Here is a 57,671-nt window from a genome sequence, read left to right as displayed (position 1 = left end):
CTACAAACCTGCCGAACTCAAGCAGATGGAGCGCCAAATGGCCATGCAGCAGGAGCAACAAGTGTTCGACAAGCTGGCACGGCTCCACCATGACGCCATCATGGACCTGCGCCGCAAGCGCGACCGGGCCGGTTTGCAGGCCTTGCAGGACCAAATCATCGCCGACACCAAGGCCGAATGTAAGGCCATGGGGCGGCCCGCTTTCACGCCGGAGCAGACCCATGCCTACACCACCATGGGCGGCACGCCCTTCCTCGACAACCAATACACCGTGTTCGGTGAGGTGATCGAGGGCCTCGACGTCGTGGAGCGCATACAGCAGTGCGCCACTTCGCCCGACGACCGGCCGCTTAACGACATCACCATGACGGTGAGTGTGATTGAGGCCTAAAGGCCTTCCACAGCTTTGTCGGACTAGTCTGACCGGTCAGACCAGTCCGACTAGTCCGACCGATTCTTCCGCCAACCGCTCCGCTTCCTTCCTTGCGGGCTTGCCGGTAGGGGTGAGGGGCAGACGCTCCACGTGCACATAATGGCGTGGCACCCAATATTTGGGCAAGCAGTTCATACATATCTCGCTCACCTCCGCCATGTCGCTATGCTCGGTCAGCAGCACTATGGCCTCGCCAAATTTAGCGTCGGGGCGCTTGGTTATCATGAAAGGATGGCGCAGGAAGGGCCGCAGCGCTTGCTCCACTTCCTCTATTTGTATTTTTATTCCCCCCGAATCTATCACATTATCCTTTCTTCCGAGAATCCTGAATTGTGTCAACGGCCGCCCGTCGGGTCCATCGGTGGTCCGCAGCTCGGCCCGGTCGTTGGTCACGAGGAGGCCGTCGCACACCTCGGGAGCATGGATAACGAGACATCCTTCCTCATTCAGCGCCACGCTGACACTGTCGAACGGCGTGTACCACGAGCTGCTTTGCGGGCCCGAAACACGGCGCAGGGCAATGTGCGACAGCGTCTCGGTCATGCCATAACTGCTCCATACGGCGTTGGGAAGGCGCTTCAGCCGCCGTTCCAAGTCGTCGTCAATGGCGCCACCGCCGATGATGAGATGGCCGATTTGGCCGAGCAAACGGCGCTCTTTCTCCACTTTTAACGAATTATATACCTGCAACGGCACCATCGCCGCGAAGTCGGGAGCCTGCCCCTCGCCCAACGCGGCCAAGGGATGGCCGTCGGGTGGCACGCTGATGAGCCGCATGCCCCGCTCCAAACCGCGCACCACCATCATCTTGCCCGCTATATAGTCGAGCTTCATACAGAGCAAGGCCGTGCATCCGGGCCGCAGTCCGAGGAAGTCACACGTGATGCGGGCCGACGCCAGCATGCGCCTTTTCTCCACCCGCATGGCCTTGGGCTGCCCCGTGCTGCCACTCGTGCGCACTGTCACCGTGGGACTACTGTCCCGCCACTCGCTCATGAACGAGGCCAGCGTGGCCCCGGCCCACAGTTTGTCTCCCTTGATTTCCAAAGGCATTTCGATATTATCGGTGAAGAGTTGGCCCGTTCCCAAGCCCTGCGCCATGGTGATGGCAGGACCATATACCTTAGCGCAGAAATGGGCGATGGCGTTCAGTCCCACGTTGCTTTCCAAGGCCGAGGTTATCCAACTGCCTATGCCTCGCCGGCGGGCCAGCCTTATCCATTCCTCCGAACCCCTCATACCCCCGTGCAAACTCGGTTTAAGGATGATGTATTGAGGCCGTATCGTGTCGAGCAACCGCTCTTTTTCCTCCTTAGAGTTGACCCCTATCAGCTCCTCGTCGAGGGCGATGGGCAGCGGCGAATGGGCGCACAGACGGGCCATGTCAGCCCATTGGCGTTGGCGTATGGGCTGTTCGATGGAATGGATGTCAAAACGTGACAGCGCCTCCAAGCGCCCCATGGCCTCTTGAGGGGTGAATCCGCCGTTGGCGTCGACCCGCAATTCCACCTCCTCTTTCGTGAAACGCCGGCGTATGTGGCGTATAAGCGCCAGCTCACGGTCGAAGTCGATGGCGCCAATCTTGAGCTTCACGCAGCGAAATCCCTCCTCGAGCTTCGCCTCCAAGCGCCCCATCATCTCGTCGAACGTGCCCATCCATACCAGTCCGTTGATAGGAATGCCCTCCTCACCACGGCCAAAGGGGGTGTCGAACAAGGCGGTGCTACCCTGCGCCTCGAGCTGCGCGAACGCCGTTTCCAAGCCAAACAGCATGCTCGGATAAGGCCGCAACCGCTCATAGGGGATAGCGCCCGACTGCTCCACGAGGTCACACATTTCTCTCAAAATCCGACTGTAATCGGGCAAATCGTCACACGAGAGCCGGGGCAAGGGCGCACATTCGCCCACACCCGTCAGTCCCGGCCGCTCCGAGTCGGTCAGTGTAAGGTAGTAACTGTGGCGTGTGAGATACACGCCCCTCGACGTTCCGGCCGGCTGTTTGAAGTGAAGCGTGCGGTCGGTAATGGTTATTTTAAGCATAGGAAGAGAGGAGATTATTGGTAATAAAAGGGGGATAAGGAGCGGCATTGCCGCTCATGGAGCTCGGACTGGTCGGACCGGTCGGACTAGTCTGACCCGTCCGACCAAAAGAAAAAGCCCCCTCATCACGGAAACTGCGGATACTTATCGAAGTCGGGCTTGCGTTTCTCGAGGAAAGCACGGCCTCCTTCCTGCGCCTCATCCATGGTGTAATACAGCATGGTGGCGTCACCGGCCAGCTCCTGAATGCCCGCCTGCCCGTCGAGCTCGGCGTTGAGACCCGCCTTGATCATGCGAAGGGCCAGCGGAGAGCGCTCCATCATCACCTCAGCCCACTCCACACAAGCGTCCTCAAGCGCATCGAAGGGAACCACACGGTTGACCATTCCCATCTGCTCCGCCTCACGGGCAGTGTACTGTTTGCACAAAAACCATATCTCACGGGCCTTTTTCTGTCCCACCATACGGGCCAGATAGCTGGCGCCAAAGCCCGCGTCGAACGAGCCAACCTTGGGTCCCGTCTGTCCGAAGATGGCATTCTCCGAGGCGATCGTCAAGTCGCACATCACGTGGAGCACATGTCCGCCCCCGATGGCGTAGCCGTTGACCATGGCGATGACGGGCTTGGGCAGGCGTCGAATCTGCATCTGCACGTCGAGCACGTTGAGCCGTGGCACGCCGTCGGTGCCCACATAGCCGCCCCGTCCCTTCACGTTCATGTCGCCACCCGAGCAAAACGCCTTGTCGCCCGCACCGGTAAGGATGACCACCCTCACGTCGGCGGCCTCACGGCAGTAGCTCAACGCTTGACTCATCTCCCACGTCGTAAGCGGCGTGAAGGCGTTGCGGTAGCGCTCACGGTTGATGGTTATCTTGGCAATGTGATTGTATTCTTCAAAGAGGATTTCCTTGAAATCAAACCCTTCGATGGTTTTCCATTCTCTTTTCATATTTATTTTGATTGATAATATTCTTTCATTACTTCTGCGTCCGTGTTGCTGTCGGTAAATACTTCCAGCACCACGGGCCGCTCATTCCCCGTGCGCATGAACGCCGCCATGGCTTCCTCAAGCTCCCGGGCGTCATGGGCGGCGAGATAATCCACCCCACACTGGGCACAGATACCTTGCGCCGAAAGCCCATGACGGGCCGCCACGTGAGCCTCATAGGCACCGCTCGACGGCAGACCGGGCAGCGTGGCGAAGATTCCACCGCCATGATTATTGAGCAACAACACCTTGAAATTGCGACCCAAACGGGGCCACAAGGCGTTTTGATCATAGAAAAAACTGAGGTCGCCGATGACACAGAACGTCTCCGTAAGGCCCACCAGCGAACTGCCCGCGGCCGTGGAGAGCGATCCCTCAATGCCGTTGACACCCCGGTTGCACATGACGTGGCCCGTGGCAAACAGTCCCACGAGCCTCACCGACATGCTGTTGGCGGCATGGATGGTGTAAGGTCGACGGGCCGGAAGGCCCTTAAAGAACGCCTTGACGGCCGAAAGCTGCGAGTAACGGGGCACGAAACGGCCGAAAGCCTGCGCCGCCCGACGGAAAGCCGCGGCCCATCGGCCGACGAAAGCCGGGTCAATGGCCATGTCGCCACAAGCCTTGCGCCGCGGCAAATCGGTGGCTATATTTTCCAACACGCAGCCACACCGACCATCGACGACGCCCTCCAAATTAAGGAAAGTATCGTACACCTCGCCTCCCCGGTTCACAATCCACGTGCGGACCTGCACAGCTTGGCGCAGGAATTGCTTGAGACGCTTGCTCACCAGCGTGCCTCCGACGTAGAGAATGAAGTCGGGCAGATAGTCGGCCACGCCCTCGCCCAGCTGTGCCAGCACCTTATCCACGTGCTGCGGGGCCATCGGTCGGCCGTCGTCAGCCAACCCGCCATCCGCCTCATCGCCCGCCAGCGAGAGACATTCGCCCACAACCACCACGTCAGTCCGCAGCCTTCGCACGGCCCGACTCACCTTTTCGGCCTCGTCAAAGGCCAACTGTCCCACGACAATCATGGGCCTTTGGGCCGATAAAAGAGCCGCTCCCGGCGCCTCATGGCAGTCCGCGCTCTCCGTGGCCTCCACCATTCGGATAACCCGCTCACGGGGCAACCCGACCTTGGTAAACGCGAACAGCGGCTCGCTGATGGGCACATTGATATGCACGGGCCGTCCCCCGTGGCGCTTGGCGGCGATGAGCGCCTCATTGACAAGTCGGTTACAATAACGCCGCCCGTCCTCATCCATCGGCTCGGGTAGGCTCACCGCCTTCGTCACAAAGCGTCCCAAGGCGTCGGGCTGGGGCAATGTCTGCCCGTCCTGCTGGCCTATCCACGCCGCGGGACGGTCGGCCGACACCACCACTAAGGCCACATGGCGGTAAAAAGCCTCCGCCACGGCGGGCAACACATTGAGCAACGCCGTGCCCGAAGTGACGCACACCGCCACCGGGCTGCCCGTAGTCTCGGCCATACCGAGGGCATAAAACGCCGCCGAGCGCTCATCCGTAACCGAGTGGCACGTGATTTCGGGCGCCTCGTCAAGGTTGTGCACAATGGGCGCATTCCTGCTCCCGGGACATACCACGGCATGTTTCACGCCATGACCTATGAGCAACGACGTGAGAATATTTATATTTTCCTTATCAGAGAACATGCGATTTTAGTATTTTAAAAATATCTATGGCTGATTGAAAGCATGGGGGGTCGACTTTAAAATCATGCAAGCAGCTGATTTGAAGCATGCGTTATCAGACTGGTCTGACCGATCCAACTGGTCCGACAACATGCCAATGACTGATTTTCCAAAGCCTTATCGATCATTCAAAAACATGCGAAATCGTTTTCAATTTGGCTTCGGTTTCGGCCCATTCCTTGTTTTCTTGGCTCTCGGTAAGCAGTCCGCCCCCGGCGAAAAGGCTGAGCCGACAACCCTCAATGCGCACGCAGCGCAACGAAACGTAAAGCTCCGTGGTGCCCAAAGGGTCGATAGGACCGAGAAAACCGCTGTAATAACTGCGGGGCGCCGACTCGTTTTGCCGAATGAAACGGCGGGCCCGGTCCTTGGGAATGCCACAGACGGCGGGCGTGGGAAACAGCTCCTCGAGCAACGGACCGACGCACCGGGACGATGGCAGGCCGAAACTGAAATCGGTACAGAGATGGAACAGCCGTGCCGCCGTGCGGGTGTAAGTGGGCGAGAGGGTCACGTCCGTGGCCCGTCGGCGCAGACATTGTTCTATATACGTGGCCACAAAGGCCTGCTCCTCCTTGTTTTTCTCGCTCCAAGGCCCGTCCGTCGGCATGGTGCCGGCCAAGGCCATGGTGTGCCACCGCTGCCCATCGCCCCGCAAAAGCACCTCGGGTGTGGCCATGAGCCACGTGCCCGTGAGGGGCGAACTGAAGAGCGCCACCATCTGATGAGGGTACAAATGGCAGGCATGACGGAAGAGACGCTCCGCCCCAACCTCCTCGCTCATGAGCCGTTCGCTGCGCCGGGCCAGCACTATTTTTTGAAACTTGCCGTCAAAGAGCGCCTCATGGAACCGCCGAAAATCATGCCCATAGCGGCTGCGATCGCCCTCGCCGTCGACCGCGACGGTCTCCACGGTCATCGGCTCATCGGCCTCCAACGGGCACACCTCCACCCTATCGGGCCGCAAGAGCACCACCGGCTCGGCTTCCGTGTCGAACGGTACCATGGCAAAACCTCGCTCACGGCCCAATTCCTCCACCGAACCAAGCCGCCGGGGCAGCCCCCTCGTTTGCTCCATGCGCACATACTCCGCCGCGTCGGGCAGTCGATAAAGCGCTATCGACGTGGCTCCGGCCGCATGTAAAATTTGATTTTCACCCTCAATCAAAGGGGAATTATTTTGAGAAAATGATTCTTCTGTTTTCAATTTTTTATGTTCTTACCCGATGGTTTAATTTATCTTGTTTTGAGATATATATGGGGCCATGCTCGAATAGTGAGTTTTTAGCCCGATGACTTTATTTGTCTTGCTTTGAGAAAAGCATGGTTCCTCGCTCAAATATTGAGTTTTTAGCCCGATGACTTTATTTGTCTTGCTTCGAGAAAAGGATGATTCCATGCTCGAATATTGAGTTTTTAGCCCGATGGAGCTATTCGATTTAGCGAGGAAAATATATCCTTCTTTATTCAAATCCTAATTTTCTTGCCCGATGATTTCAGCGGAATTGTTTGAGAAAAGAGAACTATTCTTATTCAAATTCCAATCCTCCTGCGTCAGAATTCCATCCGATTTGGAGAGCGAACCGTCTGCTTTTTTATTTAAAGACGTATTTCTTTACCCTATCCATTCGGCCGATTTAGGAGAGCGAACCGGCTGCTTCTTCATTTAAAGATGTATCTCTTAGCCCTATCCATTCGGCCGATTTAGGGAGCGAACCGGCTGCTTTTTTATTGAAAAATGTAGCTCTTTGCCCAATTAACTCGGCCGATTTAAAGAGCGAACCAGCTGCTTCTTTATTTAAAGACATAGCTCCTTGCCCTATCCATTCGGCCGATTTAGAAAACGAACCGTCTGCTTTTTTATTGAAAGACATAGCTCTTTGCCCTATCAATCTATCTGATTTAGGGAGCGAAATGTTTTCCTCCTTATTTATATACGATGTTTTTTTACGCTCCGAAAGAGGGCCGGCGGGGCGGAAACCCGTATTGTTGAGAGGAGAAGCAGAGCGCCGGGGCATGACGATTCAGAGCTTCAGCATGCGCTCGATGGGCTTCACGGCGTCGCGGGCGATGGCGGGATCGATTTCGACGGTGGGCCATCCGTATTTCAACGTGAGGTAGATTTTGCGCAGGGTGTTCTTTTTCATGTACTCGCACTCGTTGCAACTGCAGGCCGGTCCGCCCTCGGTCACTTCGGGAGGCACGGGAATGAAGGTGGCCTCGGGGCAGGTACGCTCCAGCTCATGGAGTATGCCGGCCTCGGTGGCGACGATGTATTGGCGCTGCTCGGGGTGCTCGGCGGCGTAGCGGAGCATGTCGGCGGTGGAGCCTTTGACGTCGGCCAAGGCCAAGACGGGGGCCTTGCACTCCAAGTGGGCCATGACGATGGCGTCGGGATGGAGCCGGCGGAGCCGTGCGATTTCGGCCACGCTGAACTTCTCATGCACGTGACAGCCGCCGTTCCAGAGCAACATCTGTCGGCCCGTGACGCTGTTGATGTAGTTGCCGAGGTTGTAATCGGGACCGAAAATGAGCTTGGCGTCGGCCGGGAAACTGTCGACCACGCGCTTGGCGTTGCCGCTGGTGACGACACAGTCGGTCAGGGCTTTCACGGCGGCGGTGGTGTTGACGTAGCTGATGACTTGGTAACCGGGATGGTCGGCCTTGAACTGTCTGAGGTCGTCGGCGCCGCAACTGTCGGCCAAGGAGCAGCCCGCCGTGAGGTCGGGGCAGAGCACCGTCTTATCGGGTGAGAGCAGTTTGCAGGTCTCGGCCATGAAATGCACGCCGCACATGACCATCACCCGTGCCTCGGTTTCGGCGGCCTTGCGGGCCAAGGCCAGCGAGTCGCCCACGAAATGGGCTATCTCTTGTATCTCGCCCACGGTGTAGTAATGGGCCAGAATGATGGCGTCTTTCTCACGGCAGAGGCGTTTTATCTCGCCCTTTAAATCCATTTGCTCGTCGATGGGCTCGTCAATGAAGCCCCGTTCTTTCCATTCTTGCTTGATATTCATATTTATGTCTGTTGTATTTAAGGGTGGGTGAGGGAGGAGGAGCGATGATGGTGGCAGCTCATGGCTTTTTATTTTCCAAGAAGAAGCTGCTTCATGTGGTCAATGAGCCCGTTCTTCAATCGGGTTTCGCCGTGCTTTTGGGTTCGGTTTTTACCATCGTTTTCGCTACTTGTTTACAAAGATAATATTTTTCGGACAGATATTTTTAGATTTTGCGAAACATCCACCGATTTAGCGTTTATTGCCGGTGGCGGCGCAAGAGTGGGCGATTGACCGGGCCGAAGTGGGCGATTGACCGGGCCGAAGTGGGCCTTTGACCTGATGATTGCATAGCTTTTAACAGATGAAGATTGGCAGAAACTTTATTTTTACTTCGGGGATAATCTGGCGGAGATTGGCAGAGACTTTATTTAATGGCGGGGGATAATCAGACAAGTCGGACCAGTCAGACTAATCAGACCGTTACGGCAAAAGCCGCAAAACCTACAACTCATCACCTTCTCAACAAATTATTCATCCCCTCAACCTCCCAACCACCAACCTTATTCTCAAACTATTCATCCCCCCAACCTCCCAACCACCAACCTTATTATCAAACCATTCATCCCCCCAACTTCCCAACCACCAACCCATTTCTCCCCAACTCATTATTATCTTATTTACTTTTCTTTCTTTAAAGAATAAAAAAAAGAGTAAGATGATAGGCTGTGGATATGTTCATAACTTTAGGAGTAAAAATTTGGTAGTTTAACTATTAACACGGGAGAAAGGGCTTTCCACTGCTTGGAGCAATATCTATTGAGTGATAATCAATGGGTTGGAATGGTTTTCCACAATAATGGGGACAATCCCGAAGCGTTGATAAGTTGATAACTTTTTTGGCTGAAAAACGGTTGAAAACTCAATGAATACCGCGGGATAAAGCTGTGGATATCCACGGTGACGGCCCTCCGACCTGATGGGTGTGGATATGCACCAAGTTATCAACGGGCTTATGAGAAGGTTTTCAACAGGGTTATCCACACTTTTTGTGGATAACTCGGAAGATGGGGAAAACGATTGAGGCGTGGGGGTGTGGGCTGTTTACCTTATTATATATAATAGGAGAAAAGATAAATTATATCAGGTAAGAGGATTATATACATCGCATGAAAAGAATGATTCTATTCCATTGAAGATTTATATATATTCCATGAAAATCCGGATTCTGTCACATGACGGGATTGGCTATCGCTTTTTAGGCTGAAAAAGGCGAAGATTAATGGTGGGAAACATTTGGAAGTATAGAAAATAATCTTTACATTTGCATAATAATTAAAAATCTGAATACAATGACTTTTACAGAAACTTGCAACGAAATCTTTAACAAGGCGATTGCCGATTACCATGTGAAAGACAACATTGAAACCCCTATCAATAATCCTTATGAGCGCGACTCTATTGAGAACCGCTTGTATCTGAAGTGTTGGATAGACACGGTGCAGTGGCATTTTGAGGACATCATCCGCGATCCTCATATCGACCCGGTGGAGGCTTTGGGCCTGAAGCGGCGCATAGACCGCAGCAATCAGGACCGCACGGACTTGGTTGAACAGATAGACAGCTACTTCCGACAGAAGTACAGCGACGTGCAGGTTTTGCCCGATGCCCGCATCAACACCGAGAGCCCGGCGTGGGCAGTGGACCGTCTGAGTATTCTGGCATTGAAGATTTACCACATGCGTGAGCAGGCCGAGCGTACCGACGCCACGGAAGACCATCGCTCGAAGTGCGCCGCCAAGCTGGCCGTGCTCTTGGAACAGCAGGTGGACCTCTCGACGGCCATCGACCAGCTCCTTGAGGACATTGAGCAAGGACGTAAATACATGAAGGTGTATCGTCAGATGAAGATGTATAACGACCCCGCCACTAACCCCGTACTTTATAAGAAGTAAGGTTGTGGGGTGAGGAGTTGGGGGATAAGGAGCGGCATTGCCACTCCCTCATCTTAAAACAAACCATTCATCCCCTCAACCCCCCAACTCCTCAACTACCAATCTCCACCTTATGAAAGAACATTTGCTGATTATTCGCTTCTCGGCCTTGGGCGACGTGGCCATGGCCGTGCCCGTAGTGGCGTCGCTGGCCCGGCAATATCCCGACCTGCGCATCACGGTGTTGAGCCGTCCTTTTGCCCGTGTGTTCTTCGAGAACTTGGCACCCAACGTGGGATTCATGGGCGCCGACGTGAAGAATGAGTACGCCGGGCTGCACGGACTCAACAAGCTCTATCGGCGGCTGTTGGCCAAGAACATCACGGCCGTGGCCGATTTCCATAATATATTAAGGTCAAATTATCTCAGGTTGCGGTTCAATCTGGGCGGCTTTCGCGTGGCCCATATCGACAAGCACCGCCGTGGCAAGCGCTTGCTCGTGAGGAGTGAGGACAAGGTGATGGTGCAACAGCCCACCGTTTTCAAGAACTACCTCGACGTGTTGGCCCGCTTGGGCTATCCCGTGGCGATGAGTTTCACCAGCATATTCCCACCCGAGGGCGGTAACCTGCGGCTCCTGCCGGGCGTCATCGGTGAGAAGAAAGCCTTTCAGCAGTGGATAGGCATAGCGCCCTTTGCCGCCCACAAGGGCAAGATTTACCCCGAGGGCCATACCGAGAAAGTCATGGCCGAGCTCATCAGGCGCCATCCCTCGTGCCGCATATTCCTCTTTGGGGGCGGCGGGCGCGAGAAAACCGTGCTCGACGAGTGGGCTTCGAAATACCCCAATTGCCTTAACGCGTCGGCCCTGCTCGGCGGTATGGGTAACGAATTGATACTCATGAGCCACCTCGACGCGATGATCAGCATGGATAGCGGCAATATGCACTTGGCCTCGCTCACGGGCATTCCCGTGGTAAGCGTTTGGGGGGCGACCCATCCTTTCGCCGGTTTCATGGGGTGGAAACAGAGCCTCGACAACGCCGTGCAGATAGACCTGCCCTGCCGTCCCTGCTCCATTTACGGCAACAAGCCCTGCCTGAGGGGCGACTATGCCTGCCTGAAGAATATCTCCCCCGAGCTGGTAATCAACAGAGTGGAGCGAGTCATCAACCGACCCCTGCGCTGACAGCCGCCAACCCCGCCTATGGCATGTCGCCGGGGCGCCGAAACCATTTCTCAAAAGATAATTATCTAACCGCCTGATTTTTTGGAATTTAGCCTTAAAACGGCCCCAAATAATGCACAGTAGGGGGGTGTTTGTGCAATGCGAGGCGCTTTTTTAAAAGAAATATTTGCAACTTTGAAGAAAAAGTTGTTTCTTTGCACCCGAATTTTTAATAAGATAATTATTTATAAACCAATTTAAAAGTTACAATTATGTCAGAAATTGAAAGCAAAGTAAAGGCTATTATCGTGGACAAACTCGGTGTTGACGAGGCTGAAGTTAAGCCGGAAGCAAGTTTCACAAACGATCTTGGCGCCGACTCACTTGATACAGTAGAATTGATCATGGAATTCGAGAAGGAATTCGGTATTTCAATTCCCGACGACAAGGCTGAGACTATCCAGACTGTTGGCGACGCTATTAATTACATCGCAGAGAACGCTAAGTAATTAGCCGAAGCTTTTATTTTTTTATACGATTAGGGATTAGTGATTAAGGATTTGGACCGGCACATCAACATGCTTGTTGCGATGTGAGGTTCTGATCACTAATCCCTAATTCCTAATTAACATTTTAATTAAATGGAATTAAAGAGAGTAGTAGTAACAGGCCTCGGCGCCGTTACGCCCGTAGGTAATACCCCCGAGGAAACATGGGCTAACCTGCTGGCCGGAAAAAGCGGAGCCGCGCCTATTGCACAATTCGACGCAACCAATTTCAAGACCCAGTTCGCCTGCGAGGTGAAAAACCTTAACGTCACCGAATACATCGACCGCAAGGAAGTTCGCAAGATGGACCGCTACTGCCAGTTGGCCATGATCAGCGCCATGCAGGGCGTGAAAGACGCCGGCCTTGACTTGGAAAAAGAAGACAGAAACCGCATAGGCGTCGTTTACGGCGTAGGTATCGGCGGTATCAAGACATTCCAAGACGAAGTGACTTACTACGGTCAGCACATGGCCGACGGTCCTAAGTTCAACCCCTTCTTCATCCCAAAGATGATAGCCGACATCGCCTCAGGCCAAATCAGCATTCACTTTGGGTTCCACGGACCTAACTATACCACCACCAGCGCCTGCGCCTCGTCGAGCAACGCCGTGGCCGACGCCTTCAACCTCATACGCTTGGGCAAGGCCAACGTCATCGTTACCGGTGGTGCCGAGGCAGCTATCTGCGAGTGTGGAGTAGGAGGTTTCAACGCCATGCACGCCCTTTCGACCCGCAATGACGACCCGGAGCACGCCAGCCGCCCATTCAGCGCCAGCCGCGACGGTTTTATCATGGGCGAGGGAGCAGGCTGTCTCATCCTCGAAGAGCTCGAGCACGCCAAGGCCCGCGGCGCTAAGATCTACGCCGAGATGGTAGGCGAGGGCGCAAGTGCCGATGCGCACCACATCACCGCCTCACATCCCGAGGGTCTCGGAGCGAAACTCGTAATGCTCAACGCCCTCGAGGACGCCGGCTTGAAGCCCGAGGACATCGACTACATCAACGTTCACGGCACATCGACACCCGTGGGCGACGTGTCGGAGGCCAAGGCCATCAAGGACGTTTTCGGCGACCACGCCTACAAGCTCAACATCAGCTCCACCAAGAGTATGACCGGTCACCTCCTCGGAGCAGCCGGAGCGGTGGAAGCCATGGTATGTGTGCTCTCCGTACAGAACGACATCATTCCGCCAACCATCAACCACGAGGAAGGCGACAATGACGAGCAACTCGACTACAACATGAATTTCACCTTCAACAAGGCCCAGAAGCGCGAGGTACGTGCTGCCCTGAGCAACACCTTCGGCTTCGGTGGACACAACTGCTGCGTAGTATTCAAGAAGTATGCTGAGTAGTAACATCATTGATAGAATAAAGCTCCCTTTCCGCAAGGATAAGGAGCTTTATTTGTCTTTATACGAGATTATAGGCTTCTTTCCCCACGACATCAGCTACTACAAGCTGGCCCTGATGCACAAGAGCGTCATGCGTCGCAACGCCAAAGGCAAGCCCGTCAACAACGAGCGGCTCGAATTCTTGGGCGACGCCATCCTCGACGCCATCGTGGGCGACATCGTCTACCAACATTTTCCCGGCAAACGAGAGGGTTTTCTCACCAATACACGCTCCAAACTGGTACAGCGCGACACGCTCAACCGGCTGGCCAAGGAAATGGGTATCAGTCGACTGATACTGAGCAACGGCCGAAGCTCGTCCCACAACAGCTACATGGGCGGCAACGCCTTCGAGGCCTTGGTGGGCGCCATCTACTTGGACCGCGGCTACAACGCCTGCATGCGCTTCATGAGAGACCGTGTGCTCAAGGAAATCATCAACATAGACAAGGTGGCGTACAAGGAGGTCAACTTCAAGAGCAAGCTCATAGAGTGGAGCCAGAAGAACCGGGTGAAAATGGGATTTGAGAGCGTCGACGAGCAAACCGACGAGAACGGAAGTCCCATTTTCAACTATCGTGTGGTGCTCGAAGGTATCAAGGGCTGTGCCGGGACCGGCTACAGCAAGAAAGAAAGCCAGCAGAAAGCCGCCAAGCTCACCTTGGAGAAACTGCGCAAGGAGCCACAATTCATCGACAGCGTCTTCGCCGCCAAGGCCAACCGCACCAAGATGGAGGAGGAACCCGTGCAGAACGTGCCCGCCACCGAGCAGAAGGAAGACTTCATCATCAGCCAAGCGGCCGAGCCGAAGGTAGAGGAGAAGCACACCACGGCCTTCAGCGAAACGGTATATAAGGACGACTCGCGCCGCAGCCGCCGGTCACCCATGTACCGCTCGAGCAACGAAATGGTAGCCGCCAAGGCCGAGAAAGAGGCCGCTCCGCCCTCCACGGCCCGTCAAGCCGATGAAGAGTTCGACCTGAGCGACATCAGTGCCCAGCGCATGAGCCGTGAGGACATCATCGCCCAAGCCGAGGCCGAGGCCTTTGAAAAGGCTTAATGCCCCCGCCACCGGGCTGTTATGACCCCGCGGAAGTGGGCTTCTTAAGAAGCATTAAACCCATATTCATAGAAAGGAAGTCGCAATCCTTTGCTTCCTAAACAGCAAGTCAGCCGCATCTAAAGATAGATGCGGCTGATTTGTTTTTGTATCATAAGTCAATAACGACTGCTTATTTTGACGGTATAACTGCCTATTTTTCTGTCATTTAATCAAAAAACTTGCTGAAGCCGTCTGTCATATAAATGTTTCAGCAATTATAATTCGTAGAACTCATGTTATTATAAATATAATTCTTATCTTTGTAAAAGTTTCCACGCCGATGGCCTCTTCTGTTAACAGAATGGTGCAGGGAAAGGGCAAAACGTCTGATGAGACAAAATTGCCGGTGTGGGGACTATTTATATATGGTAAGGCGTTTACATGCGCTTTGTCCTTGACGATCTTGAAACTTCGCAAACTTCCAGACATAGTCAAGAACATAGCAACGGTAGATGCCCATGGGTGTGAATTAATGTATTCTGCCCTATAGCCTCGTTATGCCCATTCTGCTCATTTGCAGACATGGCAAAGATGGGGTGTATAGGTGTATAATGCTTTTTCATATCGGCGTGGGGTCTCGTTGCTCGTTCAACTATGTCGGGTAATGCGAAGACCTCAAGATCGTGGGACGGGTAACTGTAAGTCTCCCACGCTTTTTCGTATATACTATAATATATTAACTTTATTAATCAACTCTATGTGGGAGAAGTAGAGTAATATATTTTGTATATGATAAAAGATGAAAAATTATGTTACGTAATCCACGATCTTAATTCTAATTTAAAGTGTTGTCCTTGGATTTTATTTTTGGTTTGCATGTTAGTGGGAGTAATTCTTTATTTCCTTAATCCCATTACTGAAAATGCTAAATTATCGTCTCTGGGCAGTTCTCTTGACATTACGTCAGAGCTATTGGGCTTTATAATAGCGAGTATAGCTATCTTCTTTAGTTTAGGACATGATGTAATTGTTAGATTACGTAAGAAAGTTAAAGATAAAAAGAGGCCTATTAATGTAGTTTTTGCAACGATAACTTTTCTTTGCATAGTATTGATAGTTAATATCTTAATGGTAATGACATGCCAATTACTTAGTCAGGAAACCATGCTTTACCAAATGTTATATTATGCGTCAATGAGCTTTACGCTTTACAGTCTGTTGCTGTGTGCGCATATTATTTTCCATTTATTTACATTTCGTACCTTTTTATAAATACCATCATAAAACAGCTTTTAGTTTTAGCAGCGTTGTTTCTATGTTTGCTACGTTCTACATTCATACATTGAATAACATTATTTTTATCGGATAGTTTTATTTTAAAATCAATTTTTTAAACATTAAATGAAAACCATTATGAAAAAGTTTTTAAGTATTTTATTTTTGGCTTTAACAGCCGTTGTTGGTGTTTATGCACAAGAAACTTCATCAAAAAAGAATTTCGCTGAGGTTGGTGGTGTGATGATGCAGGGCCTTGGAGAGTTTGATAACTTTACTTATTGGGGAGGTGGACTGAGCCTTGGCCATTATTTCACACCAATATGGGGCGTGAGTGTTGAGGGAAAAGTGGTTTTCCGTCATTATGAGGATGAAGGGGATAAAGCTGATGGTGTCTTAGGATTTGTTGGTGTCAACGGACATGCTAAGGTATCAGAACTCTTTATGCCCAACAGCATTCTTGAAATTGAGCCAACTGTGGGAATTGGTTATAGTTGGATTCATGAAAATAGTGAATGGACAGAGGAGATGCATGAGGAAGTTAACCTTGTAAAGAAGAATAAGACATGGCATTTCATTGTTCCCAAGGTTGGGGTTAATGTTGCCCTTAACTTGACCAAATCACGTAATCTCCAATTTATTGTTACACCAGAGTTGGCTTTTTATAAGAATAAAGATGTTCGTAATGATGGTTTCACAAACCTCAATGTCAATGCAAAATTAAGATTGAAGTTTTAATGATGAAGTTTTTAAGTATTTTATTTTTGGCTTTGACAGCCGTTGTCGGTGTTTATGCAGAGGAAACTCCATCAAAAAAGAATTTCGTGGAAGTTGGTGGAGTGATGATGCAGGACCTTGGAGATAGGGATGACTTGACTTATTGGGGAGGTGGACTAAGCCTTGGCCGTTATTTCACACCAATATGGGGTGTGAGTGTTGAGGGAAAGTTGGGAACACGTCATAAAAAGAATGAATATGGTGAGACCGATGCAGTTTTGGGATTTATTGGTGTCAACGGACATGCAAAGGTGTCAGAACTCTTTATGCCCAACAGCATTCTTGAGATAGAGCCAACAGTGGGAATTGGTTATAGTTGGGAAACTGAAGATTATGTTGACCATGATGATCATAGATGGGATGAGAAATCAACATCTCATTTCATTGTTCCCAAGGTTGGAGTTAATGTTGCCCTTAACTTGACCAAATCACGTAATCTCCAATTTATTGTCACGCCTGAATTGGCTTTTTATAAGCATAAAGACTTAAAAAATGATGGTGGAACCTATCTCAATGTCAATGCAAAATTAAGATTGACGTTTTAAATAATAACCCAAAAGAAGAAATCATGATAGACAATTTTGAATCAAAACTTAGAACGGCTCTTGTAAAAAGGACATCTCAAGAGAATGCAGAGTTTATTTTATCTCAAATCAAATCTGACGAGAGAGATGAGAATCTAAAGATAATGGATAATGGCGTTTATGATTTATTAAAAGAAAGAGGCTTGTCAGACGTTTTTAAAGAAGCCTACACAGAGTTAGGAATTAAATGGAATCATGATAACGAACCGCCGTATTAAGAGATATTATAATTTCAAATTGAGTTATTGAATTGTAGGGCCCCTTGTGAGTTGACGAGTAAATCAATCGACGAGTTGACAAGGAAGTCGTAGCCCTACGCTATTTAAACAGCAAATCAGCCGCATCTACTCTTAGATGCGGCTGATTTGTTTTGAGGGGTGGAGGATTCCGCAGGCGGGAAATCTGTCTTTTACCCTTGGCAATGAATCTTCTCACCGAGGCGGCGGGCGTTACTCGTCGAGGGCGAAGTCGAGCTGTTTTTTCTCGAGGTTGGCCTTGGCCACTTTGATGCGGATGGCGTCGCCGAGCTGGTATTTGTGGTGATGACGGCGACCCACGAGGCAGAAGTTGCGCTCGTCGAACTCGTAGTAGTCGTTATCCAAGTCGCGCATGGGAATCATTCCCTCGCAGTGGTTGTCGTCGATCTCGGCGTAAATGCCGTAGCTTGTAATGCCGCTGATGTGGGCGTCGAAGGACTGTCCGAGCTTGTCGGCCATGAATTCCACCATCTTGTACTTGATGGAATCGCGCTCGGCGTTCTGTGCCACGAGCTCCATGTCGGAGCAATGTTCGCAGAGTTCCTCGCAATGTTTCTCATTGGCGCTGCGCGCTCCTTGCTGGTAGCGGGTGAGGAGTCGGTGGACGATGGTGTCGGGGTAGCGGCGTATGGGGGAGGTAAAGTGGGTGTAGTAGTCGAAGGCCAGCCCGAAGTGGCCGATGTTGTGGGTGGTGTACTTGGCTTTCATCATGGCCCTGAGCGCCACGGTTTGTATTACTTTGCCCTCGCGCTTGCCTTCGACGTCGTCCATGAGCTTGTTAATGCTCTTGGCCATGGCGCCCTTGGTGCCATCGGTCTTTACTTTGTAGCCGAATTTGGCGATGAATTGGCGCAGCGTCTCCATTTTTTGTGGGTCGGGATTGTCGTGAACGCGGTAGGGAAGGGTCTTTGCCTTGCGCCCTTTCTTTACTTTTCCGACGGTCTCGGCCACGGTGCGGTTGGCCAGCAGCATGAATTCCTCGATGAGCTTGTTGGCGTCCTTGGAGCTCTTGAAGTAGCAGCGGGTGGGCTTTCCCTTTTCGTCGATGTCGAAATGGAGCTCCTCTCGGTCGAATTTCACGGCGCCGTTCTTGAATCGTTTGCTACGCAATTGCTTGGCCAGTCGGTCGAGGAGGATGAGCAGTTGGGCGTTCTCACCCTTGTAGCCGCCCTTGGGAGCGGGTGGGGCGGGCTCTCCCGTGCCGTCGATGACGCCGTTGTCCTCAAGGATTTGTTGTACTTCCTCGTAGGCGTAGCGGCGGTCGCTGCGGATGACGGTGTGGACTATGCGCGATGATTTGATGTCGGCGTCGGCGTCCATGGTGAAGATGACGCTGTAGGCGAGCTTCTCCTCGTTGGGGCGGAGTGAGCAAACGAAGTTGCAGAGGTGCTCGGGCAGCATGGGGATGGTGCGGTCGACGAGGTAAATGCTGGTGGCTCGCTTGACGGCTTCCTTGTCGATGATGGAGCCTTCGGTCACGTAGTGGCTCACGTCGGCTATGTGCACGCCCACCTCGTAGAGGGCTGCCTTGCCTTGCTTGGCGGCCTGCGGGGTGAGGGGATGGCCTTGGGCGTCGAGCAGGCGGATGGAGAGGGCGTCGTCGAAGTCCTTGGCGTCGCGGGGATCGATGGTGCAGGTGAACACTTGGCGGAAGTCCTCGCGCTCGTCAAGGTCTTTCTTCGTTACCTCGCCGGTTATCTTCTTGGCGGCTTCCTCCACGGCTTGGGGGTATTTATAGGGCAGTCCGTATTGGGCGAGGATGGTGTTCATCTCGACGTCGTTGTCGCCCGTCTGTCCCAAGATGTCGATGACTTCGCCGATGGGGCTCTTGCGTTCCTCGTCGGGCCACTGCGTTACGCGCACGACGGCCTTGTCGTCTGTCTTGCCGCCTTTTATCTTTCGGCGGGGTATGATGATGTTGTGGGCCAGCACGTCGGACTGGGGTATGAGGTAGGCCATGTCCTTGTCTACCTTCAGGCGGCCCACGAAGGTGTCTTTCTTGCGCTCGAGTATCTCGATGACTTGCGCTTCCTTTATGTGGTTGACGCGGCGAGCCATGAACGAGAATTTTACCTTGTCGCCGGTGAGGGCGCCCATGGAGTTGCGCTCTGACACGAAGATGGGCTTCTCGCTATCCACGGGTATGACGGAGTTCTTGCCGTTGGCCTTGCGCTGGAATGTGCCTTCCTGTATTTGGCCATTGGTGTTGAGGCGGTATGAATTTTCCGAAACCTTGGCCAGAAAGTCGTCCCACGCCATTTCCTCCATGATGTCTATGGCCTGCATCTTGAGCGGGTGGGTGTTGAGCTTGAGGGCTCTGAATATTTCTTTGAAACTTAATGTTTTTCCGGGTAGGGCGGAGAAAAATTCCTCTATCCGCTCAGCCAATTGTTTTTTGGTCAGTCGTTTGCCGGCCTTTTTGCCTTTTGTCATAGCTATGGTGTTTTAAAATATAACGTGGTAAAATGGTATAGATGGTTCGCCGTGCCACGGTGGGGTGGGCTTGGCGTGCGTGGTCTATGGGCCAAAGATACGAAAAGTTTTGTTGACGCCATCATTTTTGGTGTGAAAAAGTGGGCCTTTTGGGCCCTTAAAGCTGCCCTTTGGACGAGCTAAAGGGCTGGTTTGAGGAGGGAGAAGAGGCGTGGTGGCAGGCTGAGGGGGTGAGGAGGTGGGGGGAAAGGGAGCTGTCGGACGAGTCGGACCAGTCAGACTAATCGGACCGATTCGACAGCTCAGACCCGTCCGACGCTCTCTCTACAGCGGCGGCAAGGCCGCCTCACCCTCTCACCTTATCGCCCTCAAGGCAAACCATTCATCCCCCAACCCCTCAACCGCCCACCTCCTTTATCTTATCTTAACTTCTTACGACTGTTCACTGAAATATTATTTCCACGAAAGGGCTTAACTTTGCACCCGATAACAACCCACTAACCCTAATAAATAATTGAATAGAGAAATGGAAGAAACAAACGTAAAATTGATGTATCAGGGGCACATACAGACTTTCAGGAAATCAGAACTCAGACCCCTTCGGGAGGAAGCGATGCAGGAAATGCAGCAATTCGTGATGGAACTCATTGATGGTGGCGACGGGGGCAGCCTGCGTTGGCAGAGCACCACGACCGACCTCGTGGAGCTGGTGAGCGATGTTTACACGGTGTGCGACGTGAAGGACGCCCGCGGGTGCGACCTAACCTTTGCCTACATGGTCGAAATGGTGTGTCGCAGGCTGGTGAAGCCCGTGCCCCGCAATCCACGGTCGTATGCCTATCGGGCCAAAATGCGCAAGTCGATGCGCCAGAGCTCGCTGCTCGATCGCTGGGTCCTCATGAAAATCAACGGCCTCGATCCACGCCGCCAATTGGTCAGCAGGGCGTGAGGAGCTGGCCCGTGGCCCGCGGAAGCAGCCGTTTCAGGAATGTCGAGGCAGTGTAGGCACAAGTGTATCGCCCACCTCCTTGGCCACCCTTAAAAACCTCCTTATCTTTGCATCGTTGAAAGTAACAAAACCAAATCGTAAATATTGAAACACACATCATTAGAAAGATATAAGTAAAGAAGTTAATCAGTTGATGGCAGAGAGCTGTTAAGGCTATCGGAATAGTCGGACCAGTCGGACTAATCAGACCGGGCTGAGGCAAATAGAAGGAGCAAAAACAAAACTAACCATTCATCCCCCCAACTACTCACCCTCAACCAATAACAACTAACCATTCATCCCCCCAACTACCACCCCTCACCAATCCCGGCTAACCATTCATCCCCCCAACTCCCCAACTGCCAACTAAAACCTCCCCAACCACCAACCAAAACCCCCATTACCATGAAAACACACAACCCAACCAACGGCGACCGGCTGCGGCTGACGCCCCATTTCACCCTCGAGGAGATGACCCGCTCGGCCACGGCCCGCCGGTACCACGTCGACAACACGCCCTCACCCGAGGCAGTACACAACCTGCGACGGCTCTGCACCAAGGTGCTCGAACCCCTCCGAAAGGAGTTTGGCCCCATCCGCGTCACCAGCGGCTACCGCTCCGAATGGCTCAACCGCATGGTGGGAGGGGCCACCCACTCGCAGCACATCTTCGGCGAGGCCTGCGACATCCACATCCCCTCACGGGCCAAAGGCATAGAAATGCTGGAGTTCATCTTCATGACCTTGGACTACGACCAGCTCCTCTTTGAGCACAACCTGCAGGGCGCCGAGTGGATACACGTGAGCTACCGCGAAGGCCACAACCGACAAATCATGATTCCCTACTACATGCCGGCATGACCGCCGGCCCGGGGCAACCATCGGCGACGAAAGAAAAAGAAAATTGTAGGCTTACATATTATCAACAAACAACAAACCAATTATTAACCAAAAAACACAAACAATTATGGCAGTAAATTACAAAATGTATCAGGACAACCGCAAGGAGAGTAAGACAAAGGGCAAGTGGTTCGCCCGCGCCACCCACAAGGGAGTGGTCGAGACCAACCAACTGACCGAGGTGATGACCGACATGCTCCAGCAGTCGATGCGCATTAAGCTCAACGGACTGGGCACCTTCAAGATCGGAATCTCCACCCGTGCCGCCGAAACAGCCAAGGATTTCACCATCACGAAGCACCTTCGCAACGTGCATGTGCTCTTCCAGCCCGAGCTCACCGTCGACCGTTCCAGCCACGCCCGTAAGCGGGCATTGCTCCACGGCGTTGAGTTTACCGAGGCCGATGAGTACACCAGCGGCAAGAAGGGCGACAAGACCACCACGACCAAGCCCTCGGGCTCGGCCACAAGCGGCGAGGAAGGAGGTAACTAATGGCTCAAGTGAATCTGACACCATGGAAAATACTCTTTAAAGTCATCATTGCCGTGGCGACGGCACTGCTCGGGGCCTTGGGCGCCGACAGCATGACAAACGAATGAAGCGCGGCGGCCGCCGGAGGGCAGGCCCCCACAGTCAACACAGATGATTACTGACGGATTGGGCGGATTTGTGAAAATCTGCCCAATTTTTTGTATTCGGGCCGCGATGTTTTCTCATTTATAATATGTATCTTTGCATCCATGACAACGCTTCTGTCAAACGAAACAATTATAACTCAATCATAAACAATGGACTATAATTTCAGAGACATTGAGAAAAAATGGCAACAGCGGTGGGAGAACGACCAGACCTACCATGTTGAGGAAAACCCCGAGAAAAAGAAATTTTATGTGCTCAATATGTTCCCTTACCCATCAGGAGCCGGTCTCCACGTGGGTCATCCGCTGGGATACATAGCTTCGGACATTTATGCCCGCTACAAGCGACTGCGGGGATTCAATGTGCTCAACCCCATGGGATATGACGCCTACGGCCTGCCCGCCGAGCAGTATGCCATACAGACGGGCCAACATCCGGCCAAGACCACCGAGACCAATATCAACCGCTACCGCCAACAGCTCGACAAGATAGGTTTCAGCTTCGACTGGCAGCGCGAGGTGCGCACCTGCGATCCCGGCTATTACCATTGGACGCAGTGGGCTTTTGAGAAAATGTTTGACAGCTATTTCTGCAACACCTGCCAAAAGGCACGCCCCATCGCCGACCTTGTGGCCCATTTCGAGGCCCGCGGCACTGACGGGCTTGACGCCGCCCGGAGCGAGGAACTCTGCTTCACGGCCGCCGAGTGGCAGGCTATGAGCGAGGTGGAACAGCAGCGGGTGCTCATGAATTACCGCATTGCCTACCTCGGCGAGACCATGGTCAATTGGTGTCCGGGCTTGGGAACGGTGCTGGCAAACGACGAGGTTGTCGACGGCGTAAGCGAGCGCGGAGGCTATCCCGTGGTGCAGAAGAAAATGCAGCAGTGGTGCCTGCGCACGTCGGCCTACGCCGGACGATTGCTCGAAGGGCTCGAGACGGTCGACTGGACCGACTCGCTCAAGGAGACGCAACGCAACTGGATAGGTCGCTCGGAGGGTACCGAAATGCAGTTCAAAGTGGCCGGCAGCGACCGCCATTTCACCATTTTCACCACCCGTGCCGACACCATTTTCGGCGTTACCTTCATGGTATTGGCCCCCGAGTCGGAGCTGGTGGACGAGCTGACCACCGAGGAGCAGAAGGCCGAAGTGAGCGAGTACTTGGCTTATGTCAAGAAACGCACCGAGCTCGACCGTATCAGCGATCGCAAGGTAACGGGCGTGTTCAGCGGCAGCTATGCCGTCAACCCCTTCACGGGCGATAACATTCCCATCTGGATTTCCGAATATGTATTGGCCGGTTACGGCACGGGCGCCATCATGGCCGTGCCTGCCCACGACAGTAGGGACTATGCCTTTGCCCGCCATTTCGACCTGCCCATCGTGCCCCTTATCGAGGGTGCCGACGTGAGCGAGGAGAGCTTCGACGCCAAGGAAGGCACGGTGATGAACTCACCCAAGGCCGGCACGACGGCGCTCGACGGCTTCAGCCTGAACGGTATGACCGTGAAGGAGGCCATAGCGGCCACAAAGGAATTTGTCACCGCCCATCAGTTGGGCCGCGTAAAGGTGAACTACCGGCTTCGCGACGCCATTTTCTCACGCCAACGCTACTGGGGTGAGCCATTCCCCGTATATTATAAGGATGGCATGCCACGCATGATTCCCGAGGAATGTCTGCCCCTCGAGTTGCCCGACATCGAGACCTACAAGCCCACGGAGACGGGTGAGCCGCCCTTGGGACGTGCCAAGGTGTGGGCATGGGACGAGAAGAATAAGAAGGTAGTCGAGACCTCGCTCGTCGATAACAAGTCGGTATTCCGCTTGGAGCTCAATACCATGCCGGGATTTGCGGGCAGTTCGGCTTACTACCTGCGCTATATGGACGCCCGGAACGACAGCGCCCTCGTGGGCAAAGAGGCCGACGCGTACTGGCAGAACGTGGATTTGTACGTCGGAGGAACCGAACATGCCACGGGACACCTTATCTATAGTCGCTTTTGGAACAAGTTCTTGTTCGATTGTGGCGTAAGTTGCAAGGAGGAACCCTTCCAAAAGCTCGTCAACCAAGGTATGATCCAAGGCCGTTCCAACTTCGTTTACCGTGTCAACAGCGCCGCTGACGCCACCCCGGCCGACCACCCCGTGTTCGTTTCCGTGGGCCTGAAGGACGGTTATGACACCACGCCCATCCATGTCGACGTAAATATCGTGAGCAATGACGTGCTCGATCGCGACGCCTTCAAGGCTTGGCGACCCGAGTACAGCAACGCCGAGTTCATCTTGGAGAACGGCGTTTACAAGTGCGGATGGGCCATCGAGAAGATGAGCAAGAGCATGTTCAACGTCGTTAACCCCGATATGATCGTCGAGAAGTACGGCGCCGACACGCTCCGCTTGTACGAAATGTTCCTCGGTCCCGTTGAGGCCAGCAAGCCGTGGGACACCAACGGCATTGACGGTTGCCATCGGTTCCTGCGCAAGTTCTGGAATCTTTTCTTCGACAACCGTACCGGCGAGAGCGTCGTCAGCGACGAGGCACCCTCGAAGGACAGCCTGAAGAGCCTGCACAAACTCATCAAGAAGGTGACCGAAGACATCGAGAAATTCTCTTACAACACCTCTATCTCGGCCTTCATGATAGCCATTGGCGAGCTGGGGCAGCAGAAATGCCACAGTCGCTCGTTGCTTTCCGACCTCGTGGTGCTCATCGCTCCCTTCGCGCCGCACATCGCCGAGGAGCTGTGGGAGCACTTGGGACAGGCCGGAAGCGTATGCGACGCCACATGGCCCGTATGGAATGAGGCCTATCTTACCGAGAACGAGATGCAGCTTACCGTGAGTTTCAACGGTAAGGCCCGCTATCAGAAGCTCCTGCCCGTCGACGCCCCGAACGAGGAAATACAGCAGGCGGTGCTCAATGATGAGCGAAGCGCCAAGTACTTGGAGGGCAAAACCATCGTGAAAGTAATCATCGTACCACGTAAAATCGTTAATATTGTCATCAAATGATGCGCCAATTGCAAATTTGGAATGAGGTAAAGGACTATATGTTCATAGCCCTTGGCCTGCTTATGTACACTGTGGCATTCACCGTTTTTCTAATGCCTTATCAGATAGTGGCCGGCGGCGTGACCGGTCTTGCGGCCATTATCTACTATGCCACGGGCTTTCGTATAGAAAACACGTACATCATCATCAACCTCGCGCTGCTCGTCGTGGCGCTCAAGGTATTGGGTCTGAAGTTCATGATGAAGACCATCTTCGCTATTTTCACGCTCTATTTCATGCTCATGATAGCGCAGGACATCATTCCGAAACAGCCCAACGGCTTGCCCGTCAAGCTGCTGGGTGAGGGTCAGGACTTCATGTCGATGGTCATAGGATGTGTCATCACGGGTGTGGCCTTGGCCACGGTGTTCCTTCATAATGGTTCCACGGGAGGCACGGACATCATCGCCGCCTCCATCAACAAGTACCACAACGTGTCGTTGGGTACCGTCCTGATCGCCGTCGACTTCTGTATCATCGGCAGTTGTATGTTCATTCCCTCGTTCGGAACCTATATCGAGCGGGCCCATAAGGTGATGTTCGGTTTGTGTGTGATGACGCTCGAGAACTTCTCGCTCGACTATGTGATGAACGCCCGCCGAGAGTCGGTGCAGTTCATGATATTCTCTCGCAAGTTCGCGGAGATAGCCGACGAGATCGGAACGCAGATGAATCACGGCGTAACCATACTCGATGGCCACGGATGGTACACCGGTCAGGACGTCAAAGTGCTGTGCGTATTAGCCAAGAAGCACGAGAGCACGGAGATATTCCGCCTCATTAAGATGATCGACCCCAACGCTTTCGTCAGCCAGAGCAGCGTCATCGGCGTGTACGGTGAGGGCTTCGACGAAATGAAAGTGAAGATAAAGAAGAAGAAAATCAAAGAATTAGCCGAGAAATGAAGATAGTTTTCGCCACCAACAACGCGCATAAGCTCGATGAGATAAGGCAAATCTTGGGCCCGCAGTTCGAGATTGTGTCGCTCAAAGACATTGGTTGCCACGTCGACATCCCCGAAACGGGCGATACTTTGGAGGAAAATGCCCGGCAGAAGGCCCAATACGTGTTCATCCATTACGGCCTTGACTGCTTCGCCGACGACACCGGACTCGAGGTGGAGGCCCTTGGTGGCGCCCCGGGAGTGCACAGCGCACGCTACGCCGAGGGCACCGACCACGACAGCAGGGCCAATATGGCCAAGCTGTTGCGTGAAATGGAGGGGCGTGAAAACCGCGGCGCCCGTTTCCGCACGGTCATTTCGCTTCTCTGCCACGACGCTTCCAATCCCTCACAGCCCCGTGAATATCGGTTCGAGGGCATTGTCAACGGCCGTATCGGCACCGCTCCGCAAGGCGAGGGGGGCTTTGGTTACGATCCCGTTTTTATTCCTGAAGACCATAACGAGAGCTTCGCCCAATTGGGTGAAGCCATCAAGAACACCATCAGTCATCGTGCCCGGGCCGTCCGTAAGTTAGCGGAGCATTTGCGGCAGGGCCAACGATGAGGGGCGGCGGAGCCGCAGGTGAAGGGGGCAAGAGCCCCCGTTGTCAGGTTGAGGGGTTGAGAGGATGAATAGTTTCCTTTAAAAGCGTGTGGCGGCGGAGCCACCATTGTTGAGTAATTTGTCAGACCGGTCGGACCTGTCAGACTTGTCCGACAAGTCCGATGATATTAAAGCCTCGCCCCGCTACCACCTCATTAGCCACAACTCCCAACTCTTTTTGATTAAGCAAATAACTCGTTAACTCGTCAACTCGTATCTTGTCAACTTATTAACTCGTATCTGAATGAGGATAAGACTATTGATTATGGCCATCATGATGTGGGCCGGTGGATGGGCGACTGTCGGCCGGGCACAGACAGGCACGTGGCAAATGTATCAGGCGTATCACGAGGTAAAGGAGATAGCCAAGGCCCATCAGCGGGTGTATGTGCTGGCCTCGGGAGGACTGTATGTCTACAATGAGGCCGACGAAAGCCTGCAAACATTCGACAAGACCACGGGACTGACCGACAGCGGCATAGCCCATATAGGCTACAACAAGGCGGCCGGGCGGCTGGTTATCGTGTATGAAAACCAAAATATCGACCTCATGGATGACCAAGGGGCCGTCATCAACATCAGCGCTTACCACTCGGCGACCCTCACGGAGGACAAAACGGTGAACCACATCGCCATGGCGGGCGACCATGCGCTGCTCAGTACGGGCTTCGGACTGTTGAGGATTAACGTGCGCAAGGCCGAGATCAGTGCCACCTACAAGCTGGGATTCAGGATAAACTATTGCTACACAACGGATAAGAACATCTATGCCGCCGGTGAGGAAGCGGGCTTGTACGAGGCGCCCTTGACCGCCAATTTGAACGATAAGAGCGCATGGAAACGGGTAAGCGACTACCAAAAGCCCGCCGCAACAGTGGACGAGGCCCTCTTGGAACGCATCAAGCGATTGCAGCCCGGCGGCCCCCGGTCGAATCGTTTTTATGAGATAAAATTTTCCGATGGCCGTCTTTATGGCGTGGCAGGGGGCTTCAATTACCTTACCGACGACCTTACGCCGGGACGGGTGCAGGTGATGGACGTCACCACGGGCACATGGTCGGTTTATGACGAGGCCGTAAAGGAGAAGACGGGCATACCTTATGTAGCGGCATTGTCGCTGGCCCTCGACCCCATTCGGCCGGGCCGGGCGTTCGTGGCGGCACGGAGCGGGCTGTTCGAGTTTGATAACGGCACCGTCGTCCACGCCCACAACAGTACCAACAGCCTGCTCACCACCTTGGTGAACGAGCGCTACACCATCATTCCCGGCCTTACCTTCGACGCCACGGGCAGCCTATGGTTCCTCAATTGTTACTCGCCCAACCGCAACCTGATGGAAATCAAACCCTCGGGTGAGTGGGTATCGCATTTCAAGCAAGAGCTGATGGACGCCGACCACAGCCTATATTTCATGCGCAACGCGTTCTTCGACAGCCGCGGGTTGCTGTGGTTTGTCAACGACCATTGGTCCGTTCCCTCCATCATCTGCTACGACCCGCGGGCCGACAAGGTGAGGGTTGTCAGCCGTTTCACCAATACCGATGGCAACAGCTTGGCCGTGAACTACGTCCATTGCGCCGTGGAGGACATGGACGGACGGCTGTGGATAGGCACCAACGTGGGTCCGCTGGTCCTGCCCGCCTTGCCGCTGACCGATGGCGACCCGATGTTTGAGCAAGTGAAAGTGGCCCGCAACGACGGCACTACCACGGCCGACTACCTCTTGGGGGGCGTCGACATCACGGCCATGGCTGTGGATGGGGCCAACAGAAAATGGATGGGGACGAACGGAAACGGCGTGTATCTCATCGGAAGCGACAACACCGAGGAGATTCATCACTTCACCAAGGCCAACAGTCCCTTGCCTTCGGACAACATAACGTCCATCGCCATCGACGGCGCCACGGGCAACGTGTACTTCGCCACGGACAAAGGGCTCTGCTCTTATCGGGCCGACGCCACCAGCTCAGCCGAGAATATGACGGCCGAAACGGTGTATGCCTTCCCCAATCCCGTAGCGCCCGACTACACCGGGCCCATCACCGTGCGGGGACTGACGGCCGACGCCGACGTGAAAATTGTCACCTCATCGGGCCACCTCGTCTATCAGGGTCGCAGCAATGGCGGCACCTTCACGTGGCCGGGCCTCGATAGCCGCGGCTGCCGTGTGCCCTCCGGGGTTTATTCAGTGCTTACCGCCACCAGCGATGGAAAGAAAGGAGTGGTGTGCAGGGTAGCAGTGGTGAGGTAGGCGGCATAGCCGCAGTAGTAAAGTTGGGAGGTCTGGGAGGATGAATGGTTAGTTTTGGAGTAGTAGGGGCGGCACAGCCGCCCTATGGGCGGTAGCCATCCGACTAGTCGGACCCGTCTGACCGGCCCGACCCGTCTGACTAAGAGCGCCGAGGCTGTGCCACGTACGCGCTCAGCAGCACCAAGATGAGGGCCACGGGCTTGTCCCACGTGAGGACATCCTGCATGAGGGCGATGGCCACGAGGGAGGCGACGATGGGCTGGAGATTGGTGTAAATGCTGACGGTCGTGGCCTCGAGATAGCGCATGGCGAAGGGGATGGCGAAATAGCCGGCCACGGTGGCGAAGATGACGATGAAGCCCATTTCGAGCAAACCGTCCCATTGGGTGGCGGAGGAGTAGAGGGGCGCCGTGAGGAGATCGTTCCATGAGAAGGGCAGCACGGCCACCGTGGAAACGAGGAACACCCATTTCATCTGCGTCACGGCGGTGTAGCGGGTCGATACCTTGCGGGTGATGATGAGGTAGACGGCCCATGTGAGCAGGCTCAAAATGGTGAGGCCTATGCCCAGCAAGTCGTTGGTGCCGCGGCCGCCCTGCCATCCCATGAGCACCATGAGCATGGCACCGGCTATGCCGATGAGCACGGCGATAATGCCGCGGGTGGTCATTTTCTCACCTATCATGAGTGAGGCGCACACCATTGTGGCCACGGGGGTGAGGGTGGCGATGAGCGAAAAGTAAACGGGGGTGGTGTAGGTGAGGGCCCAAGCGGTGAGGGTTTGCGACACGACGAAGCCCAGCAGGCCGCCCAACATGATGACGATGAGGTCGTGACGGCTCACCTTTTCCTTGGGCATGAACAAGGAGATGAGCCAAAAAATGGCGGCCGCGCCGATGCAGCGGGTGACCATGTAGCCCATGGGCGATACCCATTTGTCGAGCAGGAGTTTGGTTACCGGGACGCCGAGTCCGAAAATAATGTTGGCCATGAGTACGGCCATGTGGGCAGGAAGGGTTTTCATAATGATAATTTTTTGGGTTGTGGGGGCGGCAAGGCCGTGGCGGCCCGTACCCGGAACCGCAGTTGTGAAGGTGAGGAGTTGGGCGGATGAAGGGGTGGTTTTGCGGGGATAGCGGGGCTTTTGGCCTCCTATTTTCCGGAAAAGTCTTCGGACCGGTCGGACAAGTCTGACCAATCGGACCGGTCCGACGGCTGATGAAAACTGGTCAGAGGACAACCATAGCCGGTATGAGGATAGCGGCGCACCCTCTTCATGCTACTTGTTTACTCGCTAACTTGTATCTCATTAACTAAAACTATCAACTTGTTTACTTGTCAACTCGTAGCTCGTCAACTTGTCAAACGCCGGCTGCAAAGGTACAATAAAAAAGAAAGAGAGGGAAGGAAATAGGCATAGAAAGAGGAAGAAAGGGGCTTTTGGGAGGAGAAAGGGTACGATTTAGCGAGGTAATAGGGCTGCTATTATCCTGATTTTGCTATCTAAAAAAGCCTTAAAATCTTTGACAATCACGTGATTTTACGTAATTTTGCTGTTCACCAAAGAATGAGATACATAGCATTGGAGGGTTGTGGATTGACGGAGGAAAATGATTTTGCGAGGCTCCGCACAACCCCTATATTTCCTAAAAAATAATCCTATGGCAACAAGCGATAAGGGCCTTACGCCCATGATGAAACAGTTTTTCTCGATGAAAGATAAACATCCTGACGCCGTATTGCTGTTTCGTTGTGGCGACTTTTATGAGACCTATGGTCACGACGCCGTCATTGCTGCCTCTATTTTGGGTATCACTCTCACCAAACGTAATAACGGAGGACTGAGCGGGGAGACCGAAATGGCGGGATTTCCCCACCATGCGCTCGACACGTATTTGCCCAAACTCATCAGGGCCGGACGGCGTGTGGCCATCTGCGACCAGCTGGAGGACCCCAAGAAAAAGCGGCAGGAGATAAAAGGAAAGCGCGGACTGACCGAGATGGATAAGATGGTGAAGCGCGGCATTACGGAGCTGGTGACGCCGGGAGTGGCCATGAGCGATAATGTATTGAATTACAAGGAGAACAACTTTTTGGCCGCCGTGCACTTTGGTAAGGGAGCTTGCGGCGTGAGCTTCCTCGATATTTCGACCGGCGAATTCCTCACCGGGGAGGGCACATACGATTATGTGGAGAAACTGCTGGGCAACTTCATGCCCAAGGAAGTGCTCTATGAGCGCAGCCACAAGCAGGATTTTGAGCGCAATTTCGGCCAACGCTACTGTGTGTTTGAAATGGATGAGTGGGTATTTACCGACCAAAACGCACGGCAGAAACTGTTGAAACATTTTGGCACAAAGAGTCTCAAGGGCTTTGGCGTGGAACATTTGAAGAGTGGAATCATCGCCAGCGGCGCCATCATGCAGTATCTGGAAATCACCCAACATACGCACATCAACCACATCACGTCGCTCTCACGCATTGAGGAAGAGAAATATGTGCGCCTCGACAAGTTCACCATTCGCTCCTTGGAGCTGCTCCACACGATGCAGGACGATGGCGCCTCGCTGCTCAATGTCATCGACAGGACGGCCACGCCGATGGGTGGCAGAATGTTGCGGCGGTGGCTTGTGTTCCCGCTGAAGGACGTGAAGCCCGTCAACGATAGGCTCGACGTGGTGGAATATTTCTTCCGCCATCCCGATTTCAGGCAGCGCATAGACGAGGAGTTCCACCGTGTGGGCGACTTGGAGCGTATCATTTCCAAGGTGGCCGTGGGCCGTGTGTCGCCCCGTGAGGTCGTTCAGTTGAAGCTGGCGCTGCGTGCCATCCGGCCCATCAAGCTGGCCTGCCTTCATGCCGAGGACGAAACGCTGCGCCACATCGGCGAACAGTTCAACCTATGTGAGAGCCTCCGCGACCGCATAGAGAAGGAAATACAGCCCGACCCGCCACAGTTGGTCAACAAAGGTGACGTGATAGCCGACGGTTACAGTACCGAGCTGGACGAGCTGCGGGCCATCAGTCGCCACGGAAAGGACTACCTGCTCCGCATACAAGAGGCCGAGGTAGAGCGTACGGGCATAACAAGTCTGAAGGTGGGGTTCAACAACGTCTTCGGCTATTACTTGGAAGTGCGCAACGCTTTCAAGGACCGCGTGCCCGAGGAGTGGATTCGCAAGCAGACACTGGCGCAGGCCGAGCGCTACATCACGCAGGAACTGAAGGAATACGAGGAGAAGATTCTCGGGGCCGACGAGAAGATATTGGCCCTCGAGGCGTCGCTCTTCAATGAGCTGGTGATGGCCATGCAGGAATTCATTCCGCAGATACAAATCAACGCCACGCTCGTGGCGAGGCTCGACTGCCTGCTCTCTTTCGCCAAGATTTCGGAGGAAAATCGCTACGTGCGCCCCGTTATCGACGACAGCGAGGTGCTCGACATACGCCAAGGACGCCATCCCGTCATCGAGACCCAACTGCCCGTGGGCGATCGTTATGTGCCCAACGACGTGTATCTCGACACCGAGAAACAGCAGATTATGATGATAACGGGACCTAACATGGCCGGTAAGTCAGCCTTGCTGCGCCAAACGGCCCTCATCGTCCTGCTGGCCCAAGTGGGTTGTTTCGTGCCCGCTGAGAGCGCCCGGGTAGGATTGGTCGACAAGATATTTACCCGTGTGGGTGCCAGCGACAATATCTCGCTGGGCGAGTCCACGTTCATGGTGGAAATGACCGAGGCCGCCAACATCCTCAACAACGTGTCCGAGAAGAGCCTCGTGCTCTTTGACGAGCTGGGACGGGGCACGAGTACCTACGACGGAATCAGCATAGCGTGGGCCATCGTGGAGTATCTGCACGAGAATCCCCGGGCCGGCGCCCGCACGCTCTTTGCCACCCACTACCATGAACTCAACGAAATGGAAAAGAATTTCACGCGTATCAAGAACTACAACGTGAGCGTGAAGGAGGTCGATGGCAAGGTGATATTCCTTCGCAAGCTCATGCGGGGCGGCAGCGAGCACAGTTTCGGTATCCACGTGGCCGAGATTGCGGGCATGCCGAGGTCCATCGTGAAGCGCTCGAACATCATCCTGCGTGAGCTGGAGGCCGACAATGCCGGCGTGGGACGTGCCGGACGACCCGACACTACCAAGATAACCGACCATGGGAGTGGCATGGAGCTGAGCTTCTTCCAGCTCGATGACCCCGTGCTGGCCCAAATTCGTGACGAGATTCTTGAGCTCGACGTCAACCGGCTTACCCCCATCGAGGCCCTCAACAAGCTCAACGACATCAAGAAAATACTGAAAGGAGGAGCGTAGGCGGCAGAGCCGCCGTTGTGAGGTTGGGGAGGTGGCCCCTATCATGGTCGAACCCGTCGGACCGGTCTGATGGGTTCGATTAGTCGGAAGGCCGGCTTTTGCCGGCTAAAAGGCTAACGCTCCATGGGGCGAAAGCTATTAATTAAGGTGTAAAAACAAAGTACCGATGGCACGATTTTGTGCCATCGGTACTTTCTTTTGGTAGATATGGGTTTACTCTTTAGCCTCCTTCTTATCATTAGGAGGCTTTCTTTTCTTTCCCCTTTTCCCTCCTTCTTATTATTAGGAGGGCTTTTTCTTTTTATTCTTTCACCTCCCAAATATCGTTGGTCTCAAGGAGTTCCATGAAATTGTGGTAGGGTTTCTTGGCTTTTACCTCCTCTATCTGGGCGTTGACAGCATCGTCGTAGGTGGGCGCTTCCACGTCGCGGATGATTCCCAAGGCCACGGGGAAACCGTGCTCGTTATCCATCATGGCGAGTTTTAGCTGCAATGTGTCGTCCTGACAGTGGGCGTCGTGGATGAGGATGTCGTCGAGGGTGACGCCGTTCTCGCCTATCTTGACCACCTTCAGGCCGAAACCTTCCTGCATGAGGCCGTACTCATTGTTCTCACCAAAGACCAATGGCTTGCCATGTTCCACGTAGATGGCGTTCTTGCGGCGGCCTTCCTTGTTGTAGATGGGATCGTAACAACCGTTGTTGAAGATGACGCAGTTTTGCAGAATCTCGCACACCGACGCTCCCTTATGCCGATAGGCGGCTTGCAGGATGTACTCCGTTTCCTTGCCATCGGTGGCTACCGATCGGGCGAAGAAGCGGCCGCGGGCACCGAAACACAACTCGGCGGGGCGGAAGGGGTCCTCCACGGTGCCGTAGGGGCTCGACTTCGACACGAAGCCACGGGGGCTCGTGGGGCTGTACTGGCCTTTGGTGAGACCGTAGATGCGGTTGTTGAGCAAGATGATATTGATGTCTACGTTGCGGCGCATGGCGTGGATGAAATGGTTGCCGCCAATGGCGAGGCCGTCGCCGTCGCCACTTATCTGCCACACGGTGAGCTCCGGATTGGCCACTTTCAGTCCTGTGGCCACGGCAGCGGCCCGTCCGTGGATGGTCTGCATGGCATAAGTGTTGACGTAATAGGGCAATCGGCTGGAGCAACCGATACCACTGATGACGGCGGTCTCATAAGGTGGAACGCCTATTTCGGCCATTGCCTTTTGCAGGCTGGCCAAGAAGAAATGGTCACCACAGCCGGGGCACCAGCGGGGCTGACCTTTTTTATAATCTTGTGCTGTATATTCACTCATGGTTTTTATCGCTTCTAATGTGTAGAATAGATGGGGTTAAGGGCTTCGGTGGCCGATGGGCGGGGCATGGAAGCGGCGCCGGGCCTACCGAAAAGCGTTAGTAGATGACACGGTTCTCGAAGGTTCCACCCACGTGGTCCTCGCACTTGGCACGGAGAATCTTCTCGAAGCCGGTTACCAATTCGCTGACGTTGAAAGGTTGTCCCTTTACCTGATTGTACTGATAGGGGGCAAACTCGTTGATACGTATGCGGAGCAGGGCGGCGAATTGTCCGAGATTCTGCTCGGCCACGACCACCTTCTTGTAGCGCAGCAGCACGTCGGCGGTGTTCTTGGGCAATGGGTTTACATATTTAAACTGTGCCAATGCCACCTTGTGACCTTCCTTCCGAAGCTCTTCCATGGCCGTGAAGAGATGGCCGTAGGTCGATCCGAAGCCCACGATAAGCAGGTCGGCGTCGTCCTTGTCGCCCTGAACTTCAACGTCGGGCACCTCTATCTTGGCCACTTTTTCAAAGCGCAGGTGGTCCATACGGTCGTGGTTCTCGGGTTCGGTGGATATGGCGCCGGTCTCACCGTCCTTTTCCAATCCGCCGAGAATGTGGGTAAAGCCCTCTTGTCCGGGGCGTGCCCAGTAGCGCACGTGGGTTTCGGGGTCGCGCTGGTAGGGCGTGTATTTGTATTTCTGTTCCTCTTTTACGTAGTGGGGATGTATCTCCGGCAGGGCATTAATGTCGGGCAGACGCCATGCCGATGAGCCGTTGGCGATGAAAGCGTCGGTGAGGAGCACCACAGGCGTAAGGTGTTCGAGGGCCATCTTGGCTGCCATGAACGCCGCGTCGAAGCAATCGGTGGGGCTGGTGGCGGCAATGACGGGCATGGGGCTCTCGCCGTTGCGACCGTAGAGCACCTGAAGCAGGTCGGTCTGCTCGCTCTTTGTGGGCAGACCCGTTGACGGTCCGCCTCGCTGAACGTCGATGATGACGAGCGGCAGCTCATCGATGACCGCCAGATTGATGGCCTCACTCTTCAGGCAAATGCCCGGTCCGGAGGTCGAGGTGGCTGCCAAGGCGCCCGCGAAGGCTGCTCCCACGGCGCTGGCGCAGCCCGATATTTCGTCTTCGCACTGTACCGTGATGACGCCGCACGACTTATGCTTGGCCAACTCGTGGAGGATGTCGGTGGCGGGGGTGATGGGGTAGGAGCCCAAGAAGAGCTTGAGGCCGGCTCGTTCGGCCGCCGCGATGAGTCCGTAGGCCGTGGCTTTGTTGCCGGTTATATCCATGTAGCGGCCGGGTGTCTTGGTCTTGCTGTCGATGCGGTAGGTGGCGGGCACGCTGGCGTGTACGTTGTGGCCGTAATCGTAGCCCGCGTTGACCACCTTAATGTTGTTCTCGGCTATCTGTGGCTTCTTGGCGAACTTGTCGCGGAGGAAGTTCTCGACGAGACTGAGGTCTCTGTTGAACAGCCAGCACACGATACCGAGGGCAAACATGTTGCGGCTTTTGAGGATGGTTTTGTTGTCCATGCCGCTGTCGGCGAGGCAATCTTTCACCATGGAGGTGATGGGGCAGGCCACGACACGGTCTTGATCGATTCCCATTTCCTGCAGGTAATCATCGCTGTGGAACTCCGCTTTCTTCAGGTCATTGGGCCCGAAGCTGTCCGTGTCGATGATGATGGTGGCCTGTGGCTTGGCATGTTTGTACTGTGTCTTGAGCGCCGCGGCGTTCATGGCCACCAAAACATCGCACTTGTCGCCCGGCGTATAGACGCGGCCTTGCCCAATGTGGACTTGAAATCCTGACACGCCGGTGAGCGAGCCTTGCGGGGCTCGTATGTCGGCAGGGTAGTCGGGGAACGTGGAGATACCGTTTCCTACGGTTGCGGAAACTGTTGAGAAAATGTTACCGGCCAGCTGCATGCCATCGCCGGAATCGCCAGAGAATCTTACTACGACTTGCTCCAGCTCTTTTACTTCGAGCTCTTCAGCCATTTTATGTGTTTTTTCGGTTTATGTAGTAATGTGTTTGAATTGTCAACAAAGTTATATAAAAAAGGTAACCCGCCAAAGAAAAGGCGGGTTATTTTTATAACTGACCCGCTTCTACTTGGCGCACGATGCGCTCGGTGATACGGTCTACGCCGTCGGGGTCGTACTTTTTGGCCAGCGAGGCGCCGAAAGTCCAAGCGAAAGCCTGCCAAAATCCGGCCCTCACGGGGCCCAAGATGGCTTGCAGGGTGCCATAGGCGGAGCTGCCACACTCGCGGTAGACGAGCTTTATCAGGAGCTTTCCCTGCGTGTAGGTGAGCTTCTTCATGCGGGGCGTATATTCCTGCTTAATGCTTTTCTCCACGTATTTAAGATGGGCGTCGCGGGCCTGCTTGTTGGGCAGTGTTTGCAGGTAGTCATAGGTTTCGATGATGATTTGGTTGACTTCCTTGGCGATGGGCAACACTTTTTTCACGTTCATGACGAGTCGGTTGAATGTTTGTCGCTGCTCCGCGCTGCTGAACTGTGGCTTGGGATAGCACCACACGTCGTTCAGCTCCACGTATTGTATGGAGTCGCCTTGGTCGAGCACTTTTCCTACTTTGACCATTGGCACGAACGTGGGGCGGTCGATGTCGACCTCACGGTCCTCGGGATTGACGTGGCCGGGCCGCTCGTCAGGGGCTTGGGCCATGGCCCCGAGGGCGAATAAGGGCAGCAGTGCCGCTATCGTCATGATTCTTTTTATCATCGCATCTGTCCTATGATTGGGGCAAAGATAAGACAATTAGCCGAAATCGTCAAAGATTTTGGTGGATTTTGAAGGCTCTTGAGGGAATCAGACCGGTCTGACTAGTCGGACCGGTTGGACCAATCCGAGGTTGGCAGATGGCCTATTGGGTTGAGAGCATGGCTCTTTGGTCGGACGGGTCGGACCAATCCGACCCGTCTGAGGCACAACCTGCCCGCTAAGCCCTACCCTCTTTCCCTCCTGCTTTGCAGCCGTGCACGGGTCATCTGCTCCCTGACGCCCCCTTCTTTGAGGAACATTTCCTGCTGGCGGAGGATGAGTTTGCGGAGCATGTAGGTAGTTTGGTGGATGAGGGTCAGGCATAGGTTGGCCATTTCCTCGTCCGTCAGGCGGGGCAGCAGCCGTGGATATTCGCTTGCTATGCGGTCACCGGCGGTATAGGCCCTCATGGCTTGGCAGCGGGGGTGGGAGGATGACCATATCGGTTTGGCCCTCACGCGCAGATAGTCCTCGTAATCGATGAGCAATTCCTCGAGGCTTGCCTTGGCCACATTGGTCAGCTTCATTTCCGTTTCGGCCGAGGTGGTGGCGGCCTCGCTGCCTTCGGCGATGTTCTGTTTACCCGAGCGGGCGGCTTGTATCATTTGGTCGACGGTGCGGTCGCCCTTTTGCAGGAAGTGGGTGGCAAAATAATAGGTGATGTCGTAGATAATGGTGGCTGCCCGGTAGGATCGGAGTCGGCGGTAGCCTCCTTTCTGTTGGAGAAATGCTTCGCTCATGGTGAAATCCTTAAGATTATTTTGCAAATTAACCGTTTTTGAGGGATAACGAGGGCGCCCCGTGCGTTAAAAAAGGCTAAGCGGTGGGAAATGGTTGGCCCTTGGTGGTGAGGGGGGGCGGTGAAAGGGGGCTTTCGGGCCAGCGAAAAGGCTGCTTTTGTCGCCCTATCGCGGCCTTTTGGAGCGGCCAAAGGGCCGCGATGGGACGGGCGATTTTATCGTCGGACGGGTCGGACCAGTCGGACTAGTCAGACCGGTCCGATGTTATTGGATGACCCATCCGAGGTTGTTGGCAGGATGGCCGCCTGCCGCCATTTTCTTGGAAAAATATTTTTAAAACATTAGGCATTCCGAATAATTTAGCGTAATTTTGCCCTATGCGCTTGAAGGGCGTAGCTATTGACCGGCATATTCATTTATTCAACATAACCCAAACATGAGAAAAACTTTACTTTCCGTGGCGCTTGCCATGGCCTCATTTGGCCTTCAGGCAGCCGACGCCAATTATCAGGTAGTGCCGTTGCCCCAAAGTATCACGGCTAACAAGGGAGCCGCCTTCGTGCTCGATGGCGCTACAGCCATCAACGTGGTGGGCAATGACGCGGCCATGATGCGCAACGCGCAGTTCTTGAAGCAATACATAAAAGAAGTGACGGGCATAGAGCTGGCCGCCACGGGCAAGAAAACAATCACCTTGGCGCTCAATGCGAAGATTGCCAATGACGAGGGCTATGTCATCACAGTCAAGGCCAAGGGCGTCACCATCGAAGGTCGCACACCGGCAGGCGTGTTCTACGGCATACAGACCCTGCGCAAGTCGCTGCCCGTGGAGCAGCAGGCAAGCGTCAACCTGCCCGCCGCACGCATCGCCGACCAGCCCCGCTTTGGCTATCGCGGTGGCATGCTCGACTGCGGACGCCATTTCTTCAGCGTGGCTTTGGTGAAGGAATACATCGACATTTTGGCCATGCACAACCTCAACACCTTCCATTGGCACCTCACCGAGGACCAAGGATGGCGCGTGCAGATAGACCGTTACCCGCGATTGACCGAGGTGGGTTCGGTGCGCAAACAAACCGTCATTGGCCACAACTCGCCTGTGTATGACGGCGTGCCCTACGGTGGTTTCTACACCAAGGACCAACTGAAGGAAATCGTGAAGTACGCCGCCGACCGCTACATCACCATAATACCCGAGATAGACATGCCCGGCCACATGCTGGCAGCCCTCACTGCCTATCCCGAACTGGGCTGCACGGGCGGTCCATACGAGGTGGCACAGTCGTGGGGCGTGTTCGATGACATTCTCTGCGCAGGCAAATCGAAGACTTACGAGTTCGCTAAGAACGTGCTCGATGAGCTCCTCGAGATATTCCCCTCTAAGTTCATTCACCTCGGAGGCGACGAGGCGCCCCGCAAACGGTGGGAAGCCTGCCCCGACTGTCAGGCCGAAATAAAGCGCTTGGGCCTGAAAGGATCCAACGGATTCTCGGCCGAGGCCCAATTGCAGTGCCATTTCCTCAACGTCATCGCCAAGCACTTGGAGGCCAAGGGACGAAATGTGATAGGTTGGGATGAAGTTCTCGAGGGCGACATCGTTCCCGGCACAACCGTCATGAGCTGGCGCGGCGTGGCCGGCGGACAGCAAGCTGCCGAGCGAGGACTCGACGCCATCATGACGCCCACGGACTATTACTATCTCGACTACTATCAGAACAAGAGCACGGACATACGTCTTATCGGCGGATACCTGCCCGTTGACAAGGTCTACAGCTACAACCCCGTGCCCGACGACGCCTCGGAGGCGCTCAAGAAGCACGTTATCGGTGTGCAAGGTAACCTCTGGACGGAGTACATTCCTTACAAGCAGTTGGCCGAGTATCAGCTTCTGCCCCGCATGGCAGCCATCGCCGAGACCGGATGGACCGACAACAAGCTCAAAGATTTCAATTCTTTCAAGCAGCGCAACGTGAACCTCTACAAGCATTATAAGCTGCTCGATTGGGCCGCAAGCGACGATATGTTTCACTAAAAACAGACTTTGTTTGAAGTAAAAGTTTTAAGAAAAGGGCAGTAGGACTGCCCCTTTCTGCCTCAAAAGCTAAGGAATGGCGCCGATGAAAAGCGTCATTCCTTTTTTTGGTTGGTAGGAGGTTGAGGGCGGCGAAAGCCGCAGTTGGAGGTTAAGGGGTTGAGGGGATGAATAATTACTTTATTCTTTGAGGGGCCCATTGACCCTCAAGCAAGGTTTGACGGGTCAGGCTGGTCCGACCAGTCGGATTGGTCCGATGAGGGCTTCAAGGAGTTGAGGAGTTGGGAGGTTGGGAAGATGAATAGTTACTTTAATATTTTAAAAACAACTTTTCTGCATCCTATCATCCACAAAACAAACTATTCATCCCCTCAACTCCCCACCTCCTCAACTGCTCCATCGGCGCTCCCGGAGGGTCGCCGATGGAGCCTGCCCCCACTTTTTTTAATGTCTTTGTAGCAAATCCATGAAATAATCGCTAACTTTGCAAGCGTTATACGCGTATAAATAAATAATGAGTTTAAGTATATTAGTGACAGGCGCGAGTGGCTTCATCGGCAGTTTCGTGGTTGAGGAAGCCCTGCGCCGTGGCATGGAGGTGTGGGCCGGCGTGCGGAAAAGCAGTTCACGACGCTATCTGCAAGACCCTCGCATCCATTTCATAGAGCTTGACCTTGGGTCGGCTGACAAGCTCCGAGAGCAGCTTCGCGGCCGACAATTTGATTATGTGGTGCACGCGGCCGGTGCCACGAAGTGTCTTCATGCGGCCGATTTTTTCAAGACCAACACCGAGGGAACCAAGAATTTGGCCGACGCCATCCGTGCGTTGCAAATGCCCATCAGGCGTTTTGTCTTCATCAGCAGTCTCAGTGTGTTCGGCGCTATCAAGGAGCGGCAGCCTTATCAGGAGATAGATGAGAACGATTTGCCCCGTCCCAACACCGCCTATGGCCGTAGCAAGCTCGAGGCAGAGTACTATCTCGACTCCCTCGGCAGCGATTTCCCCTACATAGTGCTGCGTCCCACGGGCGTCTATGGCCCTCGTGAGACCGACTATTTCCTGATGGCGCAGAGTATGAAGCGCCATGTGGATTTCTCGGTGGGCTTCCGTCGGCAGGACATCACCTTCGTTTATGTGGAAGATGTGGTGCAAGCCGTGTTCTTGGCCTTCGACCATGGCATGAACGGACGCAAGTATTTCCTGAGCGATGGCAATATTTACGAGAGCAGCGACTTCAGCGATTACATCCATGAGGAGCTGGGCCGACCGTTCCGTATCAAGATAAAGGCACCCGTGTGGGTGCTGCGTATCGTCACGAAGGTGGGCGAGTATTGGGGCCACGTCACGGGTAGGATGACGGCGCTCAACGATGATAAGTACAACATTCTGCGCCAGCGCAACTGGCGTTGCAACATAGAGCCCACGATGGACGAGCTGGGGTATCATCCCCATTTCGACCTTCGACGGGGCACGGCGCTCACCATGCGCTGGTATAAGGAGAACCATTGGCTATGACAATCAAGGAACTGTTCAAGATAGAGGCCGCTCCACGCCGCGGACTGCTGCCGTTGGAGTGGGTCGTGCTGGGCTACATGGCCTTCACGTTGCTCATGGTGCTCTTCCTCTTCACCCGTCTCGACAATCCCGACTCCATGATTTGGGACCGTCTGAAGATAGGCGCGGTGACGTTGGCGCTGTGGGCCAGCTACCGGTTGTTGCCTTGTCGGATGGTCATGTTGTTCAGGGTGATGGCCCAGTTCGGGCTGCTGGCATGGTGGTACCCCGACACCTATGAGCTCAATCGGGTGCTGCCCAACCTCGACCACTACTTTGCCTTGGCCGACCAATGGCTCTTCGGCTGCCAGCCCGCCCTGCTCTTTGCCGAGCGCTTCCCCTCCCCCGTGGTGAGCGAGCTGATGGATATGGGCTACGCGGCCTACTATCCGCTCATCGTACTGACCGTTCTGTACTTCTTCTTTTGGCGCTATCAGGATTTCCAACGGGCCGCTTTCGTGGTCATCGGCTCCTTTTTCGCCTATTACGTAGTGTTCGATTTACTGCCCGTCGTGGGTCCCACCTTCTATTATAAGGCCGTGGGACTGAAGGAAATAGCCAACGGCGTGTTCCCCAATCTGCACGATTACTTCAATAACCATCAGGCTTGCCTGCCCAGTCCGGGCTACAAGGACGGCTTGTTCTATCACTTGGTGGAAGACGCCAAGGCCGCCGGCGAGCGCCCCACGGCCGCCTTCCCCAGCTCACACGTGGGCATTAGCACGGTTTGCATGCTGCTCATCGGCTGGTCGGGCAACCGCAAGTTGCTCCTCGCCATGGCGCCATTCTACGTCTTTCTGTGCTTGGCCACGGTTTACATTCAGGCCCATTACGCCGTCGACGCCATCGCCGGACTCATTACCGGGGCCATGGCTTTCTTCGGATTCATGGCCGTGGGCAAAATCAAAGCGTAAAATTATCCATCTCATTTTTTAAAAAGAAATATGAAAAAACTATATATCGAAACCTACGGTTGCCAGATGAACGTGGCCGACAGCGAAGTGGTCGCCTCGGTGATGCAGATGGCCGGCTACGAAATATGTGACAAGGAGGAGGACGCTGACGCCATTTTCCTCAATACATGTAGCATTCGTGAGAACGCCGAGAACAAGATTTACCACCGTTTGGAAACCCTCCATGCCCTGCAAAAGAAGCGTGACGCCGAGCAGCGAAAGGCCTTGGCGGAGGGCGATGGGCCGGCTCCGGCGGCGTCGGAAGCCTCGCATCCCTCACCCATATTGGGTGTGCTGGGTTGCATGGCCGAGCGAGTGAAGGACGACCTGATACAGAACCACCACGCCAACCTCGTGTGTGGACCCGACGCTTACTTGAATCTGCCCGAAATGATAGCCCAGTGCGAGCTGGGACATAACGCGCAAGACGTGGAGCTCTCGACCACCGAGACCTACCGGGACGTCATTCCCCAGCGTATCGGAGGCAACCGGGTGAGCGGTTTTGTCAGCATTATGCGTGGCTGCAACAACTTCTGCCACTACTGCATCGTGCCCTTCACCCGTGGTCGTGAGCGCAGTCGTGACGTGGAAAGCATACTCAAGGAGGTGCACGACCTGCGCGACAAAGGCTTCAAGGAGGTAACCCTCTTGGGGCAGAACGTCAACTCCTACGGTCTGCTTCCTAACGGCAAGCGCCCCGACGACGGCATTTCCTTCGCCCAACTGCTGCGTGAGGTGGCCCGCAGCGTGCCCCAAATGCGGGTGCGTTTCACCACGTCCAATCCCGAGGACATGACCGAGGACATCCTCCATGTCATCGCCGAGGAGCCCAATCTCTGCAATCACATCCACTTCCCGGCCCAGAGTGGCAGCAATTCCACGCTGAAACTCATGAACCGAAAGTACACCCGTGAGGACTACCTGAGCAAGGTTGAGGCCATCCGTCGCATCATTCCGGGCTGCGGCCTCACCACCGACGTCTTCGTGGGATACCACAACGAGAGCGAGGAAGATTACCGGCAGACGCTCTCCTTGGTGGAAGAAGTGGGCTTCGACTCCGCTTTCATGTTCAAATACTCCGAGCGTCCGGGCACCTACGCCGCCAAACACCTGCCCGACAACGTGCCCGAGGAGGTGAAGGTAGACCGACTCAACAAGCTCATCCGCCTGCAGACCGACATCAGCGCTCGGCAAAACAAGAAGGATGAGGGCAAGGAGTTCACGATACTTATCGAGCGATTTGCCAAGCGCGACCGCAATCATCTGATGGGACGGACCGAGCAGAACAAGGCCGTCATCATAGAGAAAGGCAATCATCACATCGGTGAGTTCGTGAAAGTGCGTATCACCGGTTCTACCAGCGCCACGCTCTTTGGCGAAGAAATTTAAGCTATCACCCCATGGCAGCGGCCGTCACGATGAGTCACGGCGGCGCCATGGCCCCACTAAAAAAGCCATTTTATGAAAGAATTCCTACAGGTGCTGCGCCGTTTTGTTCCACCCTACAAGCGTTATTTGGCGTGGAGCGTGTTCTTCAATGTCCTCTCGGCCATCCTCAACGTGTTCTCTTTTGCCACGCTGATACCCATGTTGAGCATTCTGTTCAAGACCGACGGCGGGGCCAAAGCCACGGCGCTCATGCCCGTGACGATGGGAAATCTCAAGGAATCGCTGATGAACAACATGGACTATTACGTCAGTCAGCTCATCAGCACGTGGGGAGCTACCACCACACTGCTTATCATCGGCCTTGTCTTGGCGTTCATGACGCTGCTCAAGACGGGCGCCTACTTCCTCTCCTCGGCCACTATCATCCCCATAAGGACCGGCGTCGTGCGCGACATTCGCAATCAGTTATATCGGAAAATCAACGCTTTGCCGCTCGGTTTCTTCAGCGAGGAGCGCAAGGGCGACATCATTGCCCGCATGAGCGGCGACGTTCAGGAGATAGAAAGTTCCATCATGTCGAGTCTCGACATGCTTTTCAAGAATCCCATCCTTATTCTTATTTATTTCTCGGCCTTGCTGTTCCTGTCGTGGGAGCTGACGCTGTTCACCATTGTTTTCGTGCCCTTGTTCGGTTGGTTCATGGGTTTGGTGGGCCGAAAGCTCAAGGCCAAGAGCATGAAGGCCCAAGCCTTGTGGAGCGACACGATGAGTCAGGTGGAGGAAACGCTCGGCGGCCTACGTATCATCAAGGCATTTTGCGCCGAGGAAAAGATGAACCGGCGCTTCGACAAGGTAAATTCGGCCTATCGAAGCGACATCATGAAGGTGAACATTCGCCAACAGATGGCCCATCCCATGAGCGAGTTCTTGGGCACGGTGATGATCGTCGTGGTGCTGTGGTTCGGCGGAATCCTCGTGCTTAACAATAAAACCATCGACGGACCGTCGTTTATTTACTACATGACGCTGCTTTACAGCATTATCAATCCGCTGAAAGAATTTTCCAAGGCAGGCTATAACATTCCCAAGGGACTGGCCTCGATGGAGCGCGTCGATAAGATATTGAAAGCCGAAATCGACCTTCAGGAGCCCCAATCGCCCATACATATCACGTCGTTTGAGCACCAGATAGAGTTTCGTAACGTCAGTTTCGCCTATCGCGCCGCCGATGGCCATGCCCCCAATGGCGCCGACCAACTGCTTTATGTGCTGCGCAATATCAACCTTACGATACCCAAGGGCAAGACCATAGCCTTGGTGGGACAGAGCGGCTCGGGCAAGAGCACCCTCGTGGACCTCATCCCTCGCTACTACGACGTGCAGGAAGGAGAGGTGCTCATCGATGGAATCAACGTGCGCGACCTCGGCATTCACGACCTGCGACAGCTCATTGGCAACGTCAATCAGGAGGCTATTCTCTTCAACGACTCGTTCCGCAACAACATCGCTTTCGGCGTAGATGGCGCCACCGACGAGCAAATCATCGAGGCATCGCGCATTGCCAACGCCTACGACTTCATCATGTCGTCCGAGAATGGCTTTGATACCAACATCGGCGACCGTGGCGGTCGTCTCTCCGGAGGCCAGCGCCAGCGTGTCAGCATAGCCCGGGCCATCCTGAAAAACCCGCCCATCCTCATCCTCGACGAGGCCACCTCGGCCCTCGACACCGAGAGTGAACGCCTCGTGCAGGACGCTTTGGAGCGGTTGATGAAGACCCGCACCACGGTGGCCATTGCCCATCGGCTCTCTACTATCAAGAATGCCGACGAGATATGCGTGCTCCATGAGGGCCGCATCGTGGAGCGGGGAACCCACGAAAGCCTGCTGGCCAAGGACGGATATTACCGCAAGTTGCACGACATGCAGGCATAGCGGGCCGGCGGTTTGCCCTTAATGGGCAAGCAATTGCCCATTAAGGGCAGGGGCATTAAGCCCCTCGGACCGGTCGAACTAGTCAGACCGGTCTGACTAGTCCGACGCTTTTGGCGGCTCGCAAGCCGCCTTTCACCCTCTAAAGTAACCATTCATCCTCCCAACCCCTCACCCTCCAACCGGCGGCTTTGCCGCCCCCCATCATGAGCAAAGTCATTTATTATCTCTTCTATGGCCTATCGCTGTTGCCCCTCCGCGTGCTTTACGCGGTGGCCGACTTCGAGTATCTGCTCATTTACCATGTCTTCAGATACCGCCGAGGGGTGGTGAGGCGCAATCTCACCGGCTCGTTTCCCGAGAAAAGCATGGAGGAGATACGCCATATAGAGCGAGGCTTCTACCATTGGTTTGCCGACTATTTCTTCGAGGCCGTCAAACTGTTATCCATCAGCGATGAGGAATTGCGCCGCCGCTTCCGTATCATCGGTTCGGACGAAGTGGAGCAATGTTTCCGTGAGGGGCAGGACGTGGCGGCCATCCTCGGCCACTATTGTAATTGGGAATGGCTGTCGTGCGTGGGTATCGACCTGCCCCCTGAGCGCATGACGGGCCTCATTTACCACCCGCTTCGCAACAAGAGCTTCGATAATTTGTTCAGGGCCATCCGCTCCCACGAGGCCAACGCCGTGCCCATTCCCAAGAAAGACATCCTCCGTTACCTTGTGGATTACAAGCGGCGGGGGCTCATGTCCATCTTCGGTTACATCAGTGACCAAGCCCCCAAGTGGGAGAATATTCACCTATGGCTGCCCTTCCTCAACCACGAGGCCACGCCCGTGTTCACCGGTTCGGAGCGTATCATGCGCAAGATGAACGACGCCGTGTTCTACGTGGAGATGAGTCGGCCCCGCCGCGGCTACTACACGGCCACCTACAAGCTCATCACCCGCCGTCCCAACGACATGCCCCCGCATGCCATCATCGCCCGTTTCTTTGAGATGTTGGAGCAAACCATAAGGCGGGAGCCCCGCTACTACCTCTGGACCCACAACCGGTGGAAGCGCACCAAGGAAGAGTTCGATCGCCGATTTGAGGTAATCGACGGGAAAGTAAGAAAGAAATCATAACATAACAACACGATAAAAAAATGGAAATTAACAAGAAATACGAACACCTGCGCGACTGGATAGCCACGCTTCCGAAGCGCTTCGAGAGCGAGGGAGAGCATGTCTACGGCGGCCAGCGCAACTGGATAAAGAAGTTCACGGCCCCCGATGGCACCGTGCTCAACGTGAAACGCTATCACCGTCCGCGGTTCATCAACCTCCTTGTTTACTCCTTCGGCCTGCGCAAACCCAAGGGACAGCGGGCTTGGGAGTACCCCGCCGAGATCTATAAGCGAGGCTTTGACACGCCCGAGCCCGTGGCTTACATGGAGCAACGCCAAGGAATGTTGCTGGGTTACAGCTATTTCGTGAGCCTGCAGTGCCCCTATCGTCACGACATGTACGAGTTTGGCAACGCCCGTAAAGGCACTTACGAGGACTTTTGCAGCGCTTTCGGCCGCTACACCGCCCGCCTTCACAACGCCGGCATACTCCATCGCGACTACTCACCCGGCAATATCTTGTGGGACAAGGACGAGAACGGCAACTTCGTTTTCTCACTCGTCGACATCAACCGCCTACAAATAGGTCCCGTAAGCAAGAAGCAGGGCTGCGCCAACTTCGCACGCCTATGGGGTTCGATGCGCTTTTTCATGCTCACGGCCCGCAGTTATGCCACCGCCCGAGGCTATGACATCAACGAGACCGAGCGCCTTATCACCGCCGCACGCAAGAAGTTTTGGACCAAATATTTAAAGAAACACACGGTAGATTACCGTGTGGAATTGTAAATTTTTCAGCCCCTGACCCATTCTCCACGGCCTATGAAGATACTCGTTATCCGCTTTCGACAGATGGGCGACGCCATTTTGGGCACCTCACTGCTCAACACCCTGCGCGACAGTTTTCCCGACGCGCAGATAGACTTCGTGCTCAATGAGCGGCTGGCACGTCTCTTCGAGGGCCATCCTTCCCTATCGCACGTCATCACCTTTACCGACGACGAGCGCCATCATGTGCTGACTTACCTGCGCAAGGTGCGCCGCGTAGTGACCCAGACCCACTACGACGCGATTATCGACCTGCGCTCCACGGTCAACACCATGCCCTTCGCGCTCTTCTCACGGCGCACCAAGTACCGCATAGGACTGGCCAAACCCTACAGCCGACTGGCCTATAACTACGTTCAACCCGAGTGTAGGGCCGACGAGAGCATGATAGACCACAACCTCGCCATGCTTCGTCCGCTCCGTCAGGAGGGCACCCTGAAGCCCAACAAGCAGTTCACCCTCAGCCTTACCGAGGACGAGCGGGCCGACTACCGGCGCTATCTCACGTCGAAAGGGCTCGATCTCCGGCGCCCCATCCTGCTGGTCGGCGTCACCGCCAAGCTGCCTCACAAGACTTGGGACGAAGAACGCATGACGTGGACGTTGCGCCAATTCATGGTGGAATGGCCCGAGGTACAAGTAATTTTCAACTATGCGCCCGGTCGAGAGAAGGAAAACGCCCTGCGCATTTACGAGCGCTTGGGCCGTCCGTCTGATGTTTTCATCGACGTGGAAGCCCGCAGCCAACGCGAGCTTGTGGCGCTGGCCGACGCCTGCACGCTGTATTTCGGCAATGAGGGTGGCGCCCGCCACGTGGCACATGCCTGCGGCCGACCATCGTTCGTGGTGTGTGCGCCGGGCAGCAGCAAGACCAAGTGGCTGCCACAGAACGCCACCCCCGCCGAGGGAGTGGCCCCCACCGACTTGGCCGACGTAACGGCCATGCCCCGTGAGCAGCAGTACCGGCTCATCACCGCCGAGGAGGTGTGGGCCCGATTCAGGGAAATGTGCGTAAGGCTGAAGCTGTTTGGCTAAACCATACATGGCCTTCGGCCGGCCCATAAAGGCCTTTTCACCGACCGAGAGCAGCCCTATGACAAGGCAAAAGGCCCTCGGCGACAACCCCTAAAATTTTAAACAATAACATAATGAAAACTGTATTAATCGATTTTTCAAGCCTTGACGCTTTCTGCGGGTTCGGCGAAATAGCCCGTCAATACCTGCGTTGCCTCGCCAAGAGCGACGTGGACGACATGCGGTTTGTCCTCATGGTGCCCGAGAAGCACAAGGGTGAATACGGTGATAGGTTTCTCTATATCTCGGCGGAGCATGCCGCCAAGGAACTGCGTGCCCTACCTTGCCACATCGACCTATGGCATGCCACGGACCAGCAGTTTAAGTATCGTCGGCGGAGTAAGGGCACCACGCAGCTCCTTACCGTGCATGACCTTAACTATTTCACGGAAAAGAAAGGCATTCACCTCCTGAAATACTGTATTCGTGTGCCGTGGCGTATCCGTCGGTCCGACTATATCACGGTCATATCCCACTACGTTGCCCAAGACGTGGCGGCCCATTACGACGTCAGCCAAAAGCACATGGAGGTTATCTATAACGGCATTGCCGATGTTGACAGTTCGGACCGGGCCGGTCGCCGTCCCGCTTTCGTGAAGGATGACGACGAGCGTTTCCTCTTTACCATTGGTCAGATACGTGAGAAGAAGAACTTTCACACGCTGGTGAGGATGATGGCCCACCTGCCCGAATACAAGCTCTACATCGCCGGCGACGACCATTTCAAGTATGCCGGGCAGCTCCGTCAGCTCATCAAGGAGCAGGGCGAGGGCCGTGTGAGCCTTGTGGGAAAGATTACGGACGCCGAGAAAAACTGGCTCTACGGCCACTGTGCCGCCTTTGTTTTCCCCAGCAGGCTTGAGGGATTCGGCATTCCCGTGCTCGAAGCCATGCGCTTCAAGGCCAAGGTTTTCTCGTCGCGCTTCAGCAGTTTGCCCGAAGTTTGCGACCGCTACGCCACCTATTGGGACAGCTACGAGCCGCAGGCCATGGCCCGAGTGGTAAGCGAGGGCATTGCGGCGTGGGACAAGAACGGCGCCTTTGCCGAGGAAGCACGCCGCTACTCGTTAGGGTTTAACTACGAACGCTACACCCGTGAATACATAGCCCTTTATAGGCGAATTCTTGAGGAGATGGATTCCAAATAGCCGAAAAAATCATTGAAAACTGCATTTTTCTGAAAAAAAAGTGATGAGGGAGTAGGGGATTTGCTTGAGAAATACTTTATATGTATAACAAGTCCGTACATTTATAGTATTAATTAAAAAGAATAATAGTTATGAAATCAAGTAGATTATCAATATTTCGCACACTTATCCTCCTCTTTGTCTCGGCATTCAGTTTCGCCATGGCGATGACTTCATGCAGCAAAGACAATAATGGAGTAGACAATATACCCGCCGCAGCCGTCGTTGAAGACGCCGAAGGCAAATATTTCGTCACCTTTTATCCGGAAGGAAGGACCAAGGAGGCTGTTAAATTCACGATAGGCAAGGAGCTCAACGCGAAGGAGATAGACCTCAGTCAGCCCGGAAACTGGATAGTATCGACCAAGGGATTTGGTGGTACCGGTGACAAACTTCCTCTCAGAAAAGGCAGCAAACTCTTTATTAATGTGCAGGCCAATGGCATGATCGAGATAAGATACGACATGATGCAGGCCGACATCAACAACTCAAGACACCTTAAGGGCACTTATTTAGGTAAGCTCGAGAAAAGGTAAACAGCGCCGGCCATCGTGCCGGTGCTCATTTTTAAATGCGTGACAAAACGACTGTATAATGTTCAGAATAAGTTTTTCGTTTCGCCCATTTAGGTTTTAAATGAATTTAAAGGGTATGACATATCATTCAAACGCGAGAATATCCAAGGACGAGACCTGCGAAATGCAGCGCTGTCTTTTGGATATTCTCGTCGCCATTCATAAAGTTTGTGAGGCCCACGGGCTTCGTTATTATCTTTTGGCCGGCACCATGTTGGGCGCCGTAAGGCATAAGGGCTTCGTTCCATGGGATGATGACGCCGACGTGGCGTTGCCCCGTGAGGACTACGACCGGCTCATAGCGCATGCCAATGAGTGGCTCCCCGACCATTTGGAGCTGGTGAGCGGCGTGCAAAATCCTAATTATCCCTATGCCTTCGCACGTATTCAGAACAAGAATACCACGTATATCCTGCGGCGGTGTTTCGACTTCGTGGGTGGACTTCCGGTCGACGTGTTTCCCTTGGACGGCATGACGCATAACCCCATTGCCCGCAATGTTCACTATAAACGTTACAAGCTGTTGGTTCGCCTGATGTATTTCGCGCAGCGTGACCCTTATAAGCATGGCCGTGGTGTGGACTGTTGCTTTATCAAGTTGTGTCGTAAGCTGTTCTCGCAGCGGTGGCTCCATCGGCGGATTGACGCCCTGCAGCGCCAATATTCCATAGAGAAGACGGGGTTGGTGGCCGACCACGACAACAAGCCTTGCCGAGGCATTCTGCCCCGTGAGGTCTATGGCAGTCCTACGCCCGTGGCCTTTGAGGGTCACATGCTCATGGGAGTGGAGCAGCCCGGTCGCTATCTGACTTACTGCTATGGCGACTATATGACGCCGCCGGCGAATATTCCGCCGCAAAACTTCCGCTTCTTGGACCTGAAAAAGCCTTATAGGGACTATCTGAGGGAACAGAATAAGGGATGAGAAAAAGACTGATTAAGAAAATAACAGAAGGTCGGACGCAGCGTTGTGTCCGACCTTCTGTCGTTATACATGTGGCCGTAGCCGTGATGTGGCCGGCCCTTTGCTATTCGCCGATGGTGAGGCCTATGTGCTCATAGAACCGCTCCACGACGTCGAGCATGTCGCTCGGGAGGTATTCAAAGGCGCGGGTGATGAGCTGCTCGGGTATCTCGTAGTAGGCCTCGGCTATGCTTCCGCAGATGGCGGCCTTGGTATCGGTGTCTCCTCCTGCGGCTACGGCTATGCGGATGGCGTCCTCGAAGTTTTGGCTTTCCATGAAACAACTGATGGCGTAGGGCACTGTTTCTTGGCAGGTGCCGTCAAAATGTTCCTCGCTGCCTATCTTGTAGATGTCGCGGAGGGAGGGAATGGTGTAGTGGAAATTGCGTCGGAGGGCGCCGGGAATCTCCTCCTTGGTGATGCGACAGGTACGTAACCAGTAAATAAGGGTGGCCACGCACTGGGCGCCTTTTATGCCTTCGGGGTGGTTGTGGCTGACGATGGCCGACAGCCGTGCCTCTTCCATCACGTCATGATAGTCGTCGAAGAGCCATCCCACGGGGCTCACGCGCATGGCCGAGCCGTTGCCGCAACTGTCGGTGGGCTGTGGGTCGTCGCTCTCCACCCAGCGCAGGAAGCGCTCACCGTAGCCTCCCATGGGGTTGGGGTAGCGCCGGCACCATTCGTGAAGCGACTCCTTGTAGGGCCGATGGCTCATGATGGCGTCGGCAATGGCGATGGTACAGATGGTATCATCGGTGTAACCGCAGTCTGAGGTGAATAAAGTGAATTTGTTGTTGGTTTGTTTTGCAAACTCAAAACGTGAGCCAACGATGTCGCCTATAATCGCTCCTATCATGGTGTTTAAGGTATAAAATAAGGGTTGATGTTGCGAAGAAAAAGAGTAGTTCCACCGAGAATCGAACTCGGATCAAAGGTTTAGGAAACCTCCGTTCTATCCATTAAACTATGGAACCATCAGGCCAAGGCTGTTGCTGACCAACGGCAAAGGTAAAATAAAAAGCGAAGATTTCAAAATAAAAGCTCCCTTTTTTTCATTAACAAGGCTGTCGGACTAGTCGGACCAGTCAGACTGGTCTGACCGGTCCGACCTTTTGGGGAAATGAAAGGAGTGCTTCGGGGGAATAAAAGCTGCCCTTTCAAGGGGCCAAAGAATAGCTTTGGTTTCTTGAAAGGGCAGCTTTTGAGTTGAGGGGGTGGGGAGTAGGGAGGAGGAGGGGTTAGTTTTGAGGGGGTGTGGGCGGCAGAGCCGCCAAAAAAGTCGGACGGGTCCGACCGGTCTGACTGGTCCAACTGGTCAGAGGGCTGTCGCCTCACCGGCGGCTTTACCGCCTGCTACCCTTTTAAGGCTAACCCCTCCTCTTCCCAACTCCTCAACCTTACAACTTCTTCCGCCTACCCCGCCATTCTACAATGGCGGGTAGGGCGGAAGAACACCTCCTTACTTCTCTACCCAACCGGCGTTTTGCTCCACGCTGTGGAAGCGCACCTCGTCCCAAGGAAGGGGATAGTAGTACTGATAATCGCGGAAAGCACGCTCGCCCTTTTGGTTGGCCAAGGGCTCGGTGGTGTAGGTTTTGCTACCGTCTTTTTGGTAAACTATCTTCATGAGGCGCAGCGGGTTGGTCGTGCCGTTGAGGTTCTTGACGGCCGTGCCGAGTCGAAGCTCATCCCAGAAGGTGGTCTCCTCGAAGGCCATCTCTACCCGACGCTCACGCAGGATGTCGGCGAGCGTAATGTCGGCGAGGGGCTGCATGTGAACACGTTGGCGCACTTGGTTGACCTTTTCCAAGGCCGTGCGGGTGTCGCCGGTGCGGAATGCGGCCTCGGCATGGTCGAGGAGCAGCTCGGCATAGCGCCAAATGGGGTAGTTCTGATTGCTTCCCTCGTTGTCGTTATAGGGATAACGGATCTTCGGGTCGAGGAACTTGCGCATGTAGTAGCCCGTGCGACTGAAGCCGTTGTTGCGTCCTGTGCCATACTTGGTGAGGCCGTCCTCGGCCACCTCCTTGCCTTTGGCGTCGATGGTGTAGTGGAGATTCATGGGCTTTTCGCGGAAAGTGGTGCCGTCGAAGAGCACGTTGGCGTAGAAACGATAGTCGCGGTTGAGATAGGGTTGTTGGCTGTCGAGCACCTTACCGTCGCGCATGCCGTACTCGTCGACGTGGTTCTGCGTGGGGCAGTAGGCACATTGCGTACCCGTGAGGACGGGCGGCATGGCCATTTGGTCGAGCGAGTGGGCACCTTCGCTCTTGAGTTTGGACTCGCCGTGCTGGTATTCCAAAATGCTCTCGTCGTTGTTGTGTTGCAGGAAAAGGTCGTGATAGCTCTGCGCTATGGCCTCCTCGGTGCTTCCGCTGACGGGCATGAGCTTGTAAACGTTGAGGGCTTCGATGGCCTTATAGGCTTCGGCGGCCTTCTGCATGTACTCCTTGCTCTTGTCGGAGCTGAAGCCGTTGTAGGCCTTGGCTTGGTTCTGATACTGCGGACTGCCCACCCAGAAATAGGCTTTGGCCTTGAGCATGAGGGCGGCGCCCTTGGTCACGCGGCCGATGTTGCGGTTGTCCTGCTTCAGGGGGAGCGCCTCGGCGGCCAAGTCGGCCTCTTTGGCGATGAAATCCACCATCTCCTCGTAGTCGGCACGGGGGAAACGCTCGTCGCTATGGAGTGGGTCGTAGTTGTGATCGATGAGCATTACGCCGCCGAAGCGCTGCAATAGCAGGTAGTAATAGTAGCCCCGGAAGAAGTGGGCCTCGCCAAGAATGCGCTGCTTGTAGGTCTCCGGCATTTTGGAGGCGTGCTCCAAGAGTCGGTTGACGCTCTGTATCTGCGTGTAGTAGGCCTTCCATCGGTTGCTGGCATATAAACTTATGGTGCTTTCCTTGGAGGCCATTTCCTCGCCAACGCCCGAGTTTACCCAGTTGGAAACGCCGTAGGTAGTTTGGTCGGAGTAGAAAGCGGGCGTGATGTAGGACATGTATTTCATGTTGAGAAACGAGGAGGTGGACATCATCGCTGCCCATCCGTTGCTCATGTTGCTATACCACGGCATGGTATATTCGTCGAGCAGGTTCTCGGTAGACCATATACTCTCGTCGGTGAGCTTGTCTTGCGGGGCGTCATCGAAGAGGCTGTCGCAAGCGGAGAGACACAACGTGGCGGCCAAGGCGAGGCAACCGCCCGACACATATCTTAGGAATATTGACTTTTTCATTGTGTAATATCTTTTTAGAAAAGGGTGGAACGATTAGAAACCGATGTTCACATTGAAACCGTAAGAGCGCTGGATGGGGTATCCCATGTGAGACTCGGGGTCCATGTGCTTGAGCTTGCTCCACGTGTGGAGGTTGCTTGCGGTGAACGATACCTGCACGGTGCTGACGAGCAAGTGCTTGAGCCATGCCTGCGGCAGGCGGTAACCGATGTTGATGTAGCGCCAGCGCATGAAGCTGTTGTCGCGCAGCCAGAAGGTAGACTTCTGTCGGTTGTTGTCGCTGGAGGGCGTAATCTTGATGCGCGGATAGTCGGCATTGGGATTCTCGGGCGTCCATGTGTCGGTAAGGTGGTAGTCTTGGAAGCGCTGGAGCGTACCGTTCTCCAAGCTGTAGCTGTCGCTTATGTACTGCTTATAGCCTGCCACGCCTTGGAACATGGTGTTGAAGAAGAAGCCTTTCCACTCGGCTCCGAGCTTCAAACCGTAGTTGAAGTCGGGGTAGGACGACGCTTTGACGTGGATAAGGTCCTTGTCGTCGAGCACTTTATCGTCGTTCTGATCCTTGTATTTTATATCTCCGGGCTTCACGCCGTAGTTCTTTCCTTGGTAAGAACCGGTTTGGTCGAGCGGGTAATTGTCGATTTCGTCCTGCGTTTGGAACAGTCCGTCGGCCTCATACATGAACACTTCGCCCGAGGAAAGCCCCTTCATGCGGAGGTTTTCGAGCTGGTTGGTCTCGTCGCCGTAGTCAACTATCCTGTCACGACCCATCGAAAGGGTGAAGTCGGCGTTGTATCTGAAGTCGCGGCCGATGGTGTTTCGGTGGGTAACGGTGAGGTCGTAGCCCCATGCCTTGATTTTTCCGTAGTTCATGTTGGGCACCGTTGCCACGCCCGTGGAGTAAGGATAAAGGTATCCGGGTGCGGCCTCGATGAGGTTGGTGCGGTATCGCCAGTAGTATTCAAAGGTCAATCCGAAGCGGTTATCCCAGAAACCGAGGTCTAAACCGAGGTTGTAGTCGCGGCTCTTTTCCCATTCCAATTCGGGATTAGGATAAGGACCGTTGGCCTGAACCGAGGGAAGATAAATGCCGCCCACCGTATAGCCGCTGCCCGGGGCGTAGATGTAGGTGAGCAGGTAGCTGTAGTCGCTGATACCGCCGTCGCGTCCGAGCAGACCCGTGGAGGCTCTCATCTTGACATTGCTCACCACGTTTTGGCGCCAATTCTTGAAAAACGACTCGTTGCTCAGTATCCATGAGGCCGAGAAAGAGGGGAAGAAAGCCCACCGATGGTCGGGATGGAACTTCACACTGCCGTCGACACGGAAATTGAATTCGGCGAAGTAACGGTTGGCAAAGCCATAGGTGGCACGTCCGACGAAGGACTCGCGCTGAATCTTATGCTTGTTTCCATGGGCGTCGGCCTGCGTGGCGTTGCCGAAAATCTCGGGATATACGCCCGGCAGATTGGAGTTGGTGGCGTACAAGGTACGGTGGCTGTACTCCTGATAGTTGCCCACGAACATGGCCGTTACGTGGTGCTGGCCGAACGATTGGTTGTAGTTAATGCCCAATTCATAGAGGTTGTTATCCATGTATTGGTCCTGATTATACATCGAAATCTTGGCGTTGGGGTAGATGGAGTTCTTCTCCACCATGATTTGTTGCGTCTTCTTGTCGTATTTATACAAGGCCACGGGCTTGCTGAAACGGTCCTGATAGGAGCCATTGTTGTCGGATGTGAACTTCGCATATACGCTCAGACCCTTTATCCAAGGCAATTCCCAGTTCAATCGGGCCGAAAGCGTGTGCATGTTTATGGTATTCTCGACGTAACCGCCCCGTCCGTAGATGGAGATAAGTGGGTTTCCGCCGTTCACGCTGGCCAGTTCGCCATTGCTGAGGATGAGCGGCTGGGTGGGATCGTACTGATATGCCTGCTCAATGGTGGAGTAGTTGGTGTTCTTGTTGCGTGAACGGACGCCCGTGAAGTCGAGGCTCATCGTCAGACCCTTGGCCAGTGTGGCGTCGAGTTTGGCGCTGTAGTTGAGTCGGCGTGTGCCCGTGCCGCTGTAAAGACCCGTGTTGTTGCTGTAAGCGCCCGACACATAGTAGCGTATAAACTCGTTTCCACCCGACAGACTGAGGTTGTGCATGGTGCTGGAGCCGTGCTTCTTCAGGTAATCGAGCATGTTGGAGTTGGCCAATTGGTCAGGGTTGCTCTGGGTGCGAAGCATTTCCAGCTCCTCGTCGGTGAAAGGCTCGTAGCGGCTCACGCCCTCGATGGCCTTGTTGTAGAGCTTGGCATACTCGTAGCTGTTGAGGAAGTTGGGCAACCGGGTGGCCTCGGTGATGTTGTATTGGCCCCGGTAGTTGATTCTCACCCGACCCTCGCCTTTGCTTCGCTTGGTGGTGATGAGGATGACACCGTTGGCCGCACGCACGCCGTAGACTGACGCCGCGGCCGCGTCTTTGAGCACCGAAATGCTCTCGATGTCGTCGGGGTTGAGGTCGGAAAGGCGCTGCTCACCCTCCGAGGTGTTGTCGGAGAAGCGTGGCACGCCGTCGATGACGAGCAGGGGAGCGGCCGTTGCTCCGGTCACGGCACGTATGTTGAGCGTCGCCTCGCGTGGAGAGCCGGGGTCACCCGTCATGGTCATGACCGACAAACCGGCCACCTGACCGGCCAAGGCTTGGTCGACGGTGGT

Annotated in this window: 44 protein-coding genes, 1 tRNA gene and 1 pseudogene (1 of these 46 running past the window's edge); 29 read left to right on the top strand and 17 right to left on the bottom strand. The window is 54.5% G+C overall.

Annotation, left to right across the window (positions count from 1 at the left end; all coding sequences use genetic code 11):
• On the top strand, positions 1 to 391 hold the 3' portion of the coding sequence (locus tag VIR50_RS02430) for a peptidylprolyl isomerase (protein ID WP_331933570.1). Its footprint begins 359 nt before the window's first position; the window shows 391 of its 750 coding nt (coding positions 360-750); the start codon falls outside the window, past its left edge; it ends in the stop codon at positions 389 to 391.
• Between the two features lie 36 nt (positions 392 to 427).
• On the opposite strand, the gene VIR50_RS02425 is transcribed toward VIR50_RS02430, so the two are convergent.
• The 7 genes and pseudogenes from VIR50_RS02425 to nadA form a co-directional block, all read right to left on the bottom strand.
• Positions 428 to 1,429, bottom strand: a complete 1,002-nt coding sequence (locus VIR50_RS02425; protein WP_414703520.1) for an AMP-binding protein — start codon at positions 1,427 to 1,429, stop codon at positions 428 to 430.
• 24 nt (positions 1,430 to 1,453) lie between these two features.
• A pseudogene (gene menC / locus VIR50_RS02420) lies at positions 1,454 to 2,473 on the bottom strand (o-succinylbenzoate synthase); the annotation flags it as partial.
• A 125-nt stretch (positions 2,474 to 2,598) separates the two neighbouring features.
• A complete protein-coding gene (menB, locus tag VIR50_RS02415; RefSeq protein ID WP_331933557.1) occupies positions 2,599 to 3,423 on the bottom strand; it encodes a 1,4-dihydroxy-2-naphthoyl-CoA synthase in 825 nt (274 codons plus the stop codon).
• Between the two features lie 2 nt (positions 3,424 to 3,425).
• Positions 3,426 to 5,138, bottom strand: coding sequence for a 2-succinyl-5-enolpyruvyl-6-hydroxy-3-cyclohexene-1-carboxylic-acid synthase (gene menD / locus VIR50_RS02410; protein ID WP_331933556.1), 1,713 nt, complete (start codon positions 5,136 to 5,138; stop codon positions 3,426 to 3,428).
• Between the two features lie 163 nt (positions 5,139 to 5,301).
• Positions 5,302 to 6,345: a chorismate-binding protein gene (locus tag VIR50_RS02405; RefSeq protein ID WP_331933555.1), complete on the bottom strand. Its 1,044-nt coding sequence runs from the start codon at positions 6,343 to 6,345 to the stop codon at positions 5,302 to 5,304.
• A gap of 469 nt (positions 6,346 to 6,814) precedes the next feature.
• Positions 6,815 to 7,051 (bottom strand): hypothetical protein, encoded by a 237-nt coding sequence (locus VIR50_RS02400; protein WP_331933554.1) that lies wholly within the window; start codon positions 7,049 to 7,051, stop codon positions 6,815 to 6,817.
• A gap of 150 nt (positions 7,052 to 7,201) precedes the next feature.
• Positions 7,202 to 8,194, bottom strand: coding sequence for a quinolinate synthase NadA (nadA, locus tag VIR50_RS02395; protein ID WP_331933553.1), 993 nt, complete (start codon positions 8,192 to 8,194; stop codon positions 7,202 to 7,204).
• Positions 8,195 to 9,525: 1,331 nt separating this feature from the next.
• On the opposite strand from nadA, the gene VIR50_RS02390 reads away from it, so the two are divergent.
• The 8 genes from VIR50_RS02390 (at position 9,526) to VIR50_RS02355 (ending at position 17,114) form a co-directional block, all read left to right on the top strand.
• The gene (locus VIR50_RS02390) at positions 9,526 to 10,128 is read left to right on the top strand and encodes a DUF4254 domain-containing protein (RefSeq protein WP_331933552.1); all 603 of its coding nucleotides are present in this window, start codon (positions 9,526 to 9,528) and stop codon (positions 10,126 to 10,128) included.
• 112 nt (positions 10,129 to 10,240) lie between these two features.
• The gene (locus tag VIR50_RS02385) at positions 10,241 to 11,296 is read left to right on the top strand and encodes a glycosyltransferase family 9 protein (protein WP_331933551.1); all 1,056 of its coding nucleotides are present in this window, start codon (positions 10,241 to 10,243) and stop codon (positions 11,294 to 11,296) included.
• 251 nt (positions 11,297 to 11,547) lie between these two features.
• Positions 11,548 to 11,784 carry an acyl carrier protein gene (locus VIR50_RS02380; RefSeq protein WP_092109717.1) on the top strand — a complete coding sequence of 79 codons (237 nt, stop codon included), beginning with the start codon at positions 11,548 to 11,550 and terminating at the stop codon, positions 11,782 to 11,784.
• Between the two features lie 132 nt (positions 11,785 to 11,916).
• Positions 11,917 to 13,179: a beta-ketoacyl-ACP synthase II gene (fabF, locus tag VIR50_RS02375; RefSeq protein WP_331933549.1), complete on the top strand. Its 1,263-nt coding sequence runs from the start codon at positions 11,917 to 11,919 to the stop codon at positions 13,177 to 13,179.
• The gene (gene rnc / locus VIR50_RS02370) at positions 13,172 to 14,278 is read left to right on the top strand and encodes a ribonuclease III (protein WP_331933568.1); all 1,107 of its coding nucleotides are present in this window, start codon (positions 13,172 to 13,174) and stop codon (positions 14,276 to 14,278) included. The genes fabF and rnc overlap by 8 nt, the downstream gene beginning before the upstream one ends.
• 1,395 nt (positions 14,279 to 15,673) lie before the next feature.
• Positions 15,674 to 16,273 carry a hypothetical protein gene (locus VIR50_RS02365; protein ID WP_331933548.1) on the top strand — a complete coding sequence of 200 codons (600 nt, stop codon included), beginning with the start codon at positions 15,674 to 15,676 and terminating at the stop codon, positions 16,271 to 16,273.
• A complete protein-coding gene (locus VIR50_RS02360) occupies positions 16,273 to 16,857 on the top strand; it encodes an outer membrane beta-barrel protein (RefSeq protein ID WP_331933547.1) in 585 nt (194 codons plus the stop codon). Before VIR50_RS02365 ends, VIR50_RS02360 begins: the two co-directional genes overlap by 1 nt.
• A gap of 23 nt (positions 16,858 to 16,880) precedes the next feature.
• Positions 16,881 to 17,114, top strand: coding sequence for a hypothetical protein (locus VIR50_RS02355; protein ID WP_331933546.1), 234 nt, complete (start codon positions 16,881 to 16,883; stop codon positions 17,112 to 17,114).
• Positions 17,115 to 17,345: 231 nt separating this feature from the next.
• On the opposite strand, the gene rnr is transcribed toward VIR50_RS02355, so the two are convergent.
• A complete protein-coding gene (gene rnr / locus VIR50_RS02350) occupies positions 17,346 to 19,586 on the bottom strand; it encodes a ribonuclease R (RefSeq protein ID WP_331933545.1) in 2,241 nt (746 codons plus the stop codon).
• Positions 19,587 to 20,112: 526 nt separating this feature from the next.
• On the opposite strand from rnr, the gene VIR50_RS02345 reads away from it, so the two are divergent.
• The 8 genes from VIR50_RS02345 to VIR50_RS02310 all read left to right on the top strand — a co-directional run bounded on the left by VIR50_RS02345 (position 20,113) and on the right by VIR50_RS02310 (position 28,964).
• Positions 20,113 to 20,535, top strand: a complete 423-nt coding sequence (locus tag VIR50_RS02345; protein ID WP_331933544.1) for a hypothetical protein — start codon at positions 20,113 to 20,115, stop codon at positions 20,533 to 20,535.
• A 444-nt stretch (positions 20,536 to 20,979) separates the two neighbouring features.
• Positions 20,980 to 21,435 carry a D-Ala-D-Ala carboxypeptidase family metallohydrolase gene (locus VIR50_RS02340; protein ID WP_331933543.1) on the top strand — a complete coding sequence of 152 codons (456 nt, stop codon included), beginning with the start codon at positions 20,980 to 20,982 and terminating at the stop codon, positions 21,433 to 21,435.
• Between the two features lie 106 nt (positions 21,436 to 21,541).
• Positions 21,542 to 21,967, top strand: a complete 426-nt coding sequence (locus VIR50_RS02335) for an HU family DNA-binding protein (protein WP_331933542.1) — start codon at positions 21,542 to 21,544, stop codon at positions 21,965 to 21,967.
• Positions 21,967 to 22,074 carry a smalltalk protein gene (locus VIR50_RS02330; protein ID WP_331933541.1) on the top strand — a complete coding sequence of 36 codons (108 nt, stop codon included), beginning with the start codon at positions 21,967 to 21,969 and terminating at the stop codon, positions 22,072 to 22,074. Before VIR50_RS02335 ends, VIR50_RS02330 begins: the two co-directional genes overlap by 1 nt.
• A 189-nt stretch (positions 22,075 to 22,263) precedes the next feature.
• Positions 22,264 to 25,128, top strand: a complete 2,865-nt coding sequence (gene leuS / locus VIR50_RS02325; protein WP_331933540.1) for a leucine--tRNA ligase — start codon at positions 22,264 to 22,266, stop codon at positions 25,126 to 25,128.
• Complete coding sequence (locus VIR50_RS02320; RefSeq protein ID WP_414703519.1) at positions 25,128 to 26,072, top strand: YitT family protein; 945 nt, start codon at positions 25,128 to 25,130, stop codon at positions 26,070 to 26,072. Before leuS ends, VIR50_RS02320 begins: the two co-directional genes overlap by 1 nt.
• Positions 26,069 to 26,674, top strand: a complete 606-nt coding sequence (locus tag VIR50_RS02315) for a non-canonical purine NTP diphosphatase (protein WP_331933538.1) — start codon at positions 26,069 to 26,071, stop codon at positions 26,672 to 26,674. The genes VIR50_RS02320 and VIR50_RS02315 overlap by 4 nt, the downstream gene beginning before the upstream one ends.
• Before the next feature lie 283 nt (positions 26,675 to 26,957).
• On the top strand, positions 26,958 to 28,964 hold the full coding sequence (locus tag VIR50_RS02310; protein WP_331933537.1) for a type IX secretion system anionic LPS delivery protein PorZ: 2,007 nt from the start codon (positions 26,958 to 26,960) through the stop codon (positions 28,962 to 28,964).
• Between the two features lie 139 nt (positions 28,965 to 29,103).
• Here the strand turns inward: VIR50_RS02310 and VIR50_RS02305 are convergent, their stop codons facing one another.
• Complete coding sequence (locus VIR50_RS02305) at positions 29,104 to 29,988, bottom strand: DMT family transporter (RefSeq protein ID WP_331933536.1); 885 nt, start codon at positions 29,986 to 29,988, stop codon at positions 29,104 to 29,106.
• Positions 29,989 to 30,625: 637 nt separating this feature from the next.
• On the opposite strand from VIR50_RS02305, the gene mutS reads away from it, so the two are divergent.
• Entirely contained in the window at positions 30,626 to 33,292 is a 2,667-nt protein-coding gene (gene mutS / locus VIR50_RS02300; protein ID WP_331933535.1) for a DNA mismatch repair protein MutS, read from the top strand.
• A gap of 301 nt (positions 33,293 to 33,593) precedes the next feature.
• Here mutS and VIR50_RS02295 read toward each other — a convergent pair whose 3' ends face one another.
• The 4 genes from VIR50_RS02295 to VIR50_RS02280 form a co-directional block, all read right to left on the bottom strand.
• Positions 33,594 to 34,604 (bottom strand): 2-oxoacid:ferredoxin oxidoreductase subunit beta, encoded by a 1,011-nt coding sequence (locus VIR50_RS02295; protein WP_331933534.1) that lies wholly within the window; start codon positions 34,602 to 34,604, stop codon positions 33,594 to 33,596.
• A 97-nt stretch (positions 34,605 to 34,701) separates the two neighbouring features.
• The gene (locus VIR50_RS02290) at positions 34,702 to 36,600 is read right to left on the bottom strand and encodes a 2-oxoacid:acceptor oxidoreductase subunit alpha (RefSeq protein WP_331933533.1); all 1,899 of its coding nucleotides are present in this window, start codon (positions 36,598 to 36,600) and stop codon (positions 34,702 to 34,704) included.
• A 94-nt stretch (positions 36,601 to 36,694) separates the two neighbouring features.
• On the bottom strand, positions 36,695 to 37,291 hold the full coding sequence (locus VIR50_RS02285; RefSeq protein WP_331933567.1) for a DUF4294 domain-containing protein: 597 nt from the start codon (positions 37,289 to 37,291) through the stop codon (positions 36,695 to 36,697).
• A 281-nt stretch (positions 37,292 to 37,572) separates the two neighbouring features.
• A complete protein-coding gene (locus tag VIR50_RS02280; RefSeq protein ID WP_331933566.1) occupies positions 37,573 to 38,127 on the bottom strand; it encodes a four helix bundle suffix domain-containing protein in 555 nt (184 codons plus the stop codon).
• Between the two features lie 436 nt (positions 38,128 to 38,563).
• Here VIR50_RS02280 and VIR50_RS02275 point away from each other — a divergent pair, with 436 nt between their 5' ends.
• The 11 genes from VIR50_RS02275 to VIR50_RS02225 all read left to right on the top strand — a co-directional run bounded on the left by VIR50_RS02275 (position 38,564) and on the right by VIR50_RS02225 (position 51,688).
• On the top strand, positions 38,564 to 40,159 hold the full coding sequence (locus VIR50_RS02275) for a beta-N-acetylhexosaminidase (protein ID WP_331933532.1): 1,596 nt from the start codon (positions 38,564 to 38,566) through the stop codon (positions 40,157 to 40,159).
• A gap of 514 nt (positions 40,160 to 40,673) precedes the next feature.
• Entirely contained in the window at positions 40,674 to 41,675 is a 1,002-nt protein-coding gene (locus VIR50_RS02270) for an NAD-dependent epimerase/dehydratase family protein (RefSeq protein WP_331933531.1), read from the top strand.
• Positions 41,672 to 42,628: a phosphatase PAP2 family protein gene (locus tag VIR50_RS02265; protein WP_331933530.1), complete on the top strand. Its 957-nt coding sequence runs from the start codon at positions 41,672 to 41,674 to the stop codon at positions 42,626 to 42,628. Before VIR50_RS02270 ends, VIR50_RS02265 begins: the two co-directional genes overlap by 4 nt.
• 30 nt (positions 42,629 to 42,658) lie before the next feature.
• On the top strand, positions 42,659 to 44,056 hold the full coding sequence (miaB, locus tag VIR50_RS02260) for a tRNA (N6-isopentenyl adenosine(37)-C2)-methylthiotransferase MiaB (protein WP_331933529.1): 1,398 nt from the start codon (positions 42,659 to 42,661) through the stop codon (positions 44,054 to 44,056).
• 72 nt (positions 44,057 to 44,128) lie between these two features.
• Complete coding sequence (locus VIR50_RS02255) at positions 44,129 to 45,991, top strand: ABC transporter ATP-binding protein (RefSeq protein WP_331933528.1); 1,863 nt, start codon at positions 44,129 to 44,131, stop codon at positions 45,989 to 45,991.
• Between the two features lie 203 nt (positions 45,992 to 46,194).
• Complete coding sequence (locus VIR50_RS02250) at positions 46,195 to 47,118, top strand: lysophospholipid acyltransferase family protein (RefSeq protein ID WP_331933527.1); 924 nt, start codon at positions 46,195 to 46,197, stop codon at positions 47,116 to 47,118.
• Between the two features lie 20 nt (positions 47,119 to 47,138).
• On the top strand, positions 47,139 to 47,888 hold the full coding sequence (locus VIR50_RS02245) for a lipopolysaccharide kinase InaA family protein (protein ID WP_331933526.1): 750 nt from the start codon (positions 47,139 to 47,141) through the stop codon (positions 47,886 to 47,888).
• A gap of 33 nt (positions 47,889 to 47,921) precedes the next feature.
• A complete protein-coding gene (locus tag VIR50_RS02240; RefSeq protein WP_331933525.1) occupies positions 47,922 to 48,962 on the top strand; it encodes a glycosyltransferase family 9 protein in 1,041 nt (346 codons plus the stop codon).
• A 113-nt stretch (positions 48,963 to 49,075) separates the two neighbouring features.
• On the top strand, positions 49,076 to 50,149 hold the full coding sequence (locus VIR50_RS02235) for a glycosyltransferase family 4 protein (protein WP_331933524.1): 1,074 nt from the start codon (positions 49,076 to 49,078) through the stop codon (positions 50,147 to 50,149).
• A 131-nt stretch (positions 50,150 to 50,280) separates the two neighbouring features.
• A complete protein-coding gene (locus tag VIR50_RS02230; RefSeq protein ID WP_331933523.1) occupies positions 50,281 to 50,724 on the top strand; it encodes a hypothetical protein in 444 nt (147 codons plus the stop codon).
• A 115-nt stretch (positions 50,725 to 50,839) separates the two neighbouring features.
• On the top strand, positions 50,840 to 51,688 hold the full coding sequence (locus VIR50_RS02225; RefSeq protein WP_331933522.1) for a LicD family protein: 849 nt from the start codon (positions 50,840 to 50,842) through the stop codon (positions 51,686 to 51,688).
• Between the two features lie 103 nt (positions 51,689 to 51,791).
• Here the strand turns inward: VIR50_RS02225 and VIR50_RS02220 are convergent, their stop codons facing one another.
• The 4 genes from VIR50_RS02220 to VIR50_RS02205 form a co-directional block, all read right to left on the bottom strand.
• Entirely contained in the window at positions 51,792 to 52,586 is a 795-nt protein-coding gene (locus tag VIR50_RS02220) for an ADP-ribosylglycohydrolase family protein (RefSeq protein WP_331933521.1), read from the bottom strand.
• 46 nt (positions 52,587 to 52,632) lie between these two features.
• Positions 52,633 to 52,704, bottom strand: a tRNA-Arg gene (locus tag VIR50_RS02215).
• A 485-nt stretch (positions 52,705 to 53,189) separates the two neighbouring features.
• Positions 53,190 to 54,962, bottom strand: coding sequence for a RagB/SusD family nutrient uptake outer membrane protein (locus VIR50_RS02210; RefSeq protein ID WP_331933520.1), 1,773 nt, complete (start codon positions 54,960 to 54,962; stop codon positions 53,190 to 53,192).
• 33 nt (positions 54,963 to 54,995) lie between these two features.
• Positions 54,996 to 57,671: SusC/RagA family TonB-linked outer membrane protein (locus VIR50_RS02205; RefSeq protein WP_331933519.1), on the bottom strand; the 2,676-nt coding region annotated here is incomplete at its 5' end.

Source organism: Prevotella sp. (assembly GCF_036570325.1).
Lineage (GTDB): Bacteria > Bacteroidota > Bacteroidia > Bacteroidales > Bacteroidaceae > Prevotella.
Note: the sequence above shows the minus strand (reverse complement) of the source record. Positions and strands in the feature narration are given on the sequence as shown.

Bases quoted from the DNA above. Each gene is read 5' to 3' on its own strand.
- VIR50_RS02335 (WP_331933542.1), top strand. From the start codon at position 21,542: ATGGCAGTAAATTACAAAATGTATCAGGACAACCGCAAGGAGAGTAAG.
- VIR50_RS02385 (WP_331933551.1), top strand. From the start codon at position 10,241: ATGAAAGAACATTTGCTGATTATTCGCTTCTCGGCCTTGGGCGACGTG.
- VIR50_RS02390 (WP_331933552.1), top strand. From the start codon at position 9,526: ATGACTTTTACAGAAACTTGCAACGAAATCTTTAACAAGGCGATTGCC.
- VIR50_RS02265 (WP_331933530.1), top strand. From the start codon at position 41,672: ATGACAATCAAGGAACTGTTCAAGATAGAGGCCGCTCCACGCCGCGGA.
- VIR50_RS02360 (WP_331933547.1), top strand. From the start codon at position 16,273: ATGATGAAGTTTTTAAGTATTTTATTTTTGGCTTTGACAGCCGTTGTC.
- VIR50_RS02235 (WP_331933524.1), top strand. From the start codon at position 49,076: ATGAAAACTGTATTAATCGATTTTTCAAGCCTTGACGCTTTCTGCGGG.
- VIR50_RS02400 (WP_331933554.1), bottom strand. From the start codon at position 7,051: ATGTCTTTCAATAAAAAAGCAGACGGTTCGTTTTCTAAATCGGCCGAA.
- VIR50_RS02365 (WP_331933548.1), top strand. From the start codon at position 15,674: ATGAAAAAGTTTTTAAGTATTTTATTTTTGGCTTTAACAGCCGTTGTT.
- VIR50_RS02240 (WP_331933525.1), top strand. From the start codon at position 47,922: ATGAAGATACTCGTTATCCGCTTTCGACAGATGGGCGACGCCATTTTG.
- VIR50_RS02245 (WP_331933526.1), top strand. From the start codon at position 47,139: ATGGAAATTAACAAGAAATACGAACACCTGCGCGACTGGATAGCCACG.
- menD (WP_331933556.1), bottom strand. From the start codon at position 5,138: ATGTTCTCTGATAAGGAAAATATAAATATTCTCACGTCGTTGCTCATA.
- VIR50_RS02310 (WP_331933537.1), top strand. From the start codon at position 26,958: ATGAGGATAAGACTATTGATTATGGCCATCATGATGTGGGCCGGTGGA.
- VIR50_RS02380 (WP_092109717.1), top strand. From the start codon at position 11,548: ATGTCAGAAATTGAAAGCAAAGTAAAGGCTATTATCGTGGACAAACTC.
- VIR50_RS02280 (WP_331933566.1), bottom strand. From the start codon at position 38,127: ATGAGCGAAGCATTTCTCCAACAGAAAGGAGGCTACCGCCGACTCCGA.
- VIR50_RS02270 (WP_331933531.1), top strand. From the start codon at position 40,674: ATGAGTTTAAGTATATTAGTGACAGGCGCGAGTGGCTTCATCGGCAGT.
- menB (WP_331933557.1), bottom strand. From the start codon at position 3,423: ATGAAAAGAGAATGGAAAACCATCGAAGGGTTTGATTTCAAGGAAATC.
- VIR50_RS02290 (WP_331933533.1), bottom strand. From the start codon at position 36,600: ATGGCTGAAGAGCTCGAAGTAAAAGAGCTGGAGCAAGTCGTAGTAAGA.
- rnr (WP_331933545.1), bottom strand. From the start codon at position 19,586: ATGACAAAAGGCAAAAAGGCCGGCAAACGACTGACCAAAAAACAATTG.
- mutS (WP_331933535.1), top strand. From the start codon at position 30,626: ATGGCAACAAGCGATAAGGGCCTTACGCCCATGATGAAACAGTTTTTC.
- VIR50_RS02225 (WP_331933522.1), top strand. From the start codon at position 50,840: ATGACATATCATTCAAACGCGAGAATATCCAAGGACGAGACCTGCGAA.
- VIR50_RS02275 (WP_331933532.1), top strand. From the start codon at position 38,564: ATGAGAAAAACTTTACTTTCCGTGGCGCTTGCCATGGCCTCATTTGGC.
- VIR50_RS02340 (WP_331933543.1), top strand. From the start codon at position 20,980: ATGAAAACACACAACCCAACCAACGGCGACCGGCTGCGGCTGACGCCC.
- VIR50_RS02285 (WP_331933567.1), bottom strand. From the start codon at position 37,291: ATGGCCCAAGCCCCTGACGAGCGGCCCGGCCACGTCAATCCCGAGGAC.
- VIR50_RS02305 (WP_331933536.1), bottom strand. From the start codon at position 29,988: ATGAAAACCCTTCCTGCCCACATGGCCGTACTCATGGCCAACATTATT.
- VIR50_RS02210 (WP_331933520.1), bottom strand. From the start codon at position 54,962: ATGAAAAAGTCAATATTCCTAAGATATGTGTCGGGCGGTTGCCTCGCC.
- VIR50_RS02320 (WP_414703519.1), top strand. From the start codon at position 25,128: ATGCGCCAATTGCAAATTTGGAATGAGGTAAAGGACTATATGTTCATA.
- VIR50_RS02250 (WP_331933527.1), top strand. From the start codon at position 46,195: ATGAGCAAAGTCATTTATTATCTCTTCTATGGCCTATCGCTGTTGCCC.
- VIR50_RS02295 (WP_331933534.1), bottom strand. From the start codon at position 34,604: ATGAGTGAATATACAGCACAAGATTATAAAAAAGGTCAGCCCCGCTGG.
- VIR50_RS02255 (WP_331933528.1), top strand. From the start codon at position 44,129: ATGAAAGAATTCCTACAGGTGCTGCGCCGTTTTGTTCCACCCTACAAG.
- fabF (WP_331933549.1), top strand. From the start codon at position 11,917: ATGGAATTAAAGAGAGTAGTAGTAACAGGCCTCGGCGCCGTTACGCCC.
- nadA (WP_331933553.1), bottom strand. From the start codon at position 8,194: ATGAATATCAAGCAAGAATGGAAAGAACGGGGCTTCATTGACGAGCCC.
- miaB (WP_331933529.1), top strand. From the start codon at position 42,659: ATGAAAAAACTATATATCGAAACCTACGGTTGCCAGATGAACGTGGCC.
- VIR50_RS02220 (WP_331933521.1), bottom strand. From the start codon at position 52,586: ATGATAGGAGCGATTATAGGCGACATCGTTGGCTCACGTTTTGAGTTT.
- VIR50_RS02345 (WP_331933544.1), top strand. From the start codon at position 20,113: ATGGAAGAAACAAACGTAAAATTGATGTATCAGGGGCACATACAGACT.
- VIR50_RS02230 (WP_331933523.1), top strand. From the start codon at position 50,281: ATGAAATCAAGTAGATTATCAATATTTCGCACACTTATCCTCCTCTTT.
- VIR50_RS02315 (WP_331933538.1), top strand. From the start codon at position 26,069: ATGAAGATAGTTTTCGCCACCAACAACGCGCATAAGCTCGATGAGATA.
- VIR50_RS02425 (WP_414703520.1), bottom strand. From the start codon at position 1,429: ATGAGCGAGTGGCGGGACAGTAGTCCCACGGTGACAGTGCGCACGAGT.
- VIR50_RS02330 (WP_331933541.1), top strand. From the start codon at position 21,967: ATGGCTCAAGTGAATCTGACACCATGGAAAATACTCTTTAAAGTCATC.
- leuS (WP_331933540.1), top strand. From the start codon at position 22,264: ATGGACTATAATTTCAGAGACATTGAGAAAAAATGGCAACAGCGGTGG.
- VIR50_RS02355 (WP_331933546.1), top strand. From the start codon at position 16,881: ATGATAGACAATTTTGAATCAAAACTTAGAACGGCTCTTGTAAAAAGG.